The organism is Rummeliibacillus sp. SL167 (genome assembly GCF_007896505.1).
GTDB lineage: Bacteria > Bacillota > Bacilli > Bacillales_A > Planococcaceae > Rummeliibacillus > Rummeliibacillus suwonensis.
Map to the genome: position 1 here is coordinate 1,528,441 of NZ_VCBM01000001.1, position 57,671 is coordinate 1,586,111.

The 57,671-nt window shown below is 36.5% G+C and carries 61 protein-coding genes (2 of these 61 only partly in view); 5 read left to right on the top strand and 56 right to left on the bottom strand.

What is annotated here, in order from left to right:
* Window positions 1–199 carry the 3' portion of a PBP1A family penicillin-binding protein gene (locus tag FEZ13_RS06830; protein WP_146551977.1) on the top strand. Its footprint begins 2,435 nt before the window's first position, so the window shows 199 of its 2,634 coding nt (coding positions 2,436–2,634); the start codon falls outside the window, past its left edge; its stop codon occupies window positions 197–199.
* Window positions 200–594: 395 nt separating this feature from the next.
* Here the strand turns inward: FEZ13_RS06830 and FEZ13_RS06835 are convergent, their stop codons facing one another.
* The 14 genes from FEZ13_RS06835 to dapB form a co-directional block, all read right to left on the bottom strand.
* Window positions 595–942 carry a YpoC family protein gene (locus tag FEZ13_RS06835; RefSeq protein ID WP_146551978.1) on the bottom strand — a complete coding sequence of 116 codons (348 nt, stop codon included), beginning with the start codon at window positions 940–942 and terminating at the stop codon, window positions 595–597.
* On the bottom strand, window positions 939–1,598 hold the full coding sequence (gene nth / locus FEZ13_RS06840; protein ID WP_146551979.1) for an endonuclease III: 660 nt from the start codon (window positions 1,596–1,598) through the stop codon (window positions 939–941). Before nth ends, FEZ13_RS06835 begins: the two co-directional genes overlap by 4 nt.
* Window positions 1,599–1,612: 14 nt before the next feature.
* Entirely contained in the window at window positions 1,613–2,347 is a 735-nt protein-coding gene (locus FEZ13_RS06845; protein WP_146551980.1) for a DnaD domain-containing protein, read from the bottom strand.
* A 114-nt stretch (window positions 2,348–2,461) separates the two neighbouring features.
* Window positions 2,462–3,757: an asparagine--tRNA ligase gene (asnS, locus tag FEZ13_RS06850; RefSeq protein WP_146551981.1), complete on the bottom strand. Its 1,296-nt coding sequence runs from the start codon at window positions 3,755–3,757 to the stop codon at window positions 2,462–2,464.
* Between the two features lie 486 nt (window positions 3,758–4,243).
* A complete protein-coding gene (locus FEZ13_RS06855) occupies window positions 4,244–4,726 on the bottom strand; it encodes a cell wall elongation regulator TseB-like domain-containing protein (protein WP_146551982.1) in 483 nt (160 codons plus the stop codon).
* A gap of 225 nt (window positions 4,727–4,951) precedes the next feature.
* Complete coding sequence (dinG, locus tag FEZ13_RS06860; RefSeq protein ID WP_146551983.1) at window positions 4,952–7,729, bottom strand: ATP-dependent DNA helicase DinG; 2,778 nt, start codon at window positions 7,727–7,729, stop codon at window positions 4,952–4,954.
* A gap of 307 nt (window positions 7,730–8,036) precedes the next feature.
* Complete coding sequence (panD, locus tag FEZ13_RS06865) at window positions 8,037–8,423, bottom strand: aspartate 1-decarboxylase (protein WP_146551984.1); 387 nt, start codon at window positions 8,421–8,423, stop codon at window positions 8,037–8,039.
* Between the two features lie 17 nt (window positions 8,424–8,440).
* Window positions 8,441–9,277, bottom strand: coding sequence for a pantoate--beta-alanine ligase (gene panC / locus FEZ13_RS06870; protein WP_146551985.1), 837 nt, complete (start codon window positions 9,275–9,277; stop codon window positions 8,441–8,443).
* Window positions 9,274–10,113, bottom strand: coding sequence for a 3-methyl-2-oxobutanoate hydroxymethyltransferase (gene panB / locus FEZ13_RS06875; RefSeq protein ID WP_146551986.1), 840 nt, complete (start codon window positions 10,111–10,113; stop codon window positions 9,274–9,276). The genes panC and panB overlap by 4 nt, the downstream gene beginning before the upstream one ends.
* A gap of 218 nt (window positions 10,114–10,331) precedes the next feature.
* Entirely contained in the window at window positions 10,332–11,315 is a 984-nt protein-coding gene (locus FEZ13_RS06880) for a biotin--[acetyl-CoA-carboxylase] ligase (RefSeq protein WP_146551987.1), read from the bottom strand.
* Window positions 11,299–12,489 carry a CCA tRNA nucleotidyltransferase gene (locus FEZ13_RS06885; RefSeq protein ID WP_146551988.1) on the bottom strand — a complete coding sequence of 397 codons (1,191 nt, stop codon included), beginning with the start codon at window positions 12,487–12,489 and terminating at the stop codon, window positions 11,299–11,301. Before FEZ13_RS06885 ends, FEZ13_RS06880 begins: the two co-directional genes overlap by 17 nt.
* Window positions 12,482–13,618 carry an N-acetyl-alpha-D-glucosaminyl L-malate synthase BshA gene (gene bshA / locus FEZ13_RS06890; RefSeq protein WP_146551989.1) on the bottom strand — a complete coding sequence of 379 codons (1,137 nt, stop codon included), beginning with the start codon at window positions 13,616–13,618 and terminating at the stop codon, window positions 12,482–12,484. The genes FEZ13_RS06885 and bshA overlap by 8 nt, the downstream gene beginning before the upstream one ends.
* 15 nt (window positions 13,619–13,633) lie before the next feature.
* Window positions 13,634–14,038, bottom strand: a complete 405-nt coding sequence (gene mgsA / locus FEZ13_RS06895) for a methylglyoxal synthase (protein ID WP_146551990.1) — start codon at window positions 14,036–14,038, stop codon at window positions 13,634–13,636.
* 16 nt (window positions 14,039–14,054) lie between these two features.
* A complete protein-coding gene (gene dapB, locus FEZ13_RS06900) occupies window positions 14,055–14,852 on the bottom strand; it encodes a 4-hydroxy-tetrahydrodipicolinate reductase (protein WP_146551991.1) in 798 nt (265 codons plus the stop codon).
* A gap of 442 nt (window positions 14,853–15,294) precedes the next feature.
* On the opposite strand from dapB, the gene FEZ13_RS06905 reads away from it, so the two are divergent.
* Window positions 15,295–16,161 carry a YitT family protein gene (locus FEZ13_RS06905; protein ID WP_146551992.1) on the top strand — a complete coding sequence of 289 codons (867 nt, stop codon included), beginning with the start codon at window positions 15,295–15,297 and terminating at the stop codon, window positions 16,159–16,161.
* 588 nt (window positions 16,162–16,749) lie between these two features.
* Here FEZ13_RS06905 and FEZ13_RS06910 read toward each other — a convergent pair.
* The 36 genes from FEZ13_RS06910 to prsW all read right to left on the bottom strand — a co-directional run bounded on the left by FEZ13_RS06910 (window position 16,750) and on the right by prsW (window position 49,623).
* The gene (locus FEZ13_RS06910; RefSeq protein ID WP_146551993.1) at window positions 16,750–17,829 is read right to left on the bottom strand and encodes a glycerophosphodiester phosphodiesterase family protein; all 1,080 of its coding nucleotides are present in this window, start codon (window positions 17,827–17,829) and stop codon (window positions 16,750–16,752) included.
* A gap of 315 nt (window positions 17,830–18,144) precedes the next feature.
* Window positions 18,145–18,822: a zinc metallopeptidase gene (locus FEZ13_RS06915; protein WP_146552769.1), complete on the bottom strand. Its 678-nt coding sequence runs from the start codon at window positions 18,820–18,822 to the stop codon at window positions 18,145–18,147.
* A gap of 47 nt (window positions 18,823–18,869) precedes the next feature.
* Window positions 18,870–19,481 (bottom strand): lipoprotein heptaprenylglyceryl N-acetyltransferase LhaT, encoded by a 612-nt coding sequence (gene lhaT / locus FEZ13_RS06920; RefSeq protein WP_370467637.1) that lies wholly within the window; start codon window positions 19,479–19,481, stop codon window positions 18,870–18,872.
* 179 nt (window positions 19,482–19,660) lie between these two features.
* Complete coding sequence (locus FEZ13_RS06925) at window positions 19,661–20,428, bottom strand: menaquinol-cytochrome c reductase cytochrome b/c subunit (RefSeq protein ID WP_146551995.1); 768 nt, start codon at window positions 20,426–20,428, stop codon at window positions 19,661–19,663.
* Between the two features lie 43 nt (window positions 20,429–20,471).
* Window positions 20,472–21,146: a menaquinol-cytochrome c reductase cytochrome b subunit gene (qcrB, locus tag FEZ13_RS06930; RefSeq protein WP_146549187.1), complete on the bottom strand. Its 675-nt coding sequence runs from the start codon at window positions 21,144–21,146 to the stop codon at window positions 20,472–20,474.
* A gap of 21 nt (window positions 21,147–21,167) precedes the next feature.
* A complete protein-coding gene (locus tag FEZ13_RS06935) occupies window positions 21,168–21,671 on the bottom strand; it encodes a QcrA and Rieske domain-containing protein (protein ID WP_146551996.1) in 504 nt (167 codons plus the stop codon).
* Window positions 21,672–21,825: 154 nt separating this feature from the next.
* Window positions 21,826–22,275 (bottom strand): DUF2487 family protein, encoded by a 450-nt coding sequence (locus FEZ13_RS06940; RefSeq protein ID WP_146551997.1) that lies wholly within the window; start codon window positions 22,273–22,275, stop codon window positions 21,826–21,828.
* A gap of 48 nt (window positions 22,276–22,323) precedes the next feature.
* Complete coding sequence (locus tag FEZ13_RS06945; RefSeq protein WP_146551998.1) at window positions 22,324–22,878, bottom strand: ReoY family proteolytic degradation factor; 555 nt, start codon at window positions 22,876–22,878, stop codon at window positions 22,324–22,326.
* 17 nt (window positions 22,879–22,895) lie between these two features.
* Window positions 22,896–24,149 (bottom strand): tetratricopeptide repeat protein, encoded by a 1,254-nt coding sequence (locus tag FEZ13_RS06950; RefSeq protein WP_146551999.1) that lies wholly within the window; start codon window positions 24,147–24,149, stop codon window positions 22,896–22,898.
* Window positions 24,150–24,398: 249 nt separating this feature from the next.
* Window positions 24,399–25,688: a 3-phosphoshikimate 1-carboxyvinyltransferase gene (gene aroA, locus FEZ13_RS06955; protein ID WP_146552000.1), complete on the bottom strand. Its 1,290-nt coding sequence runs from the start codon at window positions 25,686–25,688 to the stop codon at window positions 24,399–24,401.
* A 15-nt stretch (window positions 25,689–25,703) separates the two neighbouring features.
* The gene (locus tag FEZ13_RS06960) at window positions 25,704–26,804 is read right to left on the bottom strand and encodes a prephenate dehydrogenase (protein ID WP_146552001.1); all 1,101 of its coding nucleotides are present in this window, start codon (window positions 26,802–26,804) and stop codon (window positions 25,704–25,706) included.
* On the bottom strand, window positions 26,801–27,901 hold the full coding sequence (gene hisC / locus FEZ13_RS06965) for a histidinol-phosphate transaminase (RefSeq protein ID WP_146549194.1): 1,101 nt from the start codon (window positions 27,899–27,901) through the stop codon (window positions 26,801–26,803). The genes FEZ13_RS06960 and hisC overlap by 4 nt, the downstream gene beginning before the upstream one ends.
* Before the next feature lie 27 nt (window positions 27,902–27,928).
* A complete protein-coding gene (gene aroH, locus FEZ13_RS06970) occupies window positions 27,929–28,291 on the bottom strand; it encodes a chorismate mutase (protein WP_146552002.1) in 363 nt (120 codons plus the stop codon).
* Complete coding sequence (gene aroB, locus FEZ13_RS06975; RefSeq protein WP_146552003.1) at window positions 28,284–29,378, bottom strand: 3-dehydroquinate synthase; 1,095 nt, start codon at window positions 29,376–29,378, stop codon at window positions 28,284–28,286. The genes aroH and aroB overlap by 8 nt, the downstream gene beginning before the upstream one ends.
* Window positions 29,379–29,380: 2 nt before the next feature.
* Window positions 29,381–30,562: a chorismate synthase gene (aroC, locus tag FEZ13_RS06980; RefSeq protein WP_146552004.1), complete on the bottom strand. Its 1,182-nt coding sequence runs from the start codon at window positions 30,560–30,562 to the stop codon at window positions 29,381–29,383.
* A 187-nt stretch (window positions 30,563–30,749) separates the two neighbouring features.
* Window positions 30,750–31,523, bottom strand: a complete 774-nt coding sequence (locus FEZ13_RS06985; protein WP_146552005.1) for a CheR family methyltransferase — start codon at window positions 31,521–31,523, stop codon at window positions 30,750–30,752.
* A 614-nt stretch (window positions 31,524–32,137) separates the two neighbouring features.
* The gene (gene ndk / locus FEZ13_RS06990; RefSeq protein WP_146552006.1) at window positions 32,138–32,557 is read right to left on the bottom strand and encodes a nucleoside-diphosphate kinase; all 420 of its coding nucleotides are present in this window, start codon (window positions 32,555–32,557) and stop codon (window positions 32,138–32,140) included.
* 87 nt (window positions 32,558–32,644) lie between these two features.
* Window positions 32,645–33,619 (bottom strand): heptaprenyl diphosphate synthase component II, encoded by a 975-nt coding sequence (gene hepT / locus FEZ13_RS06995; protein WP_186725811.1) that lies wholly within the window; start codon window positions 33,617–33,619, stop codon window positions 32,645–32,647.
* Between the two features lie 21 nt (window positions 33,620–33,640).
* Window positions 33,641–34,348: a demethylmenaquinone methyltransferase gene (locus tag FEZ13_RS07000; RefSeq protein ID WP_146552007.1), complete on the bottom strand. Its 708-nt coding sequence runs from the start codon at window positions 34,346–34,348 to the stop codon at window positions 33,641–33,643.
* 6 nt (window positions 34,349–34,354) lie between these two features.
* Window positions 34,355–35,137 carry a heptaprenyl diphosphate synthase component 1 gene (locus FEZ13_RS07005; protein ID WP_186725812.1) on the bottom strand — a complete coding sequence of 261 codons (783 nt, stop codon included), beginning with the start codon at window positions 35,135–35,137 and terminating at the stop codon, window positions 34,355–34,357.
* A 67-nt stretch (window positions 35,138–35,204) separates the two neighbouring features.
* Window positions 35,205–35,426: a trp RNA-binding attenuation protein MtrB gene (gene mtrB, locus FEZ13_RS07010; RefSeq protein ID WP_146549202.1), complete on the bottom strand. Its 222-nt coding sequence runs from the start codon at window positions 35,424–35,426 to the stop codon at window positions 35,205–35,207.
* 61 nt (window positions 35,427–35,487) lie between these two features.
* Complete coding sequence (folE, locus tag FEZ13_RS07015; protein ID WP_146552771.1) at window positions 35,488–36,054, bottom strand: GTP cyclohydrolase I FolE; 567 nt, start codon at window positions 36,052–36,054, stop codon at window positions 35,488–35,490.
* Between the two features lie 309 nt (window positions 36,055–36,363).
* Window positions 36,364–36,636, bottom strand: coding sequence for an HU family DNA-binding protein (locus FEZ13_RS07020; protein ID WP_146549203.1), 273 nt, complete (start codon window positions 36,634–36,636; stop codon window positions 36,364–36,366).
* A gap of 180 nt (window positions 36,637–36,816) precedes the next feature.
* Window positions 36,817–38,295 (bottom strand): stage IV sporulation protein A, encoded by a 1,479-nt coding sequence (gene spoIVA / locus FEZ13_RS07025; protein ID WP_146549204.1) that lies wholly within the window; start codon window positions 38,293–38,295, stop codon window positions 36,817–36,819.
* A gap of 86 nt (window positions 38,296–38,381) precedes the next feature.
* Window positions 38,382–39,104 (bottom strand): hypothetical protein, encoded by a 723-nt coding sequence (locus tag FEZ13_RS07030; protein WP_146552009.1) that lies wholly within the window; start codon window positions 39,102–39,104, stop codon window positions 38,382–38,384.
* Between the two features lie 24 nt (window positions 39,105–39,128).
* A complete protein-coding gene (locus FEZ13_RS07035) occupies window positions 39,129–39,350 on the bottom strand; it encodes a DUF2768 domain-containing protein (RefSeq protein WP_243881117.1) in 222 nt (73 codons plus the stop codon).
* A 664-nt stretch (window positions 39,351–40,014) separates the two neighbouring features.
* Window positions 40,015–40,173: a hypothetical protein gene (locus FEZ13_RS19465; RefSeq protein WP_186725813.1), complete on the bottom strand. Its 159-nt coding sequence runs from the start codon at window positions 40,171–40,173 to the stop codon at window positions 40,015–40,017.
* Between the two features lie 257 nt (window positions 40,174–40,430).
* Window positions 40,431–41,450: an NAD(P)H-dependent glycerol-3-phosphate dehydrogenase gene (locus FEZ13_RS07040; protein WP_146552010.1), complete on the bottom strand. Its 1,020-nt coding sequence runs from the start codon at window positions 41,448–41,450 to the stop codon at window positions 40,431–40,433.
* A gap of 35 nt (window positions 41,451–41,485) precedes the next feature.
* Complete coding sequence (gene der, locus FEZ13_RS07045) at window positions 41,486–42,796, bottom strand: ribosome biogenesis GTPase Der (RefSeq protein ID WP_146552772.1); 1,311 nt, start codon at window positions 42,794–42,796, stop codon at window positions 41,486–41,488.
* A gap of 194 nt (window positions 42,797–42,990) precedes the next feature.
* Window positions 42,991–44,157, bottom strand: coding sequence for a 30S ribosomal protein S1 (gene rpsA, locus FEZ13_RS07050; protein WP_146549208.1), 1,167 nt, complete (start codon window positions 44,155–44,157; stop codon window positions 42,991–42,993).
* An 81-nt stretch (window positions 44,158–44,238) separates the two neighbouring features.
* Window positions 44,239–44,835 (bottom strand): lysophospholipid acyltransferase family protein, encoded by a 597-nt coding sequence (locus FEZ13_RS07055; RefSeq protein ID WP_146552011.1) that lies wholly within the window; start codon window positions 44,833–44,835, stop codon window positions 44,239–44,241.
* A gap of 2 nt (window positions 44,836–44,837) precedes the next feature.
* Window positions 44,838–45,512 carry a (d)CMP kinase gene (gene cmk, locus FEZ13_RS07060; protein ID WP_146549210.1) on the bottom strand — a complete coding sequence of 225 codons (675 nt, stop codon included), beginning with the start codon at window positions 45,510–45,512 and terminating at the stop codon, window positions 44,838–44,840.
* Between the two features lie 198 nt (window positions 45,513–45,710).
* The gene (locus FEZ13_RS07065; protein ID WP_146552012.1) at window positions 45,711–46,367 is read right to left on the bottom strand and encodes a flagellar brake protein; all 657 of its coding nucleotides are present in this window, start codon (window positions 46,365–46,367) and stop codon (window positions 45,711–45,713) included.
* A gap of 401 nt (window positions 46,368–46,768) precedes the next feature.
* Window positions 46,769–48,058, bottom strand: a complete 1,290-nt coding sequence (locus tag FEZ13_RS07070) for a PepSY1/2 domain-containing protein (protein WP_146552013.1) — start codon at window positions 48,056–48,058, stop codon at window positions 46,769–46,771.
* Between the two features lie 22 nt (window positions 48,059–48,080).
* Window positions 48,081–48,860 (bottom strand): spore cortex-lytic enzyme, encoded by a 780-nt coding sequence (gene sleB / locus FEZ13_RS07075; protein ID WP_146549213.1) that lies wholly within the window; start codon window positions 48,858–48,860, stop codon window positions 48,081–48,083.
* Between the two features lie 88 nt (window positions 48,861–48,948).
* The gene (gene prsW, locus FEZ13_RS07080; RefSeq protein ID WP_146549214.1) at window positions 48,949–49,623 is read right to left on the bottom strand and encodes a glutamic-type intramembrane protease PrsW; all 675 of its coding nucleotides are present in this window, start codon (window positions 49,621–49,623) and stop codon (window positions 48,949–48,951) included.
* A 78-nt stretch (window positions 49,624–49,701) separates the two neighbouring features.
* Here prsW and FEZ13_RS07085 point away from each other — a divergent pair, with 78 nt between their 5' ends.
* On the top strand, window positions 49,702–50,673 hold the full coding sequence (locus FEZ13_RS07085; RefSeq protein ID WP_146549215.1) for an asparaginase: 972 nt from the start codon (window positions 49,702–49,704) through the stop codon (window positions 50,671–50,673).
* Window positions 50,674–50,953: 280 nt separating this feature from the next.
* Here the strand turns inward: FEZ13_RS07085 and FEZ13_RS07090 are convergent, their stop codons facing one another.
* The 4 genes from FEZ13_RS07090 to FEZ13_RS07105 all read right to left on the bottom strand — a co-directional run bounded on the left by FEZ13_RS07090 (window position 50,954) and on the right by FEZ13_RS07105 (window position 55,266).
* A complete protein-coding gene (locus FEZ13_RS07090) occupies window positions 50,954–51,919 on the bottom strand; it encodes a YpdA family putative bacillithiol disulfide reductase (protein ID WP_146552014.1) in 966 nt (321 codons plus the stop codon).
* 133 nt (window positions 51,920–52,052) lie between these two features.
* Window positions 52,053–52,703, bottom strand: coding sequence for a LysM peptidoglycan-binding domain-containing protein (locus FEZ13_RS07095; protein WP_146552015.1), 651 nt, complete (start codon window positions 52,701–52,703; stop codon window positions 52,053–52,055).
* Between the two features lie 84 nt (window positions 52,704–52,787).
* Entirely contained in the window at window positions 52,788–54,227 is a 1,440-nt protein-coding gene (locus FEZ13_RS07100) for a RecQ family ATP-dependent DNA helicase (protein ID WP_146552016.1), read from the bottom strand.
* 1 nt (window position 54,228) lies between these two features.
* On the bottom strand, window positions 54,229–55,266 hold the full coding sequence (locus tag FEZ13_RS07105) for a YpbB family protein (protein WP_146552017.1): 1,038 nt from the start codon (window positions 55,264–55,266) through the stop codon (window positions 54,229–54,231).
* A gap of 104 nt (window positions 55,267–55,370) precedes the next feature.
* Here FEZ13_RS07105 and FEZ13_RS07110 point away from each other — a divergent pair, with 104 nt between their 5' ends.
* Window positions 55,371–55,619, top strand: coding sequence for a ferredoxin (locus FEZ13_RS07110; RefSeq protein WP_146549220.1), 249 nt, complete (start codon window positions 55,371–55,373; stop codon window positions 55,617–55,619).
* A 56-nt stretch (window positions 55,620–55,675) separates the two neighbouring features.
* On the opposite strand, the gene FEZ13_RS07115 is transcribed toward FEZ13_RS07110, so the two are convergent.
* Together FEZ13_RS07115 and FEZ13_RS07120 are read right to left on the bottom strand one after the other, a co-directional pair.
* Complete coding sequence (locus tag FEZ13_RS07115) at window positions 55,676–56,341, bottom strand: DUF1129 family protein (protein ID WP_186725814.1); 666 nt, start codon at window positions 56,339–56,341, stop codon at window positions 55,676–55,678.
* Entirely contained in the window at window positions 56,310–56,669 is a 360-nt protein-coding gene (locus tag FEZ13_RS07120) for a PadR family transcriptional regulator (RefSeq protein WP_146552019.1), read from the bottom strand. The genes FEZ13_RS07115 and FEZ13_RS07120 overlap by 32 nt, the downstream gene beginning before the upstream one ends.
* A gap of 225 nt (window positions 56,670–56,894) precedes the next feature.
* Here FEZ13_RS07120 and FEZ13_RS07125 point away from each other — a divergent pair, with 225 nt between their 5' ends.
* On the top strand, window positions 56,895–57,671 hold the 5' portion of the coding sequence (locus tag FEZ13_RS07125) for an enoyl-ACP reductase FabI (RefSeq protein ID WP_146552020.1). Its footprint extends 6 nt past the window's final position; the window shows 777 of its 783 coding nt (coding positions 1–777); its start codon is at window positions 56,895–56,897; its stop codon lies beyond the right edge, outside the window.

Sequence of the window (57,671 nt, forward strand, 5' to 3'; positions counted from 1 at the left end):
TGAAGGAGATAACCAAGATAATACGAATACAAATCAGAATGATCAAAATGACCAAACAGATCAACAAACAGAAAACAATCCGGATACAAATCAACAAAATAATCAATCCAATACGGGAAATGCGAACCGAAGAAATAAGGCGAATCTCAATAGCGTGAATAAAAATAGCACACCCGATCAGACAATTAATCAACAATAATCATCGTTTTAAGATGATTTGGGCTGACGACAAAAAGGGATAGCAACCTTTTGTTGTCAGCCCTTTTTAATCATTTGCTCTAACCTGTTATACCTTAATCCGTTCATAATAATTGTGATGGAACACTGAGTGAAAGTGGCACTTCAATATGGCAAAGAGCAAGAATTTAGTGTATCGAATCACTCCGTGTTTTCAGAAAACGTTTTAGATTTTGTCCTATAAGTTGTTTGATGATTGCTTGCCCTTTAGAGAGCCTCATTCATTGTATAAGTCTAACGTTTTTTCTGCTAAAGGAACTTATTGGATAGATTTAGAAAAAACAAAAAGGTACGAATGCTGTTTAATCACCATTCATACCTTTTTAGAGTTTTTATTTTGAAAAGGGCTTATACCCCTTAATGTTTTAAGCGCAATCTTGCACATCTTTTTTTAGTTTCGATAAATAATTCATCCAACTGCCTATAGCATGCGTATTGGCCCGGACGAGATTTAATAAATGACAATCTTTCCATTGCATTGATTGGTAAAATTTCGTATTCTTCGTTTTCCGATAATACATCTTGCGTACCCGATGCGTCCAAAACGAAAGATTCATATAGCTGAATCGCTTTTAACATTATTTCTTTTGCATTGCCATCTCTAACTGAATGTGATTGGTGAATACCTTGTCGAAGCATTTCCCATTTCTTCATCCATTCATCTACAAGTTCCTTTGTAATGGCTTCTTTCTTGCATGCGATCATCTGTTTACAAGACCCTTCTTTGCCCTTTTTTGGCCTTCCCTGCATAAGTCAAATAAGGAACATTCTTTGCAATTAGGATTTTGTGCCTTGCAATGATAACGTCCAAAGAATATAAGTTGATGATGTGTTTTTGCCCATTTTTCTTTTGGTGTCTTTCTCATAACAGTTTGTTCTACTTCCAAAACACTATCTTTCCATTTACAGAGTCCTAATCGCTTCGTCACCCGTTCTACATGTGTATCGACCGCTAACGCAGGTTGTCCAAACGCAACAGACAATACGACATTGGCGGTTTTACGCCCTACACCAGGTAAAGTTACTAGTTCCTCACGTGAATCTGGAATAACCCCATTATATTCATCTAGTAAACGTTGACAAAGCTTTTGAATATTTTTGGCTTTGCCCCTATACAATCCGATTGAGCGTATATCTTGTTCTAATTCTTCTAGCGGAACCGCTAAATAATCCTCTGGCTTCTTATATTTTTTAAATAATGTAGCAGTTACCTTGTTGACTAATACATCTGTGCATTGTGCTGAAAGCAAAGTAGCAATCGTTAATTCAAATGGATTATCATGTACAAGCTCACAATGTGCATCTGGGAACATTTCTTCCATTTTTTCCAAACAATATTGCCATTGCTTGATAGTTAGCATGTCGAATCCCCCTTTCACTTATGACGATCTAACCAGTTATAAAAAGGGACATTACTTGTCGGAGAACTTTGATCAGTCTCTTTTTTCATAGGCTGATGATCCGTATTTTTTGGGATAATATTTTTTCGGAAGTTATGACTCAATTTTTCCGCGTCTTCTGGCGTTTTGACATTATTTTTTTTCCATTCAAATAAAATACGGTCAATGTAACGAAGACTCAACTTTTGCGATAAAACAGCTTCCTTTAACGCTCTACGAATAACTTCAGGAGTATGTCCATCTTGGTCAAGCCACATGGAAATCATTTCGGTTTCCATAGGTGATAAAAAACGGCCGAATTCTTGTTCAAATAATTGGAATAATTGTCCTTCTTTTATTTTTTCCATTTCTTTTTTATCATTCTCTTTTTTGACAAGAACACAATCAAGAAGTCTATTCCATAATGGCAGTAAACTGATAACTTCATATAGAACGCCTTTATCATCCAATTTTTGATGAATTTCCATAAATCCTTTTTGCATAAGCCTTTGCATATTTGTAGAAATCATATTTTCTGTCATACTCATACGTTGCGCAATATTAGCAGGCGTGGGAAATTCATTTCCCTCCTCATGAAATGCGTTCAAATGCATAATTAGCATAGCTTCCGCATCTGAGATTTGTAACTCTTTATAAAACTGAAAAAAAAGCTGAGAAATACTGACACTTCCCCGCTCAAGCCAAGTTTGGAGCCGCTCTGTTTCATTCATATTACCATCGAACTCCTCTTTTATTTATAAATTGAACAAGAAGAATCACCTAAGCGTTCCTTCTTGCCATTTGTCATCTTTTTGAAAGCTATATAGTGCATCAAGATTGTAGGATTATGGATAAATACGATTGAGCAAACGTGGGAATGGAATCGTTTCTCGAACGTGTTCGGCACCTGTAATCCAAGCAACTGTACGTTCTAGTCCTAAACCGAAGCCTGAATGCGGTACCGAACCATATTTACGTAAATCTAAATACCATGCATAAGCTTCTTCATCCAATCCATATTCTGCAATACGTTGTTTTAATAAATCATAATCCCATATACGTTCAGAACCACCGATAATTTCCCCGTAGCCTTCTGGTGCGATTAAGTCTGCACATAGGACGACATCATCACGGTCAGGGTGTGGTTGCATATAAAATGGTTTGATCCCTACTGGATAACATGTGATAAATACTGGTTTGTCAAAATGTTCGGCAATAGCCGTTTCATGTGGAGCCCCGAAATCTTCTCCCCACTTGATATCATCAAAACCTTTTTCATGCAATAACTCGATGGCATCATCATAAGAAATACGTGGGAATGGAACTTGTACTTTTTCAAGTTTAGAGATGTCACGACCTAATCTTTCTAATTCCAGTTTACAGTTGTTAAGTACAGACTGAACAATATAGGAAACATATTGCTCTTGAATTTTAAGAGATTCATCATGTTCAACGAAAGCCATCTCCGGTTCAATCATCCAGAACTCGATTAAATGACGGCGAGTTTTAGATTTTTCAGCACGGAATGTCGGACCAAATGAAAATACTTTTCCAAATGCCATCGCTGCCGCTTCCATATACAACTGACCTGATTGAGAAAGATAAGCATCTTGATCGAAGTATTTTGTATGGAATAATTCAGATGTTCCTTCAGGAGCCGAGCCCGTTAGGATGGGGGGATCGACTTTTGTAAATCCATGATTATTGAAAAATTCATAGGTAGCGCGAATAATTTCATTACGAATTTTCATATTCGCATGTTGTTTTTTAGAACGTAACCATAAATGACGATGATCCATTAAAAATTCTACACCATGCTCTTTTGGTGTAATTGGATAATCATGAGATTCAGCAATCACTTCAATTTCTTTTACTTGTAGTTCATAACCGAATGATGAACGAGTATCTTCCGTTACTTCACCGATAATATAAAGTGAAGTTTCTTGATGAATTGATTTTGCCAAAGCAAAAATTTCTTCAGAAACATTTGCTTTTACGACTACACCTTGTACGAATCCTGTTCCATCACGTAATTGTAAAAATGCGATTTTACCACTTGAGCGTTTGTTCGCAAGCCAAGCGCCTATTTTTACAGTTTCACCGACATGTTTAGGCATGTCTTGAATTGTAATTTTGTTCATGTTAACCTCCAGTATTTCAAACATTCATTAGGAAATATTCCTAATTCCTAATAATGTGTATTCGAGTTTTTCGCAATGAGATTCTATACTGCCTTTATAAAATCAACATAAGAGAGTATCAATCTTTACAATTGATCAAATTTGATGCTTTTAAAAAAGTCACTTTTATGTTTCTTTTTTGGTTACAATGGTATCTTAAGTTTCAGCGAGTCCTATAAGGGAAACTTCACACAGTAGTTTTTACTCTCCTACCGCATGTTCATTCAACCAATCGGGCTTTATAGGTAGGCAAAAGACTACCACTTGTCCTCCTAGTTTTCACCTTGAGGCTTGCAAGATAAAGACGTCCATGCGAAATCCTTGTAGCAACATCATTCTATATACAATGAGAATCACTTACCTTTATTATATACAAGTTTTGTCTAATTTTCGTGTGAAATGATTTGGATGTTTGATTCAACAGGGACACAGGCATATGGGCAAATCTTATAAATTTAAAATACGCTTCCACCATTGACCGTTTTCAAACATGATATATACATAATTCAGTTTATCTTGTTTATTCAAATAGGTTATTTCCCATACAACGCCTGGTTTTTCTACTCCAAGCCTAGTGTGTAGAATTTCCTTCACATCACCTTTTTTAGCTGCTTCTGCAATGGCTTCTTTTTTAGAAATGCCATCCTTTAAAAAGACTTCTGTTGGTTTCTCTTCACGATTATTTTGCGGCATAAAAATAGCCTTCTTCTTTCCATTGCTATCTTTTCCAATTACCGTTACATATGTTTTTTTACTTTGATATACATAAGTATCTGTCACTTTACTTAGTTGTTGATTATGTAACACCGCTGCTTTGGCCGTTTTTTCTGAATTGTGAAACGGTGCATATGATTTCCATCCAACTATAACAACTAATGATAGAGCTAGTATTGGTAAAAAGATAGAGAAGAACTTAATCCAATTTTTCATTATATCACCTTATATTTTATTTATCCTTTATATCGAGAAATCACATGATATGAAGGAGATTATCTTTATAACAAGATAGCATAGCTTTAGCTATCATCCTTCATGGGTATGGTCTTTTCGAACTAATCTCTCTTTCACTTTATCCAGTTGCGTTAGCCAGGATCTTGTCACTTTCGATAAAGAGCCACGTCCAACACCTGTTGATCATTTCGACTCGACTTCACTTTAATGATTATACCAATCTTCTAATTCGAAGACCATGTGTTCAAGTGATACTTTTTTGATTGGTATATCTGGTAATGCTTTCATAAATTCTTGTCCATATGATTTTGTATCAATCCGACGATCAAGTACGATAAAAACACCTTTATCATGTGATGATCGTATCAATCTGCCAAAACCTTGTCTAAAGCGTAAAATGGCTTCTGGTAAAGATAATTTATAGAACGTATTCATCCCTTTGCTTGCCAGTCTTTCTGCTTTTGCCTTAAAAAATGGTTCTTCGGGTGAAGAAAATGGTAAACGTACAACAATCACTGCAGATAGAGCATCTCCAGGTACATCCACCCCTTCCCAAAAGCTATTCGTTCCAAATAAAACAGAGTGTTCAAAGCGTTGGAACATCTTTAACAGGCGCATACGACTACCCGAAGACATTCCTTGTGCAAATAACATATAATCGTCCAATGTTCCTGTTTCTTGGATAAGCTCTACTGTTTTTCGAAGCATATCCTGAGCCGTAAACAATACAAAACATCTTCCTTGAGTTGCTAATACCGTTTGAACGATAGCATCTGCGACAGCTTCTATATAAGCTGTTTGCGATACTGTTTTTATATCTGGCATGTCTTCCACTATATAGACACTCGCACCGTCATAATAAGACTTAGGTGCTTGAAATTGATACAAAGGAACATTTTTTGAGAGCCCTAATTGCTGTGCGATAAAACGTTCATCATTCGGAACGGTCAATGTACCAGAAGTCCATATGATCCCCGATTGATGACGAAATGATTGCAGAACCTTTGTAATTTCTTTTTCAACTCGCACTGGTCTTTTAAACAAATGGAGACTTCCTGGCATACTTCTTGTGTCTATTTCAATCCAAGATGTATCTTCTTCCTGATACTGTAAAAAAAGAGCATTCCATTCTGCAAGTCTTATTTTAAGCTCACCAAGCTGAAATTGCCAATCCGCCAGATTCGCCTGTTGTTTTTTCGATAGTTCATCAGGGTAACGCAAGTAAGTCGCTGTAACTGATTCTGCAAGTTGAATCCATTGGGTTAATTTATGACTAAACTCTCTTCCAAAAGAAGGGTCTAATGGGATAGATGATCGTAAAAAACTAAATTTATGTTGATGTGTTTTAGTCCTGCGCAACGGCAATTGACCTATAAAAAAGTTAATCTCATTATCAAAAAGAGTGGTTATCTCTCCAAACAGTGATTCCAAGGTTGTCAACTGCCGACGAGGGATCTTATCTTGTCGTTTCATCCCCATATAAAAAGGATGCTCTATTGTATGTGTTTCAGTTGATTCTATCTGCCCAAATAGATATTTCCATTGAGTATATGAAAAAATTTTCTCATCTCTTATAGTAGCTGCCTGTATAAACTGATGCCCTTCATCTAAAATCCAACCACTTATATTTTCTAAAATCGGTTCTTTTCTACCTAAGTCAGCCAATACCATAGCATGATTAGTAATCACTAAATCGGCATTTTGACAATTCGTAAGTGCTTGGATATAAAAATCATAGGCACCTTTATGACGCGTATCAGATGTTGTTTCTGTTCGTCGTATTTTATCGATAAAATGCTGTCCGCCACCGGATACAGTGATTTCCCCTAGATCTCCTGTTTGGGTTTCCTGTAACCAAACAAGCAGTTGCATCTTCATGAAATTCTCATCGTAAGAATCATTCTTTACCTGCAAAAGATCACAAAACCGATCCATATCAACATAATGTTCCATACCCTTTACAAGCGCTGTAGAAACATCCGTTTTCAAAATGGCTTTTGCTTTCGGCAATTCTTCGAATAAAATTTGATCCAACAGATGTGATGTATAGGAACTAATCCCGACAGTACAAGTATTCTTTTTGGCAAATATGATCGAAGGGATAAGATATGCTAGCGTCTTCCCAATCCCTGTTGATGCTTCTGTCATAATTTCTTGCTTTGTCACAAGTGCCTGCCAGACTATATCCATCATTTTAAATTGATCTGGACGTACTTCAAAAGAATCGAATGCTGCTTCAAAAAGCTTTTCCTTTTCCTTGAAAGAAGATGGATAATGAAGCTCTTCTCTATCCGCTTTTTTGATTCTCATAGGCTGTTTTAAAGCAACATCCCGATAATAAATATGATTTTGTAAATCGTTTGAAAGCTTTCTTTTTATATGAATAGCCTCTAAAAATAGTTGAGATAAATTTGATTTTAATCGAAACGATCTCTTGTGGAGTTGTTCAGTTGTCACAAGAGGTAGAGCTAAAAGTTTTTCCCAACAAGTTTTTAATAAATAAGCTGTTGCTAATGCATCATCATCAGCGCGGTGAGCATGTGTCAGTTGAATGCCTAATTCCATCGTAATATCTTGTAGCTTAAAACTATAGGCAGTTGGAAAAAGAATTTTCGATAGTTCTACAGTATCCATATACTTTCCAAACCATTTGGGTAAACCTACTCGTTTAAATTCCGCTTGTAAAAATGGCAAGTCAAAATCTGTATTATGTGCAACAAATACCTTATCTTGTAGAATTTCATAAATCTGCTCTGCCTGCTCTTCAAAAGAAGGCGCCTCTTCAACATCTTTATCTGAAATATGTGTTAAATCTTGTATGAAATAAGGAATTTTCTTTCCTGGATTTACAAAAGAGGTATACGTTGATACGACCTTCCAATCTTTCATCAAAACGATGGCGATTTGAATGATGCGGTCTCCTTGTTGTGAGGAATGACCCGTTGTTTCTAAATCGACAATGGCGTAAGTTTGACTTTCCATTTATTCTTCACAACTTTCCGTTCATGGTATATGGATGATTTTATCATATTTCGAGAGGAATAGCTGTGAATGAACAGCAAGACATTGAAAATATTTTCTGCAATGAACAGCAAGCTTCATGCTTAAAAATAAAGACTGTTCAATGAATGATTTTTTCATTCATTAAACAGCCTATTACAATATTATTTTATCCCACGTAAATACATCATTCGCACTTCCGTAGATTTCCAAAAATAGAACTGTGGACTACCCGAAAGTTCTACCAACACACCATCGAGCAAAAAACACTCCCCATTGTGTGTTCGTTTTACTTTATGATGGTTGCCTCTGGTTCATCATGTATTAATTGCTTTACTTTATTGTTATCATCTAATATAGCAACAACAGGTTTGTGCTGTGCAGCTTCTTCTACTGTCATGTAACCATAGCCAATAATGATTACAATATCTCCCGGTTGCACTAATCTTGCGGCTGCTCCATTTAAGCAAATAACACCTGATCCTCGCTTTCCAGGAATTGTGTATGTTTCAAAACGTGCACCATTGTTATTGTTGACAATTTGAACTTTTTCGTTAGGCAGCATTCCTACTGTATCTAGTAAGTCTGCATCGATAGTAATACTCCCAACATAGTTTAAATCAGCTTGCGTTACAGTAGCACAGTGGATTTTTGAAGTCATCATCATTTTTAGCATTTCGTTAATCTCCTCAATTAAAAAAGAATATTATCTATTAATCGTACATTTGAAAAATAAACAGCTGTGGCAAGTAAAAAGTGTCGCGTTTCAGGATGAATCTCTTGTAAATCAGGGTAGCTACGTAATTCTAAATAATCGATCTTCCCTGATGTCTCACTTTCGATCATGGTTTTGGCGATTTGAATAGCCTTGTCTTTGTCATGGGATTGCAAAAATTCTTTCTGTGCTTGTTGCAAAGCTTTTTGTATAGTGGGTGCTTGTTTTCTTTCTTCTGCTGTTAAAAAAACATTGCGAGAACTTTTGGCAAGACCATCTTCCTCACGCACAATCGGCACGCTACAAATCGTTAACGGGAAATTAAAATCTCTAACCATCATCTTAATCAACGCTAATTGTTGCGCATCCTTTTGCCCAAAATAAGCATGGGTTGGTTGAACGATGTGGAATAGCTTCGATACGACTTGTAAAACACCATTAAAATGAATAGGTCTGGATGCTCCGCAAAGAATTTTAGACGCAGGTCCTGCTTCAAAGCGAATACCTCCATCTGTTGGGTACATTTCTTCTACTGATGGAACAAATAAATAATCGACCCCTGCTTCAGTTGCGATTTTTTCATCGTGTTTTAAATCTCTTGGATAACTTTCATAGTCTTCATTTGGCCCAAACTGTGTTGGATTGACAAAGTCACTCATTACAACAATATCATTATCTTTTCTAGCTGTCTTAGCTAGGGTTAAATGTCCATCATGCAAATAGCCCATTGTTGGTACTAATGCAATTTTCTTCTTGGCGGTTCTATACTTTTCAAGCTCTTGTTGTAATTCATCGATTGTTGTAACGACCTTCATCTTTTAATACCTCCATATAGCTGGCTAAGTGTTTCTTCTGACATTGAAAATTGATGTTCCGGCGCTGGGAATTTTCCTTGCTTAACAGCATCTCTATAAGCGGCTATCCCTTGTGTTGCTTTCTTTCCAATATCTGCGAAAGTCTGAACGAATTTAGGAACATGATGACTTCCATAAGACAAGGTGTCATGGAATACTAATACTTGTCCATCTACCTCTTGACCAGCTCCAATGCCAATAATAGGAATCGTTAGTTTTGCAGCTACAATACCCGCCAATTGATGTGGCACACATTCTAATACAATAGCGCAAACACCTGCTTCTTGTAGTGCCAAAGCATCATTGATCAACTTTTCAGCTGCTTCCGTTGTTTTTCCTTGCACCTTATATCCACCTAATACAGCAGCGGATTGTGGCTGTAAGCCTAAATGCCCTACAATGGGAATACCTGCTGAAATTAGTGTTTTAATCGCTTCGATTATATGTCCAGCACCTTCTAGTTTTAAAGCGTTGGCCCCTGTTTCTTGGAATAACCGTACTGCATTTTTTAACGTGTCCCCTACATCACCATGATAACTTCCAAATGGCATATCAATGACGACAAAGGTATCTTTTGCGCCTCTTCTTGTCGCTTTTCCATGATGAATCATATCTTCCAACGTCACGTTAACTGTGGAATCATAACCAAGAACGACCATTCCTAGTGAATCTCCAACTAAAATCATATCGATGTCAGCGTTTTCAGCAAGCATCGCGGAAGGATAATCATAAGCGGTCAACATCACAATTTTTTCATGACGTTCTTTCATCTTTAAAAATTCAGCTGTGCTTTTCATCCTTGCTCCTCCTTTTTTTAGAGGAAGAAAACAAAAAACCCTTCTATCTAAAAATGGACAGAAGGGTAGTGTAGTCTCACATTGAATCGTTTTCTTCCGTCCCTGTCTAATAAGATCAAGGCAGATTCTTTTGTTCAAGTATTAAAAATTGAGGTACAGTTCCGTTGAGATACTGTCCTATGGTACCACTATAACAATATTTAATGCGATTGCCAACATTATTTTTCAACTTCAATGTCCGCTGAATAGATTTCTTTTATGGTTCCATCGTCCAGTTGCAATTTTAATATGCCATCCTTTGTAATCCCAATGGCTTTTCCCACATAAACTTCACGTAGTGTTGTCGCCTTAATACGATTGCCAATCGTACAAGAACATTCTTCCCACAATGCTTTAATATTTTCAAAACCTTCTCTAATATACTGATTGCTGAATTTTTCTAAATAATAAAGAATCTTAGCCACAAGTTCTGCACGATCAATGGACTTACCCGTTGCTATCTTCAAGGACGTTGCTAAATTGACAATCTTATCATCAAAATCTTCAGGTTCCTGATTTACATTAATACCGATTCCCATAATAATCGCGTTTACACGATCTGGATCAGCTTGCATCTCTGTTAGGATCCCTGTGAATTTCATTCCGTTGATCAATAAGTCATTCGGCCATTTAATATCTGGTCTAACACCAGTGACATCCTTAATCGCACAAGTAACGGCAACAGCCGCTACTAATGTAAACTGTGGTGCTTCATAAGGAAGAACATTAGGACGTAAAATAACACTCATCCAAATCCCCTTACCTAATGGTGCACTCCAAGGTCGCTTTAAACGCCCTCTTCCTTCGGTTTGCTCCTCGCAGATCACAACTGTACCGTTTGGTGCTCCATCCTGTGCTTGCTGATGCGCTATCGTTTGAGTAGACGTCAGTGATTCTTCGTAAATGATTTTTTTCCCGAATTGCTCTGTTTCAAGTATAGCCGTTATTTTAGCAGGATCTAAAGTATCTGGTGTAGAAATTAGGATATATCCTTTTTTTCGAATAGATTCAAATTGATAGCCTTCTTCTTCTAATTGCTTCATATGTTTCCATATAGCCGTTCTGGACAAATTTAAATCATCTGCTAATTGTTGACCGGAGACAGGCTTTCCTTTCGCATCAAATAACCGTTTTAATAGTTCATATTTAATGGGTACGCTCATTTAATAACCATTCCTTTATTTGTTGTCGTTCATTTTTTAGACGATTTTCAAGAATTTCAATCAGTATTTGATCCAGCGATTCTTTTAACCATGGGCCACTTTTTCGACCGCTCCATTCGATCAAATCATGTCCTGTTATTACTAAATCTGATTTTTTTTGTAAAGCTAGACTAGATTTTATCTTCTCTATATCGATTAATGATTTAGGCTGTACAATTGTTTTTCCAAAATTGTTTGCAAATTCATAGGCTGTTTTCAATATTTCTAAATCGAACGTAAAGTAATCTTTTTTCGTCCAGCCCGTTGAGATTAGGGATTGATAGGCTTTGATGATTTCATCTACTTGTTTTTTTTCATTATTGGAACATTTAAAGGCATGCATCATCTGGCTATCTTGAGGCTGTTGCAATAGGCAAAAATAAGCCCATCCCTTCCGTGCATCTTCACTTGCCTTGAAATGATTCCAGTAGCTCGCTTGATGCCTATATTCTCCTGGCAAAAAGGGAGCTAAACCAGATTGATGAATATTGTACATAGCATTTTCAGGATGCTCGCTCGTAAAGATTTTATCGAACTCAGCTTTTATTCGCTCTACCGCTATAAAACGGATATCTTGAGCCTGTCTTGAAATGGCTTGAAATGTAGCATCATCAATTTGAAAACCTAATTGTGCACTAAAACGGATTGCACGAAGCATTCTTAAAGCATCTTCTTTAAAACGCTCTATCGGCTCTCCTACAGCCCTTATCACACCATTTTTTAAGTCCTCTTGACCACCAAACAGATCAATGATTTTCCGATCTCCCGACATCGCCATGGCATTAATCGTAAAATCACGTCTTTTTAGATCTTCCGCTAAAGAAGACACAAATTGCACCTGATCGGGACGACGATGATCCTGATAAGTACCTTCTGTACGATATGTCGTCACTTCTACAGGACTCATCGGATGAATAACTAAAACTGTACCATGTTGAATACCAACATCCGCCGTATGTGTAAAAACCCTTTTTACTTCTTCAGGTACTGCATTCGTAGCAACATCCACATCATTAACCATATGACCTCTGAGTGAATCGCGTACAGCTCCGCCCACGATTACCGCTTCATAGCCATTGTCCTCAAGTGACGCAATCACATCGAAAGCTGCTTGCCATGCTTTTTGTTCAGTCATGTTGTCGCGCCACCCTTTCATAGAGCGATTCATATTGATCGACAATTTTAGATGAGTGAAAATGATGATTCGCCGTAAAGATAGCATTTTCTCGGAACTGTTGAAGTTTACGTTCATCTCGTAATAAATCAATTGCATATCTTGCAGCCTCTTCGTAATCGCCAAGTTCTACAATATAGCCATTTTCTCCGTGCTGAATAACTTCAGGTATCCCACCAATATTGGTACCGATTCCTGGTACTCCACACGCCATTGCTTCTAATAATACGAGCCCAAAGGCTTCCTTTTCAGACATCAACAATTTTAAATCACTCATGGCATACAACTCGGACAAATTTTCTTGTTTGCCTAGAAACAAAATATCTGTCGCAAAAGGACATTTTTTCACTTCATGCATGATTTGGTTTTTTTCAGGGCCATCGCCAACTAATAATAATTTAGCGGGCATTTTCTCTCTTACTTTGATAAACGTTCGAATAACATCTGGTACATGTTTTACTTTTCGAAAGTTTGAAACATGTATTAATACCTTTTCATGCTCTTGAATACCAAAATCTTGTTTTAACTGAGTACCATCTTTCGGATAATATTCACGTTCATCTACAAAATTATAAATCGTTTCAATCGGTTTATCTGTTTCGATCAAATCATAGGTCTGCTGTTTTAAAGAAGATGAAACAGCTGTAACAATATCGGATTTCTCAATTCCATATCGAATGGCGCTCGTTAAAGAAGAATCATATCCTAAAACCGTAATATCTGTACCATGCAAGGTTGTGACGATGCCGATGTCTTGTCCTGACATATCCCGTGCTAGAACCGCACATACAGCATGTGGGATCGCATAATGGACATGTAATACATCTAACTCTTGACTTTGAATGACATCCGCCATTTTACTTGCCAAAGCAATATCATACGGAGGATATTGGAAAACCGAATAATTGTTCACTTGGACTTCATGATAAAAAATTGTCGGATAAACTTTATTTAAACGGAATGGCATACTAGATGTAATAAAGTGAATTTCATGACCTCTTTCTGCCAGCATCTTACCAAGCTCTGTTGCCATAACACCAGAGCCTCCGACGGTCGGATAACATGTAATACCGATTTTTAGTTTTTTCATCCGACCACTACCTTTCTAATTTCTGCGTTCTTGTATTAATCGCCAATCAATAAATCCCTTCTCTAATCCTTTCAATAATACTTCCGCTGTCCCCATATTCGTCGCTAAGGGAATTTGGTAAACATCACTTAAACGGATCAATGCGGATACATCCGGCTCATGGGGTTGTGCTGTTAATGGATCACGGAAGAAGATAACCATATCCATATCATTATTGGCAATCATAGCCCCTATCTGTTGGTCCCCGCCTAACGGTCCCGAACGAAATCGCTTTACATTCAAACCTGTAGCATCTATTACTCGTTGTCCAGTTGTCCCTGTTGCAAATATTTCATGTTGTGCCAAAATGTCACGATATGCTGTCGCAAATTGCACCATATCACTTTTTTTCTTGTCATGCGCAATTAGAGCGATTTTCATAGATAGTCATCACCTTTTATAAAATATTTTCTAACCCATAGACTAATTCTTTTAATTCCATTACTTTTTCAATTGATAATTTTACACCTGTCATAAATGATTTACGATCAAACGAATCGTGGCGAATGGTCAATAATTCTCCTGCTCCCCCAAAGAGAACTTGTTGATGTGCAACGAGTCCTGGTAAACGAACACTGTGGATGCGCATGCCATCAATATCAGCACCCCTTGCACCAGAAAGATTTTCATGTTCTTCTGGATTCCCTTGTTTATGTGGCACACGGTTTTTGGCTATCAGTTGAGCCGTTTTCACACCTGTACCAGATGGTGCATCTAATTTTCGATCATGGTGCATTTCAATAATTTCAACATCCGCAAAATAATTGGCTGCCATTTGAGCAAATTTCATCATTAGTACAGCACCAATAGCAAAATTAGGAGCGATTATACATCCTACCCCTGAAGTTTTCGCAATGGCCACAAGTTCTTCTAATTGTTCATCCGTAAATCCAGTTGTGCCAATGACAGGACGTACACCTGCAAAAAGGGCCGCCTTTGTATGTTCGTATCCTACTTTTGGTGTGGTCAAATCTACAAAAACATCTGCTTGTACAGCATCAAATAATGTATGTAATTCTGTATAAACAGGGACATTATATTGTTCTGGGAATTGTTCATATTGTGCTAAATTGGGTGCTAATTCTTTATGATCCAGCACTGCTACTAATTCCATATTATCGTCATTGATGACCGTATGTACTGCTTCTTGTCCCATTTTCCCTCTTGGTCCTGCGATTACAACTCGAATAGTCATTATTTCTCTTCCTTTCTAGTCCAACAATTATCATCTTATATTTCAATTTATCTCACATGAACAAGCCGTAAGATTCCTCTCTTCTCGGTTCAAATAAACATGAAGAAGTGGTGGGGATCTTCTACCTGTATATGCCCAATTGGTTCTACTAACATCTAATGAGGAGATGAAAATCCCTCTTCTTATCCTAATCAACTATCATCATTGTTGTCAAAATCTCAAAAATGCATGATAATATAATCTTGTGCGAAGTTATTAAAAAGAAACAATCTTACTAGCCATCTATACGCCCCAGCGTAATTGCGCCAACTATAGAGATGGCTTTTTCTGAATCAAGATCAATTTATGTTTCGCTGTCAAATTACGTATACTTCAAACCTAACTATTTATCTACACACTAACGTTATTATACTCTATACAACTAAAAATGAGGTGAAACGACATGCCAAATATTAAAATAAAAAATACTTTGTTCATTATATTAGGAGCCGCTATTTTCAGTTTTGGCTTTGTGCATTTTAATATTCAGAACCATCTTGGTGAAGGCGGGTTCAACGGTATTACATTAATCTTATACAATGTATTCCACTTGGATCCTGCGATCATGAACTTAATGTTAAATATACCCATGTTCGTCATCGGATGGCGTGTACTCGGTAAAAAAACTTTTGCTTATACGATTATTGGGACTGTATCTGTATCCGTATTTCTAAAAATATTTCAAATTTATCAATTTCCAATTGATTTGCATGATGATATGTTCCTTGTATCATTATTTGCTGGTGTATTTCTTGGTGTGGGGCTTGGTATCATTTTCCGTGTTGGGGGCACAACAGGTGGCGTAGATATCATTGCTCGATTAGTGAATAAATTCTTCGGTTGGCCGATGGGGAAAACGATGTTTATCTTTGATGCAACCGTCATCGTCTTATCATGGATAACGTATCTAGACGCTCGCTCTGTTATGTATACATTAGTCTGTGTATTTGTCACCGCTCAAGTCATTGACTTTGTACAAGAAGGAGCTTACGCAGCAAGAGGGGCGATCATTATTTCCAATAATAATCATAAAATTGCTGAGCGCATTGCCAAACAAATGGATCGGGGTGTTACGTTTTTAAAAGGGTATGGCTATTATACAAAGGAAGAACGCGAAGTCATCTATTGTGTAGTCGCCAAAAATGAAATGTTCAAGCTGAAAAGTATCGTTCTGACAGTAGATCCACATGCCTTCATATCTGTCTCTGAAGTGCATGACGTTAGTGGGGAAGGTTTTACTTTAGACGATCAAAAAAGACCGCTTGAATAAAACTTAGTGTGGATTTTCTTCATCTTTCTAGGTGTTCGCTAAATCAATCGGTTAGACTGTACCATCATAAAAAGTGAAGCTTCCATCAGTGGAGTTTTCTTCTTCCTCACTGAATAGAGGAACACTCAGGTGTTGCCACGTCCTGTGGTAACACCTGAGTGACCAACATCTTGTTGACCCGAATCAACCGGTTTTTTACAGGCAGTTGATCCCCCACTCTCTTTTCTCGTTTTTCCCTAACCTTAAGGTGTGTTCTTGCCGCCCGTTAACGCAGCATAAAATATGAAAAAATATAATTTTCCTCACGACATATTATTTATAAATATCATTATTCTTAATATACCAAGCACAAGTTTCTTCAATAGCTTGTCCATATGAAGTTGGCTCAAATTCAAAATTACTAGTAAATTTGCTTGAATCTACTGTAAAATCATTAATATTTTGATAGATTAATTCCAAAAAAATTACCCATTCATTCGAATATTAAAACTCTAGTATTGACTGACAAAAAATTATACTTTAAATGTATTTTACCCTGTAAGCTATTTGTTTCTTTACTATTTTCATGATTTAAACCACTCTTGTATTTCATTTCTTAATCATTTTCTGTGTGTCAGCTAAATAATCTGTGAAAACACCATCAACACCATATTGTAACGTTTTATGAATGAGCTCCTTCTCATTTGAATGATCGAACCAAGCATGCACTTTTAAATTCGCTTGATGCATTCTGTCGACAAAGCTTTTATCAATCAGCTGCGCATAAGGTCCTACACCTATTGCATATTGCTTAACAGCATTTATATTTACGTTTTTTACTGTGTCGCCAACTAATAGTAAAATTAGAGAAATATTAGGATCTAAACTTTTTACTCGCTTTAGACTATCCTGTGAATATGATTGTATGATGACTTGTTTTTCCAATCCATATTGATGAACTAGTTTTAATAATTCATCCTCCATCACAGTTTTTCCATCAACTTTCCTTGTTTCAATATAGTATTTCGTAGTCTTTCTAAAACGGGCAAAAATTTCTTCAAGGCTAGGTATTTTTTGACCATCACTCAAGCTTAATTGTTTTAACTGCTGTAAAGTATAATCTGAAACTTTTCCGGTACCATTAGTGGTTCTGTCTACTGTTTCATCATGCATAGCTATTAACTGGTTATCTTTCGTTAATCTAAGATCAATCTCGATGTAATCCGCCTTTTTATCAACAGCTTGCTTATAAGCGAGTAGAGAGTGTTCAGAAGCAAGATGATTAGCTCCTCCCCGGTGAGCAATGATTAAGGGATGAATTGCTATATTTTCTTTCGTAGTTTTTACTTTTGCTGCATTTGGAGTATTTTCGTGTTTCACTGATTTAATTGTTTTGACTACTTTAATATATTGACCATTTAACCAGCCTTTTTTATTTTTATATTTCATTTTATACCAAGTACCATTCTTAGTACGTTTTTTGGAAATATAAATAACCTTTTTTCCTTTTGGAACTACGAGAATACGTGAAGATTTTATACTAGCCCCCTTACGCATATTTATATTAGCTGTAGTTTTATAAGTTGAAATCGAACTTGCCTTTGCAATCTCTGCTCCCCCAAAAACATTCCCATCAGTATTGAGTAGTAATGATATTGCGATGATGCAACATACTACTGCCTTTTTCATATGATATTCTCCTCCAAATATATGTGTATTGACCAAAGAACGGCTTTTGTTATTTTTTCGACATATACTTGAATTGTTTTAGTCAAATTATGTATGATCTTACATCTCCGTCGTTTAATGAATAGCTAGATTCGGTAGATCATACCAAGAAATTTTCAACATTTATATGAGCTGTTTAAATACGTACATATAAAACAAAAAGGTACCTACAAATAAATTTTGTAGTATACCTTTTGGGCCTAGCTGAGTATTTTCATACAAACATTATGTTTGTACTACATCCTAACCAAGATGCCTTAATATTATTTACGAACACTATTCATCATCATTATTCATACCTGTAAAGACTAACAATAATCGTAACAATTCCAAGATGGCGGTAGCTGCTGCTGCTACATAAGTTAAAGCTGCTGCACTTAATACTTTTCGCGCATCAGGTTCTTCTTCATTACGAATAATTCCTAAGCTAACAACTTGATTGAGAGCGCGTTTAGATGCATCAAATTCTACGGGTAGCGTAACAAATTGAAAAAGTACTCCAACCGCTAATAGTATGATTCCAACAAGCATCAATGATTTTATTGATCCAAGGAGACCAATCATAATGAAAATCCATGATGCATTTGAAGAAATATTGGCTGCTGGTACTAATTTTGAACGAAATGTTAAAAAAGCATACGCTTCCTTATGTTGAATTGCATGTCCGCATTCATGAGCTGCTACAGCAGTACCAGCAACGGAAGCATGATGATAATTTTGCGATGATAAGGCTACAGTCTTAGTTGTTGGATCGTAATGATCCGATAAAACACCTGATGTTTCTACAACTCTTACATTACTTAGCCCATTGCTATCCAAAATGGTTCTTGCTACTTCTGCACCTGTCATCCCCGAAGTGGAACGAACTTCTGCATAACGCCTATACGTTTTTATTACCTTCCGTTGTGCATAAAGAGGCAATAACATTAACACGAGAAAATATACGATATACATCGCTATTGACAAATAAACCATCCTCCTATTACGTACTTAACCTTATTTTAAAGGGAATCATTTTTTACCGCAAACGATAACCTTTTTTGTGATACAAAATAAGCTAACGTAATACAAGCAATCGATAACCAGAATGTGAAATAGCCTATTTTAGACATGTACATAGAAAGCATACTATAGATCGGCATCTGACCAAAGACATAATCAATAACATCATTATGTAGAGTCCAAATTGAAGCAATTCCTACATGAATCATCTTCATATTATACATGGGGATATATAAAATTCCCTGAACAGCCATTGCAAAATGAGAAATAACAAGCATCCATCCTAGAAAACCAATTGACCCCATTTGCATAAATGCCAATATATTCATCACTACTGCCCAAAGACCATATTTAACTAATGTAATAAGCGCTAATGCTTCTATCAAGCCCCAGTTTTTGCCGAATAGCCATCCTATAATAGCAATCGAGAAAAAGAGAGTAGCTGTCGGACTATCGGGAACAAAAATATAAAAAATAGGACTCGTAATCGATAATTGCTCACCATACCAAATATAACCACCAATTGTCCCTAATATATTAATGATTAATAACATCCACAGAAAAAAACGGTGCGATAATATCTTCCATACAAACATCAATAGTCTAGTCATCATTTTCCCCTTATATTATAAAATAATTTGTTATGTATTATACAGTATTATCTTTATATGTAAAGAATAGAAGCAGTCCGAAAAAGAAAAAGAGCTACCCAAAAAGTCGGTGAAAACCAACTTTTCGGAGTAGCTCCATTAGCTAGTAAAAAATGTTTCGAAGATTATATAGTCCCCTATTATTCAGCTTTTAAACCTGAAATAAATTTAGCTAATTTTTGAAGATCTTCATCAGATCCTTTGTATTGGCCTGCTGGCATACCGCCTTTACCTTCATGTGCGATTTTAGCAATCTCATCAGCAGATAAACCTGTATCCGTTAGTGCAGGACCTGCACCACCTTGAAGTTTATCACCATGGCAGTTAATACATGATTGTTTCGCATATACTTTGTAACCTGGATCTTCTTGATTAATCTCAACCGCTTTAACGATTTGTCCTTGTTTCTTAGCAGCAGCCCAGTCATGGTTAACAACTGATTCCCATGTTAAGAAGACCATAGCAGCAAGTGTTAATAACATAAATGCTACTGGAAGTGGTCGTTTTAATGGCTTACGTTCAGGACCTCTATCTAAGAATGGCGCTAACATCAATGAACCAATCGCAATGGCTGGAATAACAATTGCACCAATTGTATTATAAGGACCTGAAGCATATTCATATTTAAGTAATTGATATAAGAATAAGAAATACCAGTCCGGCATTGGAATATAGCTAGTATTAGTTGGATCAGCTTGTCCCTCTAGTGGAGATGGGTGAGCAATTGTTAAAATTAAATAACCAACTAGGAATACCGCACCAACCATCCATTCTTTTAACAAGAAGTCTGGCCAGAATGGTTCTGTTTTGCCTGGATATTCGGAATAATCTGGTGGATATACGTTTTTGTTGTCCTTTTTTGGAACACGCGTATCTCCTACGAATTTCATTCCTTTTCCTTTATGCATTTTGTCCCCTCCTTAAGGAAATATTAATGGCTGTATTGTAATACTACAATGGGCCAGATATCCCTTGTCTACGAATCATGATAAAGTGCGCAGCAAGCAATGCAAGTAGACATGCTGGCAAGAAGAATACATGAATCGCAAAGAATCTTGTTAATGTTTGTGCACCGATGATGGATGAATCACCAGCTAATAATATTTTGATTGCTTCACCAATAAATGGTACAGAAGCTGCAATTTGAATACCTACTTTTGTAGCAAATAATGCTTTCATATCCCAAGGAAGTAGGTAACCTGTAAAGCCAAGGCCTAACATTACACAGAAGATTAGAACCCCAACAATCCAGTTCAATTCACGAGGCTTTTTATAAGATCCTGTGAAGAATACACGTAATGTATGAAGGAACATCATGACAATTACGAGGGAAGCGCCCCAGTGGTGCATACCACGCACAATTTCACCGAATGCTACCTCATTTTGTAGGTAGTAAACAGATTTCCACGCATTTTCGATATCTGGTACATAGTACATTGTTAAGAACATACCTGATAAAATTTGAATAACAGTAACGAAGAACGTTAACCCGCCAAAACAATATACGAATGCAGAGAAATGGTGTGCAGGGTTTACGTGCTCTGGAACTTCGTGGTCGGCAATATCGCGCCAAATCGGTGTAATATCAAGGCGTTCATCGACCCAATCATAGATTTTATTAAGCACTGATGTCGTACCCCCTTACAATTATACTAAAGTGTTTGCTCTTGTTTTTCCGATCAATAATAGACCGTCTTTTACTTTTACTTCAAACTCGTCTAATGGACCAAGTGGTGGTGTACCTGCCACATTTTTACCGTTTTTCTCATAACGGCCTCCGTGACATGGGCAATAGAATTCGTTTTTAAAATCCTTGTTACCATCCCAGTTAACCGTACAGCCTAAATGTTTACATACTGGTGAAAGCGCAATAATCTTATCCCCATCTTTATAAACCCATGCTGTATTTGTAACTTTTGATTTGTACCAAGCATCAACTTGTTCAAACGTAAAATCTACTTTTACAGGAGTGGCAGAAAGCTCTGAGGCTTTTTTGTCAGTAGGTACGAAGTCTCCCCCAGCTTTTTTTTGTAAAATTGGGTCGACTGCGAAGCGAGCCATTGGCATTAACATACCAGCTGCCATGAAACCACCAACACCTGTAAGTGTATAGTTCAAAAATTGACGTCTTGTGACACGATTGTTACTCATCCTTTTCCCCCCTCTAACTTCAGGTCAGTCCAACGGACAAACTTATACAAAATAGTAATACTAGGACATATCTATGATATATCAACTAAAATGTGAGGTCAATAACGCATTCAACTGTTTTATGTCCATTTGTGAACATTTATTGAAAGAAGATTTATTGTTTTGACCATTTTGAAGATAGCACTGGTATTACTTGTCTTAACTGATCACTTAGAACTGATTGTTTAACTTTTTCATCCATATCACCTAATGGAATAGATGGCAGCCAAATCATGTCGTAATTTGTTGTGAATCTATTCCATTCATGGTCAGATGTTATAAAGAAAATATATTTGAAACCAGCAGTCACTAATTCATCATAAATAGCTGTGATTATGTCTTCTTTTGACATTGACGCAGTATATGTAATTGGTGAAGTTAACACAATTCGTCCCTTGAATTGTTGTTCAATGAAATTTGTTAATGACATTAAAAATTCTGCCCCAGAAGCACTCTGTTTTATACCTAAATCTTTTCCTTCTAATATGACTAATGGAACTAATGCTGTATCAATAAACTCCTTTTGTGTTAAAAATTCATCAATATCCTTGCTTGTCCAAAACATTTGTATTCCTCCTAAAAGTAAGACTTCATCCAATGACGGATGAAGTCTTTATTTTTTTTCTACATTTTTAATCACATTCAATAATGCAGACAACTTATAAAACTTCTCTTTATCATTTTGATCTAATGCTTCATCAATCTGTTTTAAAATAGCTTCCTCTTGAAAAGTCTTCATACTATCTTGCAAAATTTCCTCTGCAAGCTGACGATCTGATTCGCTTATTTGTAAATAATTTGGCATATAAGGATTCTCCTCTAATACCGTTAAATATTCTCTACTTGGCGGAACCTTTGGAAAATTTAATTGGATGTACATCTCTTCATCTGAATGAAGTCTTAAATCATGGAAGGATTTTTCCGCATCTGCTGTCATAATATTCCCCCGATAGAAGCGAAATGGTATGCCAGATGATTCGGTTGTTGACATAACCATTGCTCGTGGGCAGTAATGTGCTTCTTCTACAAAATGAATATGTTCTAATAATTCATCATGACCAAGCAGATAATTCAAAATCCATACACACTCACGTCGTTTCATTTGGTACTTCTTTAAAAACCAGCGGACAAATTCTTTTTTGTCCAAGACAGAAACGGATGCGGTCATTTTGTATGAGCCTCCTCTCATTCAAAAGTTTGCAAAAGATCTTGCCAAGTAGGTTCTTCTGGTTGTAAAGCAATCAACTGTTTCACTACATCTTTTGCCTCAGCGCGTTTACCATCTTCAATCAAGAAATAAACGTATTTTTCAAGGAATAATGGATCTTCCTTATGGTCATTATATGCTAATTGATAAAAATCGTATGCACGTTCATACTTTTCTAATCGATCGTAAGAGATAGCTGCAAACGCCGATAAAGTCGACCAATCAAAACTTTCTTGCTCTAGTTTTTCGATTAGTTCAACAATTTCTTCATCTCGTTCTTCTTTTGAAAGGATCGAAACAAGGGTAATAATGGCTTCCATATATTCACTATCTAACGCAATTGCTTGTCGTAAATATTGTTCAGCTTCTTCTGGTAGGCTGTTTTTAAGGGCCATTTTTCCTGCAAATAGATAGAGTTCTTTATCATATTCGTCGCGAGTTATCCCCTCTTTAATCACCACTAATGCTTGTTGATTATTTTCAAGCATCGCATAACTTTGCGCTAATAGCAGATAGGCTGAAAAGTAATCTGGATCTAAAGTTTTTAAATCCTCCGTATATCGAATAGCTGTTTCATACATTTGTGATTGAAATGCAGAATAGGCTGCACCAAATAATAGGTCTGGTGATGTATTATCCTCAAGTGCTTTCATATAAAAGGTTAAGGCCTCTTCAAACGCAGCTCCTGCACGATGTACTTCTGCTAATCGCTCAACTAACCGTACCCCTGCTATTTCAGTGTGTTCTTCGTATAATTCATGATAGATACGAGCTGCCTCCGTAAAACGTCCCATTTCCATTAATAATTCTGCTTTTGCAAAATGTAGTAAGGGTTCATCTGGCAATAAATCTAATGCTTCATCTATACGCTGCTCTGAAACTTCATATAACCCTTGCATTTGATAATAATCCGCTAAAGCCAATAAAACTTGTGGATACTCTGGTGCAGCAGTGTCGATCGACATCAATAAATTTAATGCCTCATCCTCTTGTTCTCGCTCCATCAATAATGTAGCACGATCAATTTTAAGTTGCGCTTCATCTGGGAATAAATATAATAAGTGTTCTAATAATTCATCAGCTTCCTCTAAAAAGCCGAAATTCGTCAGCAACCCTATTATTTCATATTGTATAGAAGGATCTGCCTGTATTTTAAAATCTTCGAGAAGATTTTGAATGCCTTCTAAGTTCCCTTTTTGAATGGTATCAATCATTTTTTCCTGTATATCCATTTTGTCACCTGATTCTACTTTTTATGCCTTCATTAAGCTGAGCTGCGACTTTAGCACAGCTAAAAATAACTCCCCTCATACACTTTTTAACCTTCAATTGAATCATTAAAATAACCGCTTTCGATTTGGATTTTCCAATGATTTTCGAAGCTAGATGCACTGCCTTCGCTTTTAACATTATGCTACATGACTATGGCTTTATACACAAGGAAAAACTCTCCTAATATAGGAGAGTTTCTTGAGAACCTACTATTTTATAATTTTTTGAATATCTTCAAAGAATGTTGGATAAGATACCGCGATACACTCTATATCATCCAATTCGACAGCATCATCTGTCAACAGTGCCGCAATCGCGCCCATCATACCAATACGATGATCTCCGTATGTTTGAAGAGAGGCCCCATGGAGCTCGCTGCCACCATGAATAATCATGCCATCATCCGTTGCTTCGATGTCGGCACCCAATTTTTTTAACTCATTAACGACCGCCGTAATACGATCCGTTTCTTTTACCTTCAACTCAGCTGCATCTCGAATAACTGTCGTTCCTTTTGCCTTAGTAGCAAGTAAAGCAATAATCGGGATTTCATCAATCAGCCGAGGGATTAGCTCACCATCTATTGTTATAGCTGCTAAATCAGATGTTCGAACCGTAATCGTAGCAGTAGGCTCAGCAGCTTCTTCATCAGCTACTATTATTCCCATATCAGCGCCCATTGCAGCTAATGCATCAATAATTCCTGTCCGCGTAGGATTAAAACCGACATTATGCAGTGTGATTTCGCTATTTTCAGCCATTACACCAGCTACTAAAAAGAATGCTGCAGAAGAAATATCGCCTGGTACATCTACATGTGTCGCGTGTAAAGTTTGTCCTCCTTTGTAAGATACGGTTCCGTTTTCTATAGTTATTTCTGCTCCAAATTGACGTAGCATTCTTTCAGTATGATCTCTTGAGACACTTTTTTCATGAATGACAGTAGTCCCTTCGGCTTGTAACGCTGCCAGTAAAATAGCTGATTTTACTTGTGCACTAGCTACGGGCATTGTATACTCAATCGCATGTAGCGGACTACCTTTTATCGCTAAAGGTGTATACTGCCCATCCATTCTTCCTGTAATATGTGCACCCATTTTACGAAGTGGTGTAATCACACGTTTCATAGGTCTTTTTCCAATAGAAGCATCACCGTTTAGAATGGCATGTATGTTAGATCCAGCTAGTAACCCTAACATTAAACGAGTCGTTGTACCAGAATTTCCTGTATATAAAATATCGATAGGTTCTTTCCAATTTTTCATGCCTTGACTATCGATCACCACATTTGTATCATTCAGTTCGATTTCAACCCCAAGCTTTCTAAAACAGTCAATCGTACTTAAACAATCATCACCTAATAAAAAACCACTTACAGTTGTGCGACCTTTTGCAATACTCCCAAACATAATGGAACGGTGCGAAACAGATTTATCGCCAGGAACTGTAATGTCGCCATGTAGAATAGGCTTTTTATAATGTAGTCTTACATCTGCCAAATTATGCAACCTCCTTTACGATATATATACCTCGTATGGGCTACGTTTTTCAATACAAGCAGCCGCCTTTGCTCGGTCATCTGCATTTTGGAAACTAACGACCAATATTCCGAAGATATCTTCACGTGTTTCTACAATTCGAATATTCGCAATGCTAATTTGCTCATCAGCTAAATAAGCAGTGATTTCTGCAATACTCCCTGGATAATCAGGTACATCAATATACAAGTCATAAGTTGAATAAACCGCCCCTTGAGCAGTACTTGGAAGTTCATCTCTGAAAGCCTTTGCCTCTGCAAAGAAAGCTTCGATTTGTTGGTCATCTCCACTTTCCAATAGTGCTTGGACTCTTGACATTTCTTTTTGCCAATTAGCAAGTTGATGACTAATTTGTTTACGATTTTGCAGTGTAATATCACGCCATAAAATAGGATTAGATGATGCTACTCGCGTAATATCTCTGAATCCTCCAGCCGCTAGAAGCTTTGTTAAAGAATTATCTTTACTCTCTTTGGCGAGCTGATGTACTAATGAAGCTGCTACGATATGTGGAAAATGACTCACTACAGATGTCATTTGATCATGAGTTTCTGCTAAAACAGTCGTTAGTTTTGCTCGTGTATATTGAAGAACATTTTTTAACTGTTGTATTTTGTTTTCATCTTCATCTTCATGTGGTGTCAGCATATAATAAGCATTTTCAAAAAGATAAGGTTTTGCAGCAAGGACACCGCTTTTATGAGAACCTGCCATTGGATGTCCTCCGATGAAAGTAATTCCCAAGCCTTTTAATTCAACCGCTTTTTGCATAATCAGTGATTTTGTACTTCCTGTATCAGTGACAATTATATTGTCAGGTAAATCCCAAGTTTTCAATCTTTCCATCCATTCGATCGTAGCATTAACCGGTGTAGCAAAAAGTAGGATATCTACATCTTTTACAGCCAACTCAGGTTGTTTTGTGACATCTTGCACGACACCTAGCACTTTGGCACTTTGAAGTGTTTTTTCGTTTGTGTCATAACCTATCACTTGAATACTCGATGATTTTTGTAAAGCCAATGCAATGGAACCGCCGATTAGACCTAACCCTATGATAAGGACTTTTTGCTTCAAGAAAAGACGCCTTCTTCTTTTAAAATCTCTGTCAATTGTGCTAGTAATCCTTCATTTTGTGCTTGTGTGCCAATTGTCACTCGAATATATCCTGGTGTTCCAAGTGCATTACCACTTCGAATAATGAAACCGCGTTGCATTAGTTTTTGGAATACAACATCACTATCTGCTTTTATTTCCATTAATACAAAATTCGTATCTGATGGATAATAATGTAGATCATGTTCATCACAATAGGCTTCGATTTGTTCCTTACCTTTTGTATTTTCCTCACGGCATTTTTGAATATATGCTTGGTCTTGTAAAGCAACTTGAATAACAGCTTGACTTAACCCTGTATTATTAAATGGTCCTCTGACTGGATCTAATTTAGCGATTAAATCTTTATTAGCAATTCCATACCCAACTCGGAATGTGGCTAAGCCATATGCTTTTGAGAATGTACGCAAAATGATCAAATTAGGATAATCATGAATGTATGAAATCGTGTCTTTGTGATTTTTATTTGTGACATATTCAAAATAAGCTTCATCTAATACGACTAGTACATCTTTTGGAACACGTTTTAAAAATGATTTCAGTGGTGCATCTTCTACAACGACACCTGTCGGATTATTTGGACTACATACCCATACAATCGCTGTATTTTCATCGATTTCTTTCAACATTGCATCCAAATCATGATTACCATCTTTTAATGGGACTTCACGAATTTCTGCACCTTCGATTCGGGCATTATGTGCATACTGAGAAAATGTAGGATTACCCATTACCGTATTCACACCTGGGTGTAATAGAGCACGTGTAATAATACTGATCAATTCATCAGAACCGTTACCGAAAATTAGTTCATCTCCTGAAACGCCAAGATGTTTTGCGACAGCCGCACGCATGTCTGTAGCATAACCATCTGGATATAAGGCAAAATTGAAAGACTCTTTCGCCAAAAACTCATGTACTTTTGGCGAACTACCAAATGGATTTTCATTGGAAGCCAATTTGACAATATGATCTAATCCAAATTCACGTTTTACCGCATCAATTGATTTTCCTGGTTGGTAAGCTTTCATGCCATTAATTTGTTCTTTCCATTTCATAAAAAAATCTCCTCTTTCCGGTAACATTTATTTTGCTAAATCTGGTCGTAACTTAATCGCATCATTCAAATAAATATGTCGAATGTCTTTTTGCTTTTCATCAGTATCCACATGTATTAATACACGAATACATAGTGGTAGAGCTCCAGGCACATTCATCTCATGCATACACATAACAGGGACATAATTCCAATTTTCTAATGTACGAACAGCCTTTGCTGGAAAGGCTGAAACAATATCTGGAGTGGTAGAAACAATTACTGAAGCAACGTTTTCCGGTTCAATATGATTGGCAGCAATCATTTCTTGCATCAGATGAGTCGTTTCTTGTAACACAAGTTGAGCATCATCATGTTCAATCGTCACCGCGCCCCTTACGCCTCTAATCATAAGCTACCTCCTCTAATAATTTTCTTAAAAGATGATCCAATTCACGACATTCTTGTTGAGAAATTTTTTGAACGAATGGTTGACCAACTTTTCGTAATAAGACAAATTGCAAATGACCATATTCAGCTTTTTTATCTTTCATCAAATAACTGAGTAGTTCATCAAAAGTAAATTTTCTTACCGCTTCAAATGGATAACCATTTGAAAGGGCAAATTGTAAAAATTTTTTCGTGAATGAATGTGTAATGTCTCCATAACGTTCACTAAGTAATAGAGCATATACCATCCCAATCATAACAGCCTCTCCATGAGCTACCTTTCCAAAACCAGACGCAGCCTCTATTGCATGACCATATGTATGGCCAAAGTTCAAATATTTCCGAACAGAGTGTTCTTCCTCGTCTTGTTCCACAATATTGGCTTTGACACGAATACCTTGTTCTAAATTATGCTCTAATTGTTCTTTAGATAGTGACAGAATAGAAGGATAGTCCATCAGCTGCTGCAACCATTTTTCATCAGAAATCAAAGCATGCTTGATCACTTCTGCCATACCGGAACGGATTTCTCGTTGCGGTAAGCTTTCCAAAAAGTCAATATCATAAATAACGCCTTCAGGCTGGTAAAAAGCACCAATCATATTTTTTCCTAGTGGATGGTTAATCGCCGTTTTTCCTCCAACCGCACTATCATGAGCCAAAATAGTTGTTGGTATTTGTATAAATGGCACACCTCTCATAAAAGTTGCGGCGACGAATCCTGTTAAATCGCCTACAGCCCCGCCTCCGAACGCAAATAAAAACGATTTTCGTGTGCATTTTTTTTCAAGAAGAAAAGTTTGGGCAGCAAAGTAATGATCAAATGTTTTACAAGCTTCTCCACCAGGCAAAACAAACACGTCAAATGGAAATGGAAAATTATTTGTAAATGGTTCTTTGTAAATTTTCCATACATGTTCATCTGTAAAAACAATCAAACGATCAGCTTTTGAAATTTCCTCTTTAAATGACTGAACGGCTTTTGTCAAATGACCGCTGCCAATTTGTACTTCATAAGCATGTGAGCGTGCCTTAACAGGGATATTCATTCTTAAAACTCCTTCGCATATAGCTTCATTGCATCGATTTGTGCTTTCAGTTGCTCTAATTGATCGCTATGGAACTGCTCCACAATCGCTTTGGCAATTTCAAATGCAACAACATGTTCTGCAACAACGGATGCAGCTGGAACTGCACAACTATCAGAGCGTTCAACACTTGCTTTAAATGGCTCCTTCGTCTCTATATCTACACTTTGAAGAGGCTTATATAAAGTAGGAATCGGTTTCATAACTCCTCTTATGATGATTGGCATTCCTGTAGACATTCCGCCTTCTAGACCACCTAAACGATTCGTGCGTCGTGTATACCCATTTTCTTCAGACCAGAGTATTTCGTCATGCACTTCACTGCCTTTTAAATGTGCCATTTCAAAACCTAAGCCGAATTCCACACCTTTAAACGCATTAATACTTAACATAGCTGCAGCTAGTTTGGCATCCAGTTTTCGATCATAATGCACATATGAACCAATTCCTGCAGGTAATCCTTCCACAATTACTTCCACAACTCCACCAATAGAATCGCCTGCTTCTTTTGCCGAATCAATCGCTTCTACCATTTTCGCAGAAGCTACTGGATCTGCACAATAGCATGGATCTGCTTCAACAATATTACGAATTTCATCTGCAGATTTACCAGCAATCGATTGATGGTCAGCTATTATCCCGCCAATTTCGGTAACGTGAGAAACAATACGAATTCCTAGTTCGTTGATCAAAGCTTTTGCTACTGCGCCAACTGCAACTCTAACAGTCGTTTCTCTAGCGGAAGATCGTTCGAGAACATTTCGTAAATCACGATGTCCGTATTTAATCCCGCCTACTAAATCTGCATGTCCTGGACGTGGTCTCGATATTTTTCTTTTTATATCATCGGGATTTACATCATCTGCTAAAGGCTCTGCTCCCATGATTTTTGTCCAGTGTTTCCAATCATCATTTTTGACAACTAATGCCACTGGAGATCCTAACGTTTTGCCGTGTCGAACACCAGAAGCAATTTCTACCGTATCTGTTTCAATTTGCATACGACGTCCTCTACCATGACCACCTTGGCGACGTTTCAATTCTTTATTGATCATCTCAGCAGTTAATGGTAATTGTGCTGGCAATCCCTCTATAATCGTTGTTAGTTGCGGACCATGTGATTCTCCTGCTGTTAAATATCGCATGACACTTTCTCCCTTCAACTCGTTAAAGTATGTATTTTTCACTATAACATATTTTAGCGTAAAAAAGCAGTAAGTAGTGAAAATTTTTCAATAATCCTATCAGGCTTGTGGATGATTTAAGTCCTCCATAATCCTCCACTTTTGATATGGGGCCTGCTTCCATTAATGTAATACAAAATTTTCCAATTTACATTTTCCGATAAAAGAAGGTATCCTCTATATCAAAAGAATATCTTGCTGGGTTGAAAATTTGTTCGGTGCTGCCTACAAATAATACTCCCCCTGAATGTAGTGCATGGCTAAAACTCTGATAAATTTTATCTTTAGCTTCTTCTGTAAAATAAATCATGACATTCCGACAAACGATCAAATCAAAATTACTATCATAAGTGTCTTTTAATAAATTGTGTTTTTTGAATGTCACCGTTCGCTTAATTTCATCCTTCACTTTAAAAAACGCACCGTTTTGCTCAAAATACTTAGTCTTGATATTAGTTGGAACTTCTACTATCGATCTTTCAGGATAAACGCCGGCTTTTGCCTTAGCAATTGCATTTTCATCTATGTCTGTCGCTAAAATCGAGATTTGCGATAATGGCAAGTAATTAGAAAGAACCATTGCTAAAGAATAGGGTTCTTCGCCCGTTGAACAAGCAGCACTCCAAATTTTAAGTCTTTTATTATTCTGTAATAGTCTTGGTAATATTTTATTTTGCAATACTTCCCAACGTTTTCCATTACGATAAAATTCAGATACATTGATCGTCATTCGATCTAGAAATTCATTAAGAAGCTTTTGATCTCTTTCAATACCTTTAAAAAATTCACTGAAACTTTTAAATCCTCTTTTTTCATAAAGGGATGTTAAGCGTCTTTTCATTTGTGCTTCTTTATATAATGCTAGATCAATACCCGTTTTACGTTTAATATTTACAATAAATTGTTCGTAATCAGTTGTCATATGAGAATCTTCCCTCTCTATAGTCCTATGTCCATTATACCGGATAAAAAATGAATCTTAAATAGAAGAATAGAGAGATTATTTAAAAATAAGCTATATTAAACCAGGTGTGTTGATTATGCAATTTTCTCCATAAATATAGAGAGAATTCGTTGATTGCCGCTACGGCTTGCTCGCTTTCCTGCGGGCGGGCGCTGTGGGCAACAGGATGTTGGTCACGGAGTCGTTGCCACAGGACATGGCGCCCTTAGACTCCGTTCCTTAATCGCTACGCTCGTGCAGGGTCTCAACTGTTCGCTTTTCCCGCGGGACATTGAATTGCCTTCATCGAATCGACATCGCACGAAGGAAATGCGTTCATTTTCGAGGACTCGAGCAAGCCGCAGCGAAGATCTACATAAATGGAGCTAAAAATACATGTTTTTTAAGGATTATGGTAAATATATTTCCTGATTTCTACCTAATCAACACGCCTAATATTAAACAGTACTCACGAATTTTTACTAAAACCCAAATAGCAAAAGGCACGAATGCTATTCAATTCAACATTCGTGCCTTTTTCAGTTTACAGGTTTTGCTTCAGAAAATGATGAAACAATTCCTTTTTATCTATCCTAGTGTAATTCGTCTTCTTTGAAGAATAAACCAATTTCACGTTCTGCAGAAGCTAATGAATCAGAACCATGGATGACATTGTGAGATACTGTAGTTGAGTAGTCGCCACGAATTGTGCCAGGTGCAGATTGTTCTGGGTTAGTAGCCCCCATCATTAAACGAGCAACAGAAATTACATTTTCGCCTTCCCATACCATTGCGAATACTGGACCAGAAGTGATGAATTCAACTAATTCACCGAAGAATGGTTTATCTGCATGTTCTGCATAGTGTTTTTCTGCTAATTCTTTTGTAATTTGCATAAGTTTTGCCCCTCTAAGAACAAAACCTTTGCGTTCAAAACGGTCAACGATGTCTCCAACTAATTGGCGTTGGACACCATCTGGTTTTACCATTAAAAATGTTTTTTGGATAGCCATTGTACGATTACAACTCCTTAAGATTATCTGGGCTCAAACCCTACTTGAAAATATTATCATTGTACAACATAATGTTCAACAACTACGTTAAAATTTCCGTTTTCCCATATAGATTGCTATGTCTTTTAATGATTTTTTTACAGAATTACTTGGCAAAGCTTCTACTTCTCTTAGTGCTTTTTGTAAATACAAATTGCTAATACGATAGGATTCTTCTATCGCATCAGATTGCCGGATTTTCTTTAGAAAAGCCTGTCTTTCGTCTTCTTTCATCGTACCATTCAATGCTTGATTAATGAAAGGACGCATGTCAACGTTTTCTTTCACCAACAAAACGGGTAGTGTAATATTCCCTTGCATTAAGTCACTGCCAGCCGGCTTTCCAAGTTGTTTGTCCGAAGCCGTTAAATCTAGAATATCGTCAATGATTTGGTAAGACATCCCTACGTAGTAACCGAATCGTTTTAAATGACTAGCAACTTTCTCATCAACCCCTGCAGCAATTGCCCCTAAATAGCAGCTAGATGAAATCAACAAGGCTGTTTTTCTTTTAATACGTCTAAAATAATCACGAATATTTTGCTCTAAATACATTTTATCTTCGATTTGAATAATTTCACCTATACAAATTTCAACCATCGTCTTAGACAAAATTTCATGCGCTTTTTGGTTTTCGATTTTCGTTATATTTTCGATTGCTTTAGCAAAAATAAAATCGCCAGTGTACATAGCAACACGATTATTCCATTGCGATTTAACGGTAGGTCGTCCTCTACGTAATTCAGAATCATCAATAACATCGTCATGAACAAGTGAAGCCATATGAACTAACTCAAGTGCTACAGCAACGTTTTTTATCTGATGAATATCATATCGCCCAAATTTGGCAGCAAGCAAAACAAAAACTGGCCGTATACGTTTTCCGCCAGCTTTCAGCAAATGGAGAGAGGCATCTTTCAAATAGTGTGAAGATGAATCCAACGCTGTTTCCAATTCTCTTTCGATGATCTTTATATCTGACTGTAAATCAGCATAAAGAAACTTTAACTTCATCTTTTCCACGCGTTTAAACCTTCCCCCACACTAGATTTCTTTCTTATAACCCATATGCATAGCAGCTGCTCCACCGCTATAAGATTTGTAGATCACATTTTGTAATCCGACTTCTTCAAACATTTTCTTTAACTTTTTCATTCCTGGGAAATCTTTTGCTGATTCTTGTAACCAAGAGTATTCTTTATAACTTTTCGCAAAAATTTTCCCGAAAAATGGCATGATATAATGGAAATAGAATCGGAATAATTGACGATAGACCGGAATTTCTGATTGAGAAGTTTCAAGGCATACTACTTTGCCACCTGGTTTTACAACACGACGCATTTCACGAAGTACTTGCATATAATCCGGAACATTGCGTAAGCCAAATCCGATGGTTACATAGTCAAATGTATTATCTGGGAAGGGTAACTCCATTGCATTTCCTTGAATTAGTTTAATTTGCTTTATATCCTTTGTTTTTTCTAATCCAACATTTAACATATTTTGACTAAAATCTAGACCGGTAACATGTCCTGTTTCGCCTACAGCTTCAGCTAATGCAATCGTCCAATCTGCAGTCCCACAGCACACATCAAGAGCAGTAGATCCCGGTTGCACTGCCATTCGCTCCATTGTATCTTTTCGCCAATTTTTATGCATTTGAAAACTTATGACAGAATTCATCTTATCATAACTATCAGAAATACTCTCAAAAACTTCATGCACACGTTGTTCTTTCGATTGTGGTGTCACTATAAATCAACCTTCTCTCATCGTTTGATGTTCTGACATATCACTTTCGATATGCTGTAACATTATTGTTTTCACTTCATCTAGCAGAAAAGGAGAAGATTTAATACTTCGAATTAAATTAGATGAAAGATCAGAAATTTGATATTGAAGAATTTGCTCATATGATAGACCCGCATATTCTTTTTGTTGCTCTAAAACTCTCTTAACATGCGTATTTTGATGTAATTCTTGATATTGTTGCAATTCATGTTTGAATCTAGTAAGAACTAAACCTTGACAAGCAATATCAATATAAACGTCAAAATCAAAACGTTTTAAAAATTGTTCAATGGTCTTTGTCTCAATCACCTGAAGTATCTCAAACCATTCTTTAACATCTCTTTTTTCCGGCTCATACAAGGCCGTTTTGCATTCGCTGATTTCAACGACCGCCTCCGATAAGGCACGTATAAGTGGAATATCTGAGATCGATGCAAGTGTAATATAATACATGCCGCTATAATAATCTCCGGCAAGTACAGTCAGTTGTTGGCTTTTAGAAGTAGCATCCTGCTCATCAATTTTCTCATGCTCATGTAAAGCCGCATTAATCATTGCAACAGCACTCGCTGCCTTTTCATGTCGCGCTGACCAATGTTCTCCATTGATCTTAGGCAACAGTAGATAGAGCAGTTGACTGTCTTCAACAACTGGTTGACCTGTAAATTGAAGGAGCGTTCTATGATGCAATTGCATTAAAATATTTTTTTTTAGTTGTGATACTTGTTTTTCAATATAAGCTGCATTCATAAACTTTTCTCCATTCAGTTTGATTCCTGTTGTCATCCTTGTTTTCAATCATTTTTAGTTATTATAATTATTTATTTGAATCGCTTTCAACAATTCCGAAAGCAGTTTGGATTTCTGCTTTACCGCGAATCTTCATAGCGGAAGTATGCTCAGTAAATTGTGCAATCATCACTTCACCATTATCTAACTTCTCAGAATGATGGAATTTTGTATCATTTCCCCGAGTTAGGCCAATGACATGTACTCCATCTTCCTTTGCACGAACTACAACATAATCATTTTGAGCCATTTAAACTTTCTCCTTATTTTCGACTTTTCTCCAATCATCATACCACAAAAAAACTCGAAATTTAAGACATTTGAATGAATGAAAGTATTTCTGAACGTTTTGCTTCATCGTTCTTAAAAATACCCTTTGCTACAGAAGTGACTGTTTTGGAACCGGGTTTTTTGATACCGCGCATTGTCATACACATATGCTCTGCTTCAACAACTACATAAACCCCTTGTGGATTCAGCATTTCCATTAAAACATCTGCAATCGTACCTGTGATACGCTCTTGCAATTGAGGACGATGCGAAACCGTTTCAACTGTCCTTGCTAACTTACTCAAACCTGCAACTACCCCATTTTGAGGAATATATGCAACATGGACTTTTCCGTAAAAAGGAACTAAATGATGCTCACACATAGAATAAAACGGAATATCTTTCACAAGTACTACTTCATCATGTCCTTCATGGAAAACCGTTTCAAAATATTGTCTCGGATCTTCATGAAGCCCTTGGAACATCTCTTCGTACATTTTAGCTACTCGCTTTGGTGTATCTAAAAGCCCTTCTCTTTGTGGATTTTCACCGATCGCTTCTAAAATCATTGTTACAGCTTTTTCTATTTTTTCTAAATCTACATTCATCGTTAAATGATCTATTTTTTCAAAGTTTTTTTCAATCACCATAAATCCTCCAATATATCAACAAAGAGTCTTAAAATGAGATTACCACACAAGTAAAGTAATCGCAAAATATGTGGGCGAATTTTATTTTTTGCCGCCAGCTTATGTTAAAACCACTTTGGAATAGGCTTTAGAAAATTACGTAACGCTTTACCCCCAACTCCATCTGGTTATATTTTCAACTTTTCATTGCTTATTCATCATGAACTTTTATCACTCCACAAAAAAAGAGCAGCCCAAAGGCTACTCTATGTAAAACAGATGCTTGTACTATTTGACAGCATCTTTAAGCGCTTTACCTGGTTTAAACGCAGGTACTTTACTTGCTGCGATTTCAATTTCTTTACCTGTTTGTGGGTTACGACCTTTACGAGCCGCACGTTCACGTACTTCAAAGTTACCAAAACCGATTAATTGAACTTTATCACCCTTTGCAAGAGCTGCTTGGATAGTTTCAAATACTGCTTCAACTGCTTTAGAAGCATCTTTTTTAGAAAGAGCTGCAGTTTCTGCAACAGAGTTAACTAATTCTGTTTTATTCACACCATTCACCTCCTCTCAAAGGGGCTTTACTAAATCATGTAAAAAGATTATCACAACAACTTTTGCTATGCAACAATATTTATACTCCTTTTCCCAACTTTAAGCAAATAAAATCTCAATTCCATACAAAAAAGGCCAATTTACCTACCGTAAATTGACCTTAAAGTTAAAATATTTAATTTATAAAATAAGTGTAACCATTCCTTGATCGCCCTTATTCACCATCTTTTCAACGGTTTGGCGCATTCTAGCCTTTGCATGTTTAGGTACCGATTCTGTTTTATAAGCAATACTTTCTTTCATCACTTCAAATAATGGCGTACCGAATATTTGAGTTTCCCATAATTTTTCACGATCATGCAAATAGGCATACGTTAAATCTTTCAACAATTGCTGACTATAAAACTCTGAGCCAATAAGTGGAGAAAATTCCGCTTCCATATCAATACGCAAAATATGGTAAGAAGGTGCCTTAACCTCCATCCGAACACCAAAGAAATTATTTTGTTTAATGATTTCTGGTCTAGTAGGCTCGAACTCTTGTAATGTTGGTAGGGTCACTCCATATCCCTCTTTGTTGGCTTGCTCAATTGCTTTGTGGAATCGTTGATATGATTTTTTCGCAAGTTGTGATTCTTTGATAAATAATAGCCAATCTTTCTTACTTTGGATTGGCTCTTCTAGCCACTCTTCACAGATTGATTTAAAAATTTCGTTTTTTAATTGTAAAGAAATGATGGCATGCCCTAATCCAGCATCAATGTTTTTTACTTGAGCTGATGCAATAAATTCTTCCTGTAAGAGCTCCTGCGTCAAACGTTCAATATCTCGAATTTTATTGACGGACGCTTTCCAATTATCGATTGATTGTTTGATTAATTTATTTAACTCATGTTGTTCATCTAATACATCTAGCCAATCCGGTTTTTCTACTTCCAACTTGGCAATCGGGAACTCATAAAGTGCCTCTTCTAAAATATGCCGAACCTCAGTTAGTGACATTTGATCAACAGAAGTAGAAATAACAGGGGCACTATAGCGCTCTTTTAATTCTTTACATAATTCTTTTGCATTCGTATGAGCAGGCATCTTGCTGTTCACAACAATAACAAACGGTTTACCAATTTCCTGTAATTGTCCAATAATCTCTTCTTCCGCTTTACAAACAGCTTCTCTTGGAATACCGTTTACTGTACCATCAGTTGTCAAAACTACACCAATATTAGCATGCTCCCTAATAATTTTATCTGTTCCAATTTTAGCTGCTTCTTCGAATGGTATCGGATCATTATGCCAAGGGGTATGTACTAATTTGGGACCATTTTCATCCTCATACCCTTTAACACCATCAATAATATAGCCAACACAATCAGCAAATCGTATTTTAAATGGCATGTCTTGATTGCCAACAGCAATTTGTGCTCCGTTCGCTGGAATAAATTTTGGCTCTGTCGTCATAATTACTGGTCCCGGAGAACTTTGTGGTAGCTCATCTTGTGCTCGTTGGCGTTCTTTTTCATCTTGCATGTTTGGTAATACCATAATATCCATTACACGCTTCGTAAACGTTGATTTTCCTACTCTTACTGGGCCGACAACACCAATATAAATATCACCGTTTGTACGTGTTGCTACTTGCTCGTACACTTCTTGCGACATCATCTTTCCCCCTTTTTTTCAGCACTATATCCTATGCACACAAAAAGCGTTTCATGCACAAGTCATGAAACGCTTTTGAAGATCCCTTATTTCTTATTTGATGTTGTTAAAAATTCTACTTCATTCTTGTCATTCACAGTATATGGCAATGAATAAGCGGGTAGAATTGGATATTTGTCAGAAAGCAAATAGCGAATATCTTCACCCGATTTTACTGTCACTTTGTCTTCATTGATGATTTTTTGCAATTCAATTGAGTAATCGATACAAATATCACCGCTCCCCTTCACAACTAAAGGTAAATTTGTGTTTGAATAGGGACTTGGAACTGTTGGTGCTTTTTTATAGCCCATTTTTTTATAGTCAAATTGATAGACATCATCTTTGATCTGTCTTGAAATAGGCACAAATCCGTTGACACCTTTTTTTATATTTAATTCACGAATGGTCTCAGAACCACGTAGATCTACTAATTTCACTTCAGGATGTTTACTTTCAGCATGCCAAATGACATATTGATAAATGCCACCTTTTTCAAAGGAATTTCCAGGGGCTTTAGCGATATAACCTTGTGTTAATTTGTCGAAATTTATCGGGTACTTAATATATTGATCCACATCTTGATCTCGATTTTGGATTGGTAATAAGCCACCATTATCCTTTCTAAATTGGTCGACTGCCTTTTGAACTGTTGATAATTGGGCCTCATCAGGTATCTGATTCTCTCCTTTTTCGCTATCAGGATACATACAACCGGATAAGACAACTGTCATTATTGATATAAACAATATTAAATATATTTTTTTCATGTAATCCCCTCATGTTCTTGATGATCAAAAAGTCATAACAACAAACACCATCGTTAAAAATCCAATGATGAGGAAAATATAGGCGATCAAAGCCACTATTGTACTTAAAATTCTATTACTTATTTTCTGTCTGCTTAAATAGATTAACCCTGAAGCAATTAGCAAAAAGCCAATAGAATAAAAGGATATCCACATCATATTCATTGGCGATATACCTTTGCCTGTAAGCAATACTAAATCTGTCAACAGTACAACCACCTTTCATATGTACAGTGAGGATCGTTTCTCACAGATGACAGTATAACATAAAAGCAAGAGATGGATCATGCTCACCCCTTGTTTCAACCAACCAATTAAGTACGGATGTAAGAAGATTCTGTCTAATAATACGGTTGAAATTTACTGCATGCCACTATAAGTCAACACACTCTCTATAAGCAAAATTTTATCAATATTTTTCAATTCAAAAACGCGAACATTCTAATAAATAATTTCTTTAATATTCAGATTGTATGTTTCACCACATACAATGTTCTTTTCGGATAAGTGTCGAATTCTTTCTGAATCAAAAGTAAAGTATTAGATGTAAACTACTTTCTTCGCGTTGCTTAGCTCACTGAAAAAATCTATTCATCTTCCAAAATATGATAAAAAACAACTTTTTTCGTTCATAAAACGAAAGGAAAGATGGATTTTTACTAATAAAATAATCATCCTATAGTATTTCAGTGCCCCCGCATTGTTTGATCTAGAATCTTGGCTCGCTTATTTTCCCCTCAATACTCTGAATAAGTTTCGCTAAGCAAACACCATACGAAGGAAATATGCATATATTTTCGAGGACTTGACGTCTTCCTGTCCACAACTATCCAAATTAGCTACCAGTAAATGTTCGTATTTTCATCTAAATTTAGCCTGGTGAAATGGATTCATCAGATAAAGTAAAGCTTCCATCAGTGAGGATTTTCTTCATCCCCCACTGAAATAGAGAAACAGAAGTGAAAAGCGCCGCGTCCTGTGGCAACACCTGAGAGACCAACATCTTGTTGGTTAAACCAATCGGGCGCATGCGGCAGTTGATCCCCCCACCTATCTTTCTCGTTTCTCTCTAAACGTTTTGAGGTGGGGGTCTTACTACCCGTTAACGCGGGATAAATCTAAAAATAACAAATTTTTATTATTGAGAATGGACATTTAATCATTTTTCAGTAGTTTTGCTAAGACTTTCGCATAAGTTGCCATTTTTCATTTAAAATTCAAACGAATTTAACAACGTTTAAAAACGAGTTCTATCCTATTATATTCGTACAATTTTGTGAACTGCTCCTAAAAATCGTAGGAAGCATCTAATTCTTGTGTTTTTTCTCTCAACATTAATTGTTCTACAGCTTGATGTGGATCTTTTCCTTCGAAAAGAACTTCATATAATACTTCTGAAATAGGCATAGAAACTTCGTATTTTTTTGCTAGTTGATGAGCTGCTTTCGTTGTACGAACTCCTTCTACTACCATCCCCATTTGATCTAGAATTTCATTTAATGAATGACCTTTTCCAAGCATATTGCCGGCTCTCCAGTTACGTGAGTGGACGCTTGTACATGTCACAATTAAATCCCCCATTCCTGCCAAACCTGCAAATGTGAGAGGGTTTGCACCTAACTTCACACCTAGACGTGATATTTCTGCTAATCCACGTGTAATAAGTGCAGCCTTTGCATTATCACCAAATCCTAGTCCATCGACAGCTCCAGCAGCTAATGCAATGACATTTTTCAATGCACCACCTATCTCAACACCTACTACGTCCTGATTCGTATATACGCGGAAATATTGGTTCATGAAAAGATCTTGAATTTTTTCAGCGCTCTCTAAATTTTCACATGCAGCGGCTACAGTTGTTGGGTGATGCTGTACTACTTCCTCTGCATGACTAGGACCAGAAAGAACAACGATATCTTCTATGAATTTCGCAGGGATTTCTTCTCGCATGATTTCTGAAATTCTCAATAATGTATTGGGCTCAATTCCCTTAGATACATGAACAAATAATATTTTTTTGTTAAGCGTTTGCAACATTTTTTGACATGTTTCTCGAATTCCTTTTGTTGGAACTGCCATCACGATAATTTCTGCATGTGTGACAGCTTCAGCAATATCTGAAGTTGCTTTTAAGTTTGTTGGTAAAATAATAGTTGGTAAATATTTCACATTTGTATGTTGTATATTCATTTCGTTTGCTTGTTCTTTTCGATGAGACCAGATTAACGTATCATGGCCATTTTCTGCTAAGACAATAGCTAAAGATGTCCCCCAAGAACCTGCTCCTAATACTGATACACGACTCATGTTGAAAATCCCCTTTCCTTTCGCTTTTGACTGTTTTAATCACGTACTCTTGTGATTATTTTTATCGGTGTGCCCTCAAAATCAAATGTTTCACGAATACGATTTTCTAAGAAGCGTTCGTATGTGAAATGCATTAATTCTGGATCATTTACAAATACCACAAATGTTGGTGGTTTGATGGCAACCTGTGTTGCATAGTAAATGCGCAGACGTTTTCCCTTATCGGTTGGTGCAGGATTACGAGCTACCGCATCTAAAATGACTTCATTTAATATACTAGATTGAATCCGCATAGAGTGGTTTTCGTTTACTCGATTAATAATCGGTAAAATGGCATGTACACGTTTTTTTGTTTTTGCTGATACGAACACAATTGGCGCATAGTCTAAAAACTGAAATTGCTCTCTTATTTCTTTTGTTTTTTCGTTCATTGTTTTTTCATCTTTTTCTACAGCATCCCATTTATTCATCACAATAATCACAGCTTTACCAGCTTGATGAGCATATCCTGCGATTTTCTTGTCTTGTTCTTGGATGCCCTCTTCCCCATTTAAAACAACTAAAACAACATCAGAACGCTCAATTGCTTTCAATGCGCGAAGAACGCTATATTTTTCTGTAGACTCGTACACTTTCCCTTTTTTACGCATACCTGCAGTATCTATAATCACATATTCTTGTCCATCATACTCATAGCTGGAGTCAATAGCATCGCGAGTTGTACCTGCTACATCACTTACAATAACACGGTTATCTCCTAAAAAAGCATTGACTAGTGAAGATTTACCGACATTAGGTCGACCGATTAATGAAAATTTGATAACGTTTTCATCATAACGGATTTCATCTTCTTTTGGAAAATGTTTAGCGACTTCATCTAACAAATCCCCCAGTCCCAGTCCATGAGAACCTGAGATTGGAAAAGGTTCTCCAAATCCTAAGGAATAAAAATCATAAATCATGTCATGCATATCAGGGTTATCAATTTTATTGACTGCTAAAACAACGGGTTTTTTTGTTTTATATAAAATTTTTGCCACATGTTCATCTGCTAATGTAACACCTTCTCGACCATTAACCATAAAAATAATGACATCTGCTTCATCCATTGCAATCTCTGCTTGATGACGAATTTGGTCTAAAAAAGGTTCATCTCCTATATCGATACCACCTGTATCAATAATATTAAATTCATGTGTTAGCCAATCCGCAGAACTATAGATTCGATCACGTGTTACGCCTGGAACATCTTCCACGATGGAAACGCGCTCTCCTACGATTCTGTTGAAAATAGTCGATTTACCGACATTTGGACGGCCGACAATTGCGACAATCGGTTTCGCCATAACTTTCTTCATCCTTCCGACTTCTAATAAGTGCTATTATACAACAAAAAAGATGATGGTACCTGATAAGTTCACCATCACCCATGCTTAAAGTCATTTTGTATAATTATTTTATCAAAGATTAGCTGTAATGCAAGAAAAAAAGCAGAAGAAAGCGTTCATACTCCCATCTGCCTAGATCCTCTCTTTGTTATTTATGATTTTTTTGAAAAGTTTTTGAGCTTATCTCCAATCACATCACCAAAGGAGAACCCTGTTGTTTCTTCAGGAAATTCAAATTCATCAGCTTTAGGTTCATCCTCATTTTCTACTAAAGCCTTTATACTAAGTGATAAACGTTTTTCATCTTTGTTGACGGCTAGTACTTTTACTTTTACTTCTTGCCCTTCTTTTAACACTTCATGTGGTGTGGAAATATGATTGTGCGAAATTTGGGAAATGTGTACAAGGCCTTCAACACCAGGGAAGACTTCCACAAATGCACCAAATGTTACAAGACGCTTAACAATACCTGTCAACACAGCACCTTCAGGGGCCTTTTCTTCAATTTGCGACCATGGACCTTCTTCTGTTTCTTTAATCGATAAAGAAATACGTTCTTGTTCAGGGTCTACGGATAATACCTTTACTTTTACTTTTTGTCCTTCAGAAAGAACTGTTGAAACATCATCAATATGCTTGTGAGAAACTTGGGAAATATGCACAAGACCATCCACTCCACCCAAGTCAATAAAGGCACCAAATGAAGCTAGACGTTGTACGGTTCCTTCAATAACATCACCTTCATGGATATTATTGATAACTTCCCCTTTTTTCTCTTCTTTTTGTGCTTCTACAACTGCACGATGTGAGAGGATTAGGCGATTTTTTTCTTGATCCATTTCAACAATTTTATAAGTGAGCGTTTTTCCCTTATAATCTTCAAATGATTCAACAAAATGATCCTCAACTAAAGAAGCTGGAACAAAACCTCTTACACCTAAATCTACTACTAGACCACCTTTTACAACATCCTTAACCTCTGCTTCAATCACTTCTCCATTATTGAATTTCTCTGTTAGCACTTTCCATGCACGTTTGGCATCTACTTGGCGTTTTGATAAAACGTATTGTCCTGGTTTTTTATCATCAGGTTGTTCAATTTTAGTTACTAATAATTCTAATTCATCATTGACGGAGACAGCGTCAGAAGCTTTTTCTATATGCAAGCTTGAAAGCTCACTGATTGGCACTACGCCATCAAAAGGTGCACCTGCAATCGTTACTATAGCAACTTTGTCTTCCACTTTCTCTACCTTGCCTGTAACAATATCACCTTCACGGATCTCTTTTATTTCATTTAAGTTCAATTCTTCAGACATATGTAATCCTCCTTCACAATGTTCACTTTCTATTTTATTAGAATTTGCTAGTAAAAACAAAAATTAACGCTTTAAATACGATTATTTTTTATTATCAGGATGATATTCGTCTAATAATAGCTGAATATGCGCCATAATGGCTTCTGTTACCTCTTCAGGTTTCGCTTTTCTTTCTCGGAACGGTTCAATATCAATGGCCTCACCAAATATAACTTTTACCTTATGAAATGGCTTATATGGACCTATGACAGCACATGGTACAACATTGGCATTTCCACGCAATGCAAAAAAACCAGCACCTGAGAAGCCTTTCCCGAGCTTTCCAGTTTTATTTCTATGCCCTTCTGGAAATAATCCAACAACTTGACCTTCTTTTAAAATGTTGATGGCCATCCGAAGTGCTTGACGGTCACTAAGGCCTCTTTTAACAGGAAATGCATGCAGTTTCGGTAAAATTCCTTTTAAAATGGGTACATGAAAAAGTTCTTCCTTCGCCATAAAATTCACAGGTCTTGGAGCACAAATCCCTACTACTGGTGGATCCAAGTTATCGATATGATTCGAGCATAATAAGATGCCACCTTCTTTAGGAAAGTTTTCTACCCCTATTACTTCCATTCGATAAATTGGCTTCAATACAGTAAAAACAACAGACTTTGCAAATTGGTAAAAGTCCATATTTATGCCATCCTTTCACTCACTAATTTTAGAATCTCATCCGCTGCCTGCTGGATAGATAAATCAGTAGTATCTAAGTAAATTGCATCTGGAGCCTGTACAAGTGGGGATGCTTCTCGTTCACTGTCTAGTTTATCACGCAATGCAATTTCTTCCTTCAATTTTTCAATGGATGATTCAATGCCTCGCTGTTTATTATCTTCAAAACGGCGACGTGCACGTTCTGCCACAGTGGCTGACATATAAATTTTTAGTTCTGCATTTGGCAATACCGCAGTGCCAATGTCTCTTCCATCCATCACAACACCACCGTGTTCTGCCATTTCGCGTTGGCGTTCTACCATGATTTTTCGCATCGAAGCATGACAGGCAACCCTTGAAACATTTCCTGTAACTTCGTTTGAACGGATTTCTTTTGATACATCCTGTCCATCAAGAAATACTAATTGTCCACGTTCAGATGGTTTTAATGCAATAATTGTTTCTTTTAATAAATTGGTTACGCTTTCAGCATTTTCTAAATCTATATGTTCTTTCAATGCTTTTAATGTAAGTGCTCGATACATTGCTCCAGTATCAATATATGTGTAGCTCAATTTCTCTGCGACGATCTTAGCAATCGTACTTTTTCCAGCCCCTGCAGGTCCATCAATAGCAATTTGAATATTCTTCTTCACGGTATCAACCCTTTCTTTCCGTAATATTGTAACATAGAAAAGCGAAGGCGGCTTGTTTAGATTCGAAAATCATTGGAAGGACCTGAGTGAAAGCACTTTTTCGTATATTTTTATTCATTGTAGATGAAAAAAAGACTATAGATAAACTCGAAAATCTCGAGTTTGCCTACAGTCCAAACCATCCATCAAAATCGTGAACTAAAAAGTTGTTTCCTTTTTTCGAATTTTCAATTGCCTTTCAAAACAAAAACGGATAATGTTTTGACGATCAACATCATCAGTATTCGTAAATTGGAGTGGGACAATGACTCGGTTGTCTTTTTCAATAAATCTGACTACCCTCGCTGATGTTTGGACATATTTGATCCCATCATTCGAATTTGAAAATGGTAATACAATTGTCAATTGTATTTCATCATTTTCTTTAAAAGAGACGGACTGATTGACGATAATAGCTATCCCACCAGCACTAATATCTTCTGTAACAAATTGATAAAACTGATGGTCAAATTCGATAGCAACATCAACAGGTGTTTCTACTCTTACAAATTCGCGTCTTTGAATTTTGATAATCTCTTCATCTGTAGGAAAAGAAAGCATAATCATCGGTATATTAGATTTAACTCTTCCTAATACTTGTGTTTTAAATGCATGCGCTACTTTCGCTTCGTCTACGAAAGATGCTCTATATTGACCTCCTTCAAATAAAAAAGCTGTTTTGTTAGTTGCTGTATTTACAGGATAATCGATATAGATTACATTATTTTTTTGCTCTACAATTTTGCAGCGAAATTTTTCTGTTGTTTCTGAAGAAATTGACTCTAAAATGATATTAGTACCTATTTTCAGTTCCATCGCAATCTCCCTTTATGAATCATAAGTTGTATTAATATTATGCCACGAAACTACCATTTTAGCTACAATTATAGGTAATTTGATTTATCGTTCATAGAGAGCAAGAAGACCCTTATTTCAAGATCCTAGCAATAAGCAAGAAGATAAGTGGGGAGTGAGTCCCCACTTTGTGCAGTTTTTACTTTATCCCGCGTTAACGTAACGGGCAGTAAGACCCCCACCTCAAGATTTAGAGAAAAACGAGAAAGATAGGTGGGGGTCTTACTGCTGCATGCGCCCGATTAGTTCGGGACAACAAAATGTTGGTCACTCAGGTGTTGCCACAGGACGTGACGTTCTTAACCGGAGTTCCTCTAGTTCAGTGGGGGATGAAGAAAACCTCCACTGATGGAAGCTTTACTTTATGATAGTTTTTCGTTCTTAATAACTTCTCCCGTTTGCGTATCCACTAAAATTTTGTAGGTGTGTGGAATTTTCGAAGAATCAATACGAACTGTTAATTCATAGCATAGTCTTTCAACAAAATCCTTATTTTCTACATATGCTAAGTCTTCGTTCACGACTTTCGCTTTATTTGTGAAAAATTTCTCCCAATCGATCTTCTTCATCAGTTGAGGCTCAAGCTTTTCTTTTTGAATATACTCGACACCATTTAGTCCCACTACTTCTCCAGTGTCTTTTGCAATCTTCACTTGTACACCATCTGCATAGACTTTAGCATTCGTTTTTTCATCTACTCGTGCATAAGTAATATGCCAAACATTATGATTCTCTCTTGCATCTGTTTCTTTTACGTCTTTATAGCCTAGTTCTTTTAATCGTTGATCGGCTAATTTTTTCAATTTTTCTGCTGATAATGTTTTTTCTTCAAATGGTCTTTCAACAAGATATGAAAGCAAGTGTCCACCTTTTAAAGTTATATCTGCATATCCTGTACGCTCGCCTTTATGAAAAGCGATATGATAAAAGGCATATGGTGCTCCTTTTTTGCTTTGATTGACTGATAAAGTTGCATCCTCGAGTTCTGGGAACATCTCATAAAAACGTGCAATTGCTTCTTCTTTTGTAATCTGCTTGTCATTGATCTCTTTTAATTCTTTCTTTTTCTCATGATCCGCTTCGCTTGCGGTTAGAGGAAAGTCACTCTCAGCATAGGTTTTTACTGATTTTGAAAGATTTTTGAATCCGGAAGTTTCTGCATTAGAGGTTTGCTCTTCTAACCATTGTTTATAATTATCATCTGCTTGCAAGAAATGTGCAGTGGCTATTTGCCAATCTGAAGAGAAATTAGATAAATTATTGGCTACTTGATTGACATTGTCATGCCATTTATCAGCACTTTCTTGTGAAGTCATCGTCATTTTCGCACTATTCCCTAATCTTCCTAAATAGTTCATCCATTCTGTTGTAAATTCACGCTCTAAAGGCAAATCTGCAATAGAGTATCGAATGTCTGAGGATAGTCTCCAAACATCCTGTAAAGAATCATGAAAGGCAGTAGGATCATTAAATAATAGGGATTGCTGTACCGCTTTTTGTAATTCATTTAATTGAGTGGAAGCATCTGCCATTTTACCGGTATATTGACCTTGTAACAAATACTTTAATTCTTGGTTTTCTCTATTAGAAGCTACACTAAATATCAGGCAAGCAACGACTGCATAACTTAATAAAAATATTATTTTTTTCATCTAGATCCTCCTCTGGGCTTTTTTAAATACAGAAAATATGCTCGCCAATTTGCTTAATTTGTTTTCTTGTCCATATCCATTCGCTTGTCGCCGTTTTAGGATTAAAATAATAGAGAGCATTTTCAGAAGGATCCCACCCATTCATAGCATCTAATACGGCCTCTTTTGCTTGTTCGTTTGGTTCTAGCCAAATTTGGCCATCCGAAACAGCTGTAAATGCTCCTGGTTGGAAAATAATGCCGGATATTGTATTAGGGAAATCTGGGCTATCCAGACGATTTAGAATAACCGCTGCTACCGCTACCTGACCATCATATGGTTCTCCTCGTGCCTCTCCATAAACCGCGTTAGCTATTAGTTTCAAATCTTGCTCAGTAAAGTTACTTGGTACTTGCATATTGGTACCAGTACCTGTACCTTTCGAACTTTGCTTATTTAAATCTTGATTGCCATAATGAGTGAATTTATTGCCTTTATTGATTTGATCCATAACATAAGCCTTATCATATTGAGAAACAGATGCTAATTTATTTTTTGTTGTGGCCCCTGCAATTCCGTCAACAGGTAAACCATATTGATCTTGGAAATTTCGTAAAGCCCAATAAGTTCCATAGCCAAACTTTCCATCAATTGTACCGTTGTAATATCCTATATATTGTAGTCTTGATTGCAATTCAATTACGTCATCTCCAAATGCACCTCTTGTAATGACTTGATTTGAAAAAGCGTCACTATTTTGCGGAGCCATATTCATGATAAAAAGACTAAACGACAATACTAATAGAATTTTATAGCGTCTCATTTCATTTCTCCTTTTTTCTTAACATGCTTCAAGAAAAAATTTTTATACAAAAAAACTGAGAGTAAATTTTACCCTCAGCTAAAACGAATTAGATTTTCTTTTGGATGAACAACATTTGAACTAAATGCTGATGCGCTCTTTTTACTTTTCGTAAAGCAAACCACCATAAAAAGAACATAAAGGGAATCATGATATATGTCCATTTTCCTTCGATCGTAAAAATAAAGTTGTAAATGATATGCAAAGTCATTGGAGCAAACAAGGCTAAAAGTCGATGCTGCATAGACAAATCGTCTTTCGAAAATTTAGCTTTTCCTAAATAATATCCCATCACCACACCAAATAAAGCATGGCTTGAAACGGGCATCAACGCTCTCATAAAAGCTGTGTCAACGCCAAATGATAGCATATATAAAATATTTTCCACAGTTGCAAATCCTAATGAAATACTAACACCGTATAAAATACCATCATAAGGATCATCAAATTCTATATGATGATAAATCGCGATCATTAATATAAACCATTTGAAAAATTCTTCCACTACTCCTGCAAAAAATATATCTTGAATAATCAAACTAGAGAATATTTGCTCCTCCTTCAATACATACTGCAAAAATAAAATAGGAAAAGTTAATATTGCACCGTATATAAAAGTGTGAAATAATGTTCTTCTAGGCTCCGTTGCCATCTGATTCCGTAGATAGAAAAAGCTAAAGAGAGCTAGAACAGGAGCAATGGATACTGATAAGAGTACGAACATTTAATAGCCCCTTTCAATCCATCTCTTTTTATTATACCATTCTATCAGTATGGTAATGAAAATTTAGGAGGATTTATTATGAAAAAAACAATTTTACTTATTCATACTGGCGGCACTATTTCTATGCATGTCAATAAAGAATCTGGAGCTGTTGTACCAGATACAACTAATCCTTTAATACATGAAAGTAAACGGTTAGAAAAAATTGCAAATATCATCGAACTTGAGGCTTATAATTTGCCATCTCCTCATATAACTCCTCAAAAAATGCTAGAATTGCGAAATCTAATCTTACATACGATCCAAAAAATGAAAATCGATGGGGTTGTTATTACACATGGAACAGATACGTTAGAAGAAACTGCTTATTTTCTTGAATTAACGACAAAACTAGAAATTCCAATTGTACTAACTGGTGCAATGCGTTCATCTAATGAGTTAGGCGCTGATGGTGTATACAATCTAGTAGAATCCGTGCGGGTGGCTTCCTCTGAAGATGCCAAAAACAAAGGTGTCCTAGTTGTGATGAATGATGAGATCCATTCAGCCATGAATGTGACGAAAACCTCTACAAGTTCAGTAGCAACTTTTCAATCACCTCAATACGGTCCCCTTGGATTAGTAACAAAAACGATGATTCATTTTCATCATGCACCCATGAAAAGAGAATATGTAGAAGTTCTTAAACTTGATAAAAAAGTGGCGTTATTTAAAGTGTATGCTGGAATGGATGCCGATTTAATACATGCAGCCATTGATTATCATTATGATGGAGTGGTTTTGGAAGGTCTGGGACAAGGAAATATTCCTCCCGCAGTTTTACCAGTTATCGAGGAATTAATACGACTTCATATTCCTGTTGTTCTTGTATCTCGCTGCTTTAACGGAATTGCTCAAGGTGTTTATGGCTACCAAGGTGGGGGCAAAATGTTAGAAGATATGGGCGCTATTTTTGCTATAGGATTGAATGGACAAAAAGCTCGATTAAAACTATTAATCGGACTTAATCAAGTGGATGAACCGATGGATCTAAAGAAATTCTTTATTTAATAAGAGCTATTTCACCATCCAATTTTTCACCTAGTTGAACCGATCGAGCTATTACAGGTATTTTCATCCCCCACACTTTTCTTGAGTGTGGGGGATTACTAGTTTACATGGGATAAAATCTTTAAATCAAAAAACAGTTTAGTTTAAATCTAACTTCAAAAAACGCAGTTGGATTTTGGATTCTTACAAATTCTAGTTTACACAACTATGGTTTTATGAAATTGGTTGCACATTTTAGAAATCATTTGCACAACCTTTCCATTCCTCAATAAACTATGGGTCATTGCTGTTTTTCTTGAATATATTTAGCGATTAAATCTCCATGGAAACGACCATTTTCAATAAAAATTTCATTGGCATCATTTCCTGCAGCGATAACCCCAGCGATAAATAAGCCCGGTACATTCGTCTCCATCGTTTCGGGATTAAAGGTTGGGCGTCCTGTCGCTTCGTCTTCAGTAACTCCGATTTGTTGTATAAATGAGTGATCTGGATGATATCCGGTCATGGCAAAAACAAAATCATTTGGAATTGTAATTTCTTGTCCCTCTTGAAGTAAAATCACTTCATTTTCTTTGATTTCTTTGACACCCGTATTGAACATCATACGAATATTACCATCTCGCACAAGTGCCGCAAAATCTGGCAATACCCAAGGTTTAATACTTGAAGAATATTCTGCACCGCGATACACGACAGTTACGCGCGCCCCAGCTTTATGAAGAGCTAATCCAGCATCGATTGCGGAGTTCTTCCCTCCAATTACTAGTACATCCGTATCGAAGTATGGATGCCCTTCCTTAAAGTAATGATAGACCTTAGGCAAGTCTTCACCTGGTATATTCATATAATTTGGATGATCATAATAGCCAGTAGCAATGACAACATATGGGGTTTCATAAATTTCTTTATCACTATAGACAATAAATTTACCATCTTGAGGCGTTACTTTTTCTACCTTTTCAAAGCGATGAACTTGAATATTTTTTCGTTTCACGACTTCACGATAGTATACAAGTGCTTGATTGCGCTTTGGTTTTTGCTGTTCAATAATAAACGGAACGTCACTGATTGCTAATTTCTCACTTGAACTAAAAAAAGTTTGGTGAGTAGGATAGTGAAAGATCGCATTCACAATATTTCCCTTTTCAATAACAATTGGGTTCAGTCCAATCTCTTGCAATGAAATAGCTGCTGCTAACCCACATGGTCCTCCCCCAACAATAATGGCATCTTGTTGTTGCATAAAGCTGTCACTCCCTATATAAATAAACACCTCTATTTTTAAGAGATATTATCGAATAATCCTAATTGTACATTATACGCCTGCGAACAATAAAAAAACAGGCATGTGCTCTATTTCACATACCTGTCATATATTATTGAGCTGGAATCGCAATGATCGTCCCTGCTGGAACGCTATCAGCTGTAATACCATTTGCTTCCTTAATAATGGCGATCCCTGCATCACTTCCATAGAATTTTAAAGCGATACTTTCGATAGTTTCACCTTGTTTTACGTTATAAAGTCTACCTGCAGCTTTCGCTTCGTTATAAATTTGTTGCTGCTTTTCTTTTGCTGCAGCAGCTTCTTTCTCTTTTTGTTTAGCTTTTTCCCTTTCAGCTTTTTCCTTTATCGCCTTTTTTTCAGCAGCTAGCTTTTCGGTTTTTTCTTTTTCAGCTTGTTCTTTTTTAGTTAGTGTATTTTCTTCACTATTTGAGGTTTTTGTAGCCTTTTTTGACTGACTATCGTCGTTCGTTTCTATTTGAACTCCACCCCGATCAATTTCTGCTTTTTCACTATTTTTTTTCTGATCAAAATAACCAAAGTAGAGAAGCGTTGACACTGGCAGTAAGATAAAAATAATAGCTAAGATTGTAAGCAATCTATTTTTGTGATTTTTTTTCTTATTTTGATTGCCATGAAGCTGTCTTCTAGTCATTCTTGAAGGGTTTGTCTCTTGTTCAGACTTAATAGTAATAGCTTGGCGATGCTCCTCAATTTTTTCACGGTAATCTTCTTGAGACATCTTATCCCCCCATTCTAATCATACTATGTAACACTATTATTATGACGAAATTATAGATAAATGTAAATCCACGTTCTGTTACAACTATGGCAATAACGAGTGGAGCCTTTCTACCCATGTTGGCAGTTCCTTTTGTCCAATGATTATCTTTCGCGGATGAATGATTTCATCGTAATGGATTCCACAATAATGACAACAATTTGGTGGCTTTTGTTCCAACTTTTGATCAAAATATGTGGTCAATTGTTCTCGCAGGCAATGTTCTCCCTTTACAAGTGCTACTACTTGCAAAATCTGTTCTATTTTCTGTTGCCTTAAATCATCTAATTTTTGTATAACTTTATCTGGTGGTAACTGTTCCATCCAATAGGAAAGTACCCGATAACCTGTTTCACTGATTTGTTGCAAATCAATCATTTTTTTAGGGTTCTCCCCTTGCTTTACATATTCCTTATATAAATCGACATGACACTCTAAAGGCAAGTCTGCTGTTACGACATATTGTGTATATTCTTCATCATTTGGACTATACACTAAAATCGCTAATGCGTCATGACCATCTCGACCAGCTCGACCAACTTCCTGCATATAATTGGCGATTGTCGCAGGAATATGATCATGTATCACTTGGCGTACATTCTCTTTATGAATACCCATTCCAAAAGCTGTAGTTGCACAAATCCACTCTAATTCCCCTGCTAGAAATTGTTGCTGGATAAATTGACGATCTAAAGCTTCCATTCCCGCATGATAGGCTGCTGCACGAATATGATGACCTGTTAAAGCTTCTGCAAAGGCAACGGTTTTTTTTCTTGATTGTGTATAGATGATGCCAGGCCCTTCCGTTTGCAGTATATGATGGATGATCCAGTCGAATTTTTCATCAACAGATTGTGTTCGAACGACATCATAGTGTAAATTTGCCCTCTCAACAGAATGAATGTATTCAAATGGTTGGACCATATGTAAATAAGTTTTCATATCATGGACTACTTTTTTCGTTGCAGTTGCACTTAATGCTAATATCGGTGGCCTTTGTTGTTTTGGAATCCATTCTGTGATTTTTAAATAATCTGGTCGAAAATCAAAGCCCCATTGTGAAATACAATGTGCTTCATCTACAACGATTAATGAAAACCGTAGCTGTTGAAATGCACTCTGAATAATTGGCATAGCAAGCATTTCAGGTGAGATAAAGATAAAACGGTAATTTGACAGCCTTTGTAAAACCCTTTGTTTTTCAGTACCCTGTAAAAACGAATTCAATGCAACAACCCTTTTTTCGCCAAATCGTTTCAATTGTTCAACTTGATCTTGCATTAAGGACAATAAAGGAGAAATGATTAAAATGGGGCCTTTCAAAATATAGCCCGGAAGTTGATAGCAAAGTGACTTTCCCATTCCGGTAGGGAGAAGGGCAATGACATCTTGACCTTCCAATATAGCTTCGATAACTTCTTTTTGCCCTGAACGAAATGTCGTATAACCAAAATGCTGCTGTAATAATTGTTCCAGCTCTAACATTCTATTCTCCCCCTTTTGCTGCAATGACTAAACGAATTTGAAAATAAGAAAATTGTGGAAGTTCATCTCGAATTACTTTTAACCTCTTACTTTCTGTTCTTTCTAATACTTGTAAAATTTTTTGAACATCTTTCTCTTCTATAAATTGGTGAAGTGGAAAATCTGGCTTGATCATTGCCATTTCAACAAAATGATCTTCAATCGTACTCATTTTTAAATGTCGCATAAATGCAATTTGTTCAAGTGAATATCCCTTTTCAAATAAGTCTGCTGTTTTTTTAGTAGAATCTGTTAGCAAAAGTTCTATTCGAACATTTTCAGTTAGCTGATACAATAATGGATATTGAACCACCTCAGCAGTAAGAAGATCAAGCCATAAATGCAACAGCTCCACAAACATCAGCTGTATATCTATTTCTCCACAGTCAAACTCGCTCGCAAGTTGTTGCAATGTCCAACCTGTGCGTTGGAAACCTGTTAATCGTAGCATAACAATTTGCTTAGCTTGTTCAGATGATGGCACTTTATGTAAAGACTCTTCTATCTCATCCCTGAATTGTAAATAAAATGACGAATCTTGGTATGGGTGATATTTTAAGAACATTTTCACCCATATTTGAATGTCTTCTTCTTTCTGTATAGGGATAAAACGATAATCCTTTGCACGTACATGTGATAGGGTCTGAACGATTAATGATAAACGTTTAAAAAATATATACTCATTTCCTCTATAAAACCAACCGTTAAAATGCATAGGCTGGGATTTTTCTAGAATATCTTTCCCCCTGACTGTAAGTTGTAGCATTTGTTGATCATCGTAGAAAACCCAGCCATTTTCCATCAATTGTTCAAAAGTCTCATTAAATTTATCTCTTGAAAGTTTTGGCATAATACTAAAATAGGCCTGTAATCCGAACGCGCCCACATCTTGAATCGTTTGACCTGAACGCTTTCCACATATCAAGTAATAGGCAGCTGAACGAGAGCGTTGACCATTGAATTTTTCAATAATATGTAATAATAATTGCTGTAAATACATCGTTATTCCCCCCGATAGAAAGTAATTTAAGTTGAAATGTGAGGAAAAGCGTTTTAGAATAATAAAGAAGCTATTGGGATTGTTAGTAAAAGGAGAGAAGTAGAATGGCTAAATTTACCATTGTCGATCAAGATACATGTATCGCATGTGGAGCATGTGGGGCAGCAGCACCAGATATTTATGATTATGATGATGAAGGTATTGCCTTCGTTATTTTAGATAATAACACGGGGACTACTGAAGTTCCAGAAGATTTAATGGAAGACATGGAAGATGCATTTGAAGGTTGCCCAACTGACTCTATAAAAGTGGCAGATGAATCTTTTGATGGCGATCCTCTTAAATACGAATAGTCTTTTATATTTGTATAATGAGCAAAGTGCACGGAATTCTTTCCTGTGCACTTTTTTTAATTCTCTGCTTTAAAAATACGTAGATGCTTCATAATAGAACTTAATAATAAAAGCGCACAGCCAATACCTAATTCAACATACCAATCCAATTTTAAAGCTGGACCAAGCCCCTTTGAAAAATAGTTTACCGTCACGACAATACCTAAAAATACGGTAAAGCCAACTGATGCTTTCAAAGTATCGATCGTTTGATGTTCATGAAACGCAGATTTTTTCAATAAATTGAGTATAATAAGAATCATGCTGATACCACCAATAGTCAATATCGCGAGTACAATAAGTACAGAATAAAGATAGATGGTATCTTGCTTTGTAAAAGCTTTTCCAAAAGCATCTACAACGATGAACCAACCTATTAGAATACTTAAAGTTTCTAGTGCAAATTTAAAAACGCTTTTTCCTTTTTCTTTTGGTAATGCTTCTACGATTTCTAGGGCATATTTGTCAGGATTTGGGCCAAAAACTTCTTTAGCTGTTTTTCCTTCATTTTGCGCTAATAATAAGTGGTCTAACAGTTCTATTAAAATTTCTTCAGTTTGTTTTTCAGACAATCCTAAATGACAGCGAAGAAAAACTAATAATTGATCATAATATTTTTCATTTTCTTCGGTTAATTGTTTTCTCTTATCATTATTTTCCTGAATCAACTGTTGAACATTCATCGTTTTCATCCTCTCTAAGTAATGTATTTACTGCCACCGATATCCCTGACCATTCTTGCCGAATATCGCATAACGCCTTTTTTCCATTCTCTGTCAATGTATAATACTTTCGATTAGGTCCTTCCTCTGATGGACGTAGTTCCCCGTAAATCCAGCCATTTTTTTGTAATCTTAATAATACTGGATAAATAGTACCTTCACTGACATCTGCTAAACCAATCCATTGTAATTTTTTTGATAATTCATAACCATAAACGGTTTCTTTTTCAATAACAGCCAATACACATCCATCTAGTATTCCTTTTAATAGCTGGCTTCTCGTAGACATTGTTCATCACTCCCAATCTCCATCTACATTGTTTAACAAGATAGTTATGCAATAAGAAACAGCTATCTTGCTAAGCAATGTAGCATCCTAATAATATACATAAATCATATAGTGCGTCAACTACATTGTTTAACAAGATAGTATAATTTCTTTGTTGCAATATAAAACTGTATAGGTTACTATTTTAGTATCAGGTACTAATAGTAACTATTACAGGAGGCTGTTATGGATAATCTATTACAATTAAAAGATAAAAACATTGTGGTAATGGGTGTAGCCAACGATCGAAGTATTGCTTGGGGTATTGCTAAAGCATTAATATCTGTTGGCGCTAACGTTATTTTCACATATCGTAAAGAACGTTCTCTCATGAAATTAGAAAAACAACTTGCAAAATATGAAAATTTGCAACCACTTGTCGTACAATGTGATGTAAATAGTGATGAAAGTATTCAACAAGCATTTAAAGGAATCGGTGAAAAAGTTGGTACAATTCATGGGATCGTCCATTCCGTTGCATTTGCACATGCGGAAGACTTAAAAAATCGTTTTATCGAAACATCTCGTGATGGCTACGCCTTCGCTCAAGATACTAGCGCTTACTCTCTAATCGCTGTTGCCAATGCTGCAAGACCTTATATGACAGATGGTGGCTCCATTATTACGATGACTTATTTAGGAGCTGAACGTGTCCTCGAGGGTTATAATGTGATGGGTGTAGCAAAAGCCGCTTTAGAAGCTTCTGTAAGATATTTGGCTTCTGATGTTGGTGGAGATGGTATTCGCGTAAACGCTATTTCTGCTGGTGCCATTAAAACACTTGCTGCAAAAGGTGTCCCATCTTTCAATAAGATTTTAAATAAAATGGAAGAAACAGCACCACTTAAACGTAATGTTACACCGGAGGAAGTAGCGAATATGTCACTTGTCATGCTAAGCCCATTATCTAGCGGTGTTACAGGAGAAGTCATCTATGTAGATGGCGGCTATCACATTATGGGA

What these genes read in the sequence shown, in the direction of transcription:
- FEZ13_RS07040 (WP_146552010.1), bottom strand. Translation starts at nt 41,450, where the DNA reads ATGAGTCGTGTATCAGTATTAGGAGCAGGTTCTTGGGGGACATCTTTA.
- FEZ13_RS07095 (WP_146552015.1), bottom strand. Translation starts at nt 52,703, where the DNA reads ATGTCTCAAGAAGATTACCGTGAAAAAATTGAGGAGCATCGCCAAGCT.
- FEZ13_RS07085 (WP_146549215.1), top strand. Translation starts at nt 49,702, where the DNA reads ATGAAAAAAACAATTTTACTTATTCATACTGGCGGCACTATTTCTATG.
- FEZ13_RS07065 (WP_146552012.1), bottom strand. Translation starts at nt 46,367, where the DNA reads ATGGAACTGAAAATAGGTACTAATATCATTTTAGAGTCAATTTCTTCA.
- FEZ13_RS06940 (WP_146551997.1), bottom strand. Translation starts at nt 22,275, where the DNA reads ATGTTTTGGACAAGCAAGGATATTGATGAATTTTTAACACAAAAGGAG.
- nth (WP_146551979.1), bottom strand. Translation starts at nt 1,598, where the DNA reads ATGCTAACTATCAAGCAATGGCAATATTGTTTGGAAAAAATGGAAGAA.
- FEZ13_RS19465 (WP_186725813.1), bottom strand. Translation starts at nt 40,173, where the DNA reads ATGCGCCCGATTGGTTTAACCAACAAGATGTTGGTCTCTCAGGTGTTG.
- FEZ13_RS07105 (WP_146552017.1), bottom strand. Translation starts at nt 55,266, where the DNA reads ATGTATTTACAGCAATTATTATTACATATTATTGAAAAATTCAATGGT.
- hisC (WP_146549194.1), bottom strand. Translation starts at nt 27,901, where the DNA reads ATGAAATGGAAAGAACAAATTAATGGCATGAAAGCTTACCAACCAGGA.
- FEZ13_RS07120 (WP_146552019.1), bottom strand. Translation starts at nt 56,669, where the DNA reads ATGTCTACGAGAAGCCAGCTATTAAAAGGAATACTAGATGGATGTGTA.
- FEZ13_RS06845 (WP_146551980.1), bottom strand. Translation starts at nt 2,347, where the DNA reads ATGAATGAAACAGAGCGGCTCCAAACTTGGCTTGAGCGGGGAAGTGTC.
- aroH (WP_146552002.1), bottom strand. Translation starts at nt 28,291, where the DNA reads ATGATTAGAGGCGTAAGGGGCGCGGTGACGATTGAACATGATGATGCT.
- mtrB (WP_146549202.1), bottom strand. Translation starts at nt 35,426, where the DNA reads ATGGCTCAAAATGATTATGTTGTAGTTCGTGCAAAGGAAGATGGAGTA.
- FEZ13_RS06915 (WP_146552769.1), bottom strand. Translation starts at nt 18,822, where the DNA reads ATGTATATCGTATATTTTCTCGTGTTAATGTTATTGCCTCTTTATGCA.
- FEZ13_RS07100 (WP_146552016.1), bottom strand. Translation starts at nt 54,227, where the DNA reads ATGTTAGAGCTGGAACAATTATTACAGCAGCATTTTGGTTATACGACA.
- FEZ13_RS06945 (WP_146551998.1), bottom strand. Translation starts at nt 22,878, where the DNA reads ATGACCGCATCCGTTTCTGTCTTGGACAAAAAAGAATTTGTCCGCTGG.
- folE (WP_146552771.1), bottom strand. Translation starts at nt 36,054, where the DNA reads ATGAATGTAGATTTAGAAAAAATAGAAAAAGCTGTAACAATGATTTTA.
- spoIVA (WP_146549204.1), bottom strand. Translation starts at nt 38,295, where the DNA reads ATGTCGCAAGAAGTGTACGAGCAAGTAGCAACACGTACAAACGGTGAT.
- FEZ13_RS07110 (WP_146549220.1), top strand. Translation starts at nt 55,371, where the DNA reads ATGGCTAAATTTACCATTGTCGATCAAGATACATGTATCGCATGTGGA.
- sleB (WP_146549213.1), bottom strand. Translation starts at nt 48,860, where the DNA reads ATGAGACGCTATAAAATTCTATTAGTATTGTCGTTTAGTCTTTTTATC.
- lhaT (WP_370467637.1), bottom strand. Translation starts at nt 19,481, where the DNA reads ATGACTAGACTATTGATGTTTGTATGGAAGATATTATCGCACCGTTTT.
- panC (WP_146551985.1), bottom strand. Translation starts at nt 9,277, where the DNA reads ATGAAGGTCGTTACAACAATCGATGAATTACAACAAGAGCTTGAAAAG.
- der (WP_146552772.1), bottom strand. Translation starts at nt 42,796, where the DNA reads ATGGCGAAACCGATTGTCGCAATTGTCGGCCGTCCAAATGTCGGTAAA.
- FEZ13_RS06910 (WP_146551993.1), bottom strand. Translation starts at nt 17,829, where the DNA reads ATGAAAAAGGCAGTAGTATGTTGCATCATCGCAATATCATTACTACTC.
- panB (WP_146551986.1), bottom strand. Translation starts at nt 10,113, where the DNA reads ATGAAAAGCACAGCTGAATTTTTAAAGATGAAAGAACGTCATGAAAAA.
- FEZ13_RS07055 (WP_146552011.1), bottom strand. Translation starts at nt 44,835, where the DNA reads ATGGACTTTTACCAATTTGCAAAGTCTGTTGTTTTTACTGTATTGAAG.
- FEZ13_RS06880 (WP_146551987.1), bottom strand. Translation starts at nt 11,315, where the DNA reads ATGAGCGTACCCATTAAATATGAACTATTAAAACGGTTATTTGATGCG.
- dapB (WP_146551991.1), bottom strand. Translation starts at nt 14,852, where the DNA reads ATGACTATTCGAGTTGTAATCGCAGGACCAAGAGGGAAAATGGGACAA.
- FEZ13_RS07115 (WP_186725814.1), bottom strand. Translation starts at nt 56,341, where the DNA reads ATGAATGTTCAACAGTTGATTCAGGAAAATAATGATAAGAGAAAACAA.
- FEZ13_RS06985 (WP_146552005.1), bottom strand. Translation starts at nt 31,523, where the DNA reads ATGACAACTGATTACGAACAATTTATTGTAAATATTAAACGTAAAACG.
- FEZ13_RS07070 (WP_146552013.1), bottom strand. Translation starts at nt 48,058, where the DNA reads ATGAAAAAAATAATATTTTTATTAAGTTATGCAGTCGTTGCTTGCCTG.
- FEZ13_RS07090 (WP_146552014.1), bottom strand. Translation starts at nt 51,919, where the DNA reads ATGCAACAACAAGATGCCATTATTGTTGGGGGAGGACCATGTGGGTTA.
- mgsA (WP_146551990.1), bottom strand. Translation starts at nt 14,038, where the DNA reads ATGAAAATCGCTCTAATTGCGCATGACAAGAAAAAAAGTGATATGGTG.
- FEZ13_RS07030 (WP_146552009.1), bottom strand. Translation starts at nt 39,104, where the DNA reads ATGAAAAAAATATATTTAATATTGTTTATATCAATAATGACAGTTGTC.
- prsW (WP_146549214.1), bottom strand. Translation starts at nt 49,623, where the DNA reads ATGTTCGTACTCTTATCAGTATCCATTGCTCCTGTTCTAGCTCTCTTT.
- FEZ13_RS06905 (WP_146551992.1), top strand. Translation starts at nt 15,295, where the DNA reads ATGCCAAATATTAAAATAAAAAATACTTTGTTCATTATATTAGGAGCC.
- bshA (WP_146551989.1), bottom strand. Translation starts at nt 13,618, where the DNA reads ATGAAAAAACTAAAAATCGGTATTACATGTTATCCGACCGTCGGAGGC.
- asnS (WP_146551981.1), bottom strand. Translation starts at nt 3,757, where the DNA reads ATGAACAAAATTACAATTCAAGACATGCCTAAACATGTCGGTGAAACT.
- FEZ13_RS07005 (WP_186725812.1), bottom strand. Translation starts at nt 35,137, where the DNA reads ATGAATGCAGCTTATATTGAAAAACAAGTATCACAACTAAAAAAAAAT.
- FEZ13_RS06835 (WP_146551978.1), bottom strand. Translation starts at nt 942, where the DNA reads ATGATCGCATGCAAGAAAGAAGCCATTACAAAGGAACTTGTAGATGAA.
- FEZ13_RS06855 (WP_146551982.1), bottom strand. Translation starts at nt 4,726, where the DNA reads ATGAAAAATTGGATTAAGTTCTTCTCTATCTTTTTACCAATACTAGCT.
- FEZ13_RS06885 (WP_146551988.1), bottom strand. Translation starts at nt 12,489, where the DNA reads ATGACTGAACAAAAAGCATGGCAAGCAGCTTTCGATGTGATTGCGTCA.
- dinG (WP_146551983.1), bottom strand. Translation starts at nt 7,729, where the DNA reads ATGGAAAGTCAAACTTACGCCATTGTCGATTTAGAAACAACGGGTCAT.
- FEZ13_RS06950 (WP_146551999.1), bottom strand. Translation starts at nt 24,149, where the DNA reads ATGGATATACAGGAAAAAATGATTGATACCATTCAAAAAGGGAACTTA.
- ndk (WP_146552006.1), bottom strand. Translation starts at nt 32,557, where the DNA reads ATGGCTATCCAAAAAACATTTTTAATGGTAAAACCAGATGGTGTCCAA.
- panD (WP_146551984.1), bottom strand. Translation starts at nt 8,423, where the DNA reads ATGCTAAAAATGATGATGACTTCAAAAATCCACTGTGCTACTGTAACG.
- aroC (WP_146552004.1), bottom strand. Translation starts at nt 30,562, where the DNA reads ATGCGATATTTAACAGCAGGAGAATCACATGGTCCGCAACTAACAACG.
- FEZ13_RS06925 (WP_146551995.1), bottom strand. Translation starts at nt 20,428, where the DNA reads ATGCATAAAGGAAAAGGAATGAAATTCGTAGGAGATACGCGTGTTCCA.
- FEZ13_RS06935 (WP_146551996.1), bottom strand. Translation starts at nt 21,671, where the DNA reads ATGAGTAACAATCGTGTCACAAGACGTCAATTTTTGAACTATACACTT.
- aroB (WP_146552003.1), bottom strand. Translation starts at nt 29,378, where the DNA reads ATGAATATCCCTGTTAAGGCACGCTCACATGCTTATGAAGTACAAATT.
- rpsA (WP_146549208.1), bottom strand. Translation starts at nt 44,157, where the DNA reads ATGTCTGAAGAATTGAACTTAAATGAAATAAAAGAGATCCGTGAAGGT.